53 protein-coding genes, 2 pseudogenes and 1 riboswitch (1 of these 56 running past the window's edge) are annotated in these 56588 nt (G+C 66.2%); of the genes and pseudogenes, 28 read left to right on the forward strand and 27 right to left on the reverse strand.

All coding sequences use genetic code 11. The annotated features are described in order from the left end of the window. Positions 1–309, reverse strand: a pseudogene (locus B2Y21_RS09665) (hypothetical protein); the annotation flags it as partial. Between the two features lie 4 nt (positions 310–313). Then, the gene (locus tag B2Y21_RS09670) at positions 314–2272 is read right to left on the reverse strand and encodes a TonB-dependent receptor plug domain-containing protein (RefSeq protein WP_292059290.1); all 1959 of its coding nucleotides are present in this window, start codon (positions 2270–2272) and stop codon (positions 314–316) included. 132 nt (positions 2273–2404) lie between these two features. Next, positions 2405–2613: riboswitch (cobalamin riboswitch) on the reverse strand. Between the two features lie 39 nt (positions 2614–2652). Between B2Y21_RS09670 and cobU the strand changes: the two genes are divergently transcribed. Continuing rightward, positions 2653–3174 carry a bifunctional adenosylcobinamide kinase/adenosylcobinamide-phosphate guanylyltransferase gene (gene cobU, locus B2Y21_RS09675; RefSeq protein ID WP_292059292.1) on the forward strand — a complete coding sequence of 174 codons (522 nt, stop codon included), beginning with the start codon at positions 2653–2655 and terminating at the stop codon, positions 3172–3174. Positions 3175–3179: 5 nt separating this feature from the next. On the opposite strand, the gene B2Y21_RS09680 is transcribed toward cobU, so the two are convergent. Beyond that, the gene (locus B2Y21_RS09680; protein WP_292059293.1) at positions 3180–4010 is read right to left on the reverse strand and encodes a 2-keto-4-pentenoate hydratase; all 831 of its coding nucleotides are present in this window, start codon (positions 4008–4010) and stop codon (positions 3180–3182) included. Between the two features lie 127 nt (positions 4011–4137). On the opposite strand from B2Y21_RS09680, the gene B2Y21_RS09685 reads away from it, so the two are divergent. After that, the gene (locus B2Y21_RS09685; RefSeq protein ID WP_292059295.1) at positions 4138–5580 is read left to right on the forward strand and encodes an aldehyde dehydrogenase family protein; all 1443 of its coding nucleotides are present in this window, start codon (positions 4138–4140) and stop codon (positions 5578–5580) included. A 277-nt stretch (positions 5581–5857) separates the two neighbouring features. Here the strand turns inward: B2Y21_RS09685 and B2Y21_RS09690 are convergent, their stop codons facing one another. Further along, positions 5858–6103: a hypothetical protein gene (locus B2Y21_RS09690; RefSeq protein WP_292059296.1), complete on the reverse strand. Its 246-nt coding sequence runs from the start codon at positions 6101–6103 to the stop codon at positions 5858–5860. Between the two features lie 349 nt (positions 6104–6452). Continuing rightward, the gene (locus B2Y21_RS09695) at positions 6453–7781 is read right to left on the reverse strand and encodes an amidohydrolase family protein (protein WP_292059297.1); all 1329 of its coding nucleotides are present in this window, start codon (positions 7779–7781) and stop codon (positions 6453–6455) included. A gap of 126 nt (positions 7782–7907) precedes the next feature. Here B2Y21_RS09695 and B2Y21_RS09700 point away from each other — a divergent pair, with 126 nt between their 5' ends. After that, on the forward strand, positions 7908–8357 hold the full coding sequence (locus B2Y21_RS09700; RefSeq protein WP_292059298.1) for an acetyltransferase: 450 nt from the start codon (positions 7908–7910) through the stop codon (positions 8355–8357). Between the two features lie 143 nt (positions 8358–8500). On the opposite strand, the gene B2Y21_RS09705 is transcribed toward B2Y21_RS09700, so the two are convergent. Both B2Y21_RS09705 and B2Y21_RS09710 read right to left on the reverse strand, forming a co-directional pair. Further along, positions 8501–8638 carry a hypothetical protein gene (locus tag B2Y21_RS09705; protein WP_292059299.1) on the reverse strand — a complete coding sequence of 46 codons (138 nt, stop codon included), beginning with the start codon at positions 8636–8638 and terminating at the stop codon, positions 8501–8503. Between the two features lie 271 nt (positions 8639–8909). Continuing rightward, positions 8910–12518 (reverse strand): SIR2 family protein, encoded by a 3609-nt coding sequence (locus tag B2Y21_RS09710; RefSeq protein WP_292059300.1) that lies wholly within the window; start codon positions 12516–12518, stop codon positions 8910–8912. A 222-nt stretch (positions 12519–12740) separates the two neighbouring features. Between B2Y21_RS09710 and B2Y21_RS09715 the strand changes: the two genes are divergently transcribed. From B2Y21_RS09715 to B2Y21_RS09730, 4 genes and pseudogenes are all read left to right on the forward strand, one after another. Beyond that, the gene (locus B2Y21_RS09715; protein ID WP_292059302.1) at positions 12741–15248 is read left to right on the forward strand and encodes a hypothetical protein; all 2508 of its coding nucleotides are present in this window, start codon (positions 12741–12743) and stop codon (positions 15246–15248) included. Next, positions 15208–16638 carry a hypothetical protein gene (locus B2Y21_RS09720; RefSeq protein ID WP_292059304.1) on the forward strand — a complete coding sequence of 477 codons (1431 nt, stop codon included), beginning with the start codon at positions 15208–15210 and terminating at the stop codon, positions 16636–16638. Before B2Y21_RS09715 ends, B2Y21_RS09720 begins: the two co-directional genes overlap by 41 nt. A 490-nt stretch (positions 16639–17128) precedes the next feature. After that, positions 17129–17568: pseudogene (locus B2Y21_RS15930) on the forward strand (Dps family protein). A 154-nt stretch (positions 17569–17722) separates the two neighbouring features. Beyond that, complete coding sequence (locus tag B2Y21_RS09730) at positions 17723–18196, forward strand: peroxiredoxin family protein (RefSeq protein ID WP_292059306.1); 474 nt, start codon at positions 17723–17725, stop codon at positions 18194–18196. A 176-nt stretch (positions 18197–18372) separates the two neighbouring features. Here B2Y21_RS09730 and B2Y21_RS09735 read toward each other — a convergent pair whose 3' ends face one another. From B2Y21_RS09735 to B2Y21_RS09755, 5 genes are all read right to left on the reverse strand, one after another. After that, entirely contained in the window at positions 18373–18831 is a 459-nt protein-coding gene (locus B2Y21_RS09735; protein WP_292059308.1) for a hypothetical protein, read from the reverse strand. A 57-nt stretch (positions 18832–18888) separates the two neighbouring features. After that, entirely contained in the window at positions 18889–19500 is a 612-nt protein-coding gene (locus B2Y21_RS09740; RefSeq protein WP_292059310.1) for a hypothetical protein, read from the reverse strand. Positions 19501–19717: 217 nt separating this feature from the next. After that, positions 19718–20251, reverse strand: coding sequence for a peptide-methionine (S)-S-oxide reductase MsrA (gene msrA / locus B2Y21_RS09745; RefSeq protein ID WP_292059312.1), 534 nt, complete (start codon positions 20249–20251; stop codon positions 19718–19720). 2 nt (positions 20252–20253) lie between these two features. Continuing rightward, complete coding sequence (gene msrB / locus B2Y21_RS09750) at positions 20254–20697, reverse strand: peptide-methionine (R)-S-oxide reductase MsrB (protein WP_292059314.1); 444 nt, start codon at positions 20695–20697, stop codon at positions 20254–20256. A 110-nt stretch (positions 20698–20807) separates the two neighbouring features. Further along, on the reverse strand, positions 20808–21722 hold the full coding sequence (locus B2Y21_RS09755; protein WP_292059315.1) for a LysR family transcriptional regulator: 915 nt from the start codon (positions 21720–21722) through the stop codon (positions 20808–20810). A 172-nt stretch (positions 21723–21894) separates the two neighbouring features. On the opposite strand from B2Y21_RS09755, the gene B2Y21_RS09760 reads away from it, so the two are divergent. Next, positions 21895–23124, forward strand: a complete 1230-nt coding sequence (locus tag B2Y21_RS09760; RefSeq protein WP_292059317.1) for an OsmC family protein — start codon at positions 21895–21897, stop codon at positions 23122–23124. Between the two features lie 41 nt (positions 23125–23165). Here the strand turns inward: B2Y21_RS09760 and B2Y21_RS09765 are convergent, their stop codons facing one another. Then, on the reverse strand, positions 23166–23690 hold the full coding sequence (locus tag B2Y21_RS09765) for a MarR family winged helix-turn-helix transcriptional regulator (RefSeq protein ID WP_292059319.1): 525 nt from the start codon (positions 23688–23690) through the stop codon (positions 23166–23168). A gap of 126 nt (positions 23691–23816) precedes the next feature. Beyond that, the gene (locus tag B2Y21_RS15935; RefSeq protein WP_414632853.1) at positions 23817–24308 is read right to left on the reverse strand and encodes a MarR family winged helix-turn-helix transcriptional regulator; all 492 of its coding nucleotides are present in this window, start codon (positions 24306–24308) and stop codon (positions 23817–23819) included. Positions 24309–24470: 162 nt separating this feature from the next. Here B2Y21_RS15935 and kduI point away from each other — a divergent pair, with 162 nt between their 5' ends. The 3 genes from kduI to gap all read left to right on the forward strand — a co-directional run bounded on the left by kduI (position 24471) and on the right by gap (position 27746). Further along, complete coding sequence (gene kduI, locus B2Y21_RS09775) at positions 24471–25316, forward strand: 5-dehydro-4-deoxy-D-glucuronate isomerase (RefSeq protein WP_292059324.1); 846 nt, start codon at positions 24471–24473, stop codon at positions 25314–25316. A 202-nt stretch (positions 25317–25518) separates the two neighbouring features. After that, positions 25519–26694, forward strand: a complete 1176-nt coding sequence (locus B2Y21_RS09780) for a hypothetical protein (RefSeq protein ID WP_292059326.1) — start codon at positions 25519–25521, stop codon at positions 26692–26694. A 44-nt stretch (positions 26695–26738) separates the two neighbouring features. Further along, positions 26739–27746 carry a type I glyceraldehyde-3-phosphate dehydrogenase gene (gap, locus tag B2Y21_RS09785; protein ID WP_292059328.1) on the forward strand — a complete coding sequence of 336 codons (1008 nt, stop codon included), beginning with the start codon at positions 26739–26741 and terminating at the stop codon, positions 27744–27746. A 44-nt stretch (positions 27747–27790) separates the two neighbouring features. Here gap and grxC read toward each other — a convergent pair whose 3' ends face one another. Further along, positions 27791–28048, reverse strand: a complete 258-nt coding sequence (gene grxC, locus B2Y21_RS09790; protein ID WP_292059330.1) for a glutaredoxin 3 — start codon at positions 28046–28048, stop codon at positions 27791–27793. A 125-nt stretch (positions 28049–28173) separates the two neighbouring features. Next, positions 28174–29439: an acetyl-CoA C-acyltransferase gene (locus tag B2Y21_RS09795; protein ID WP_292059331.1), complete on the reverse strand. Its 1266-nt coding sequence runs from the start codon at positions 29437–29439 to the stop codon at positions 28174–28176. Between the two features lie 147 nt (positions 29440–29586). Here B2Y21_RS09795 and B2Y21_RS09800 point away from each other — a divergent pair, with 147 nt between their 5' ends. Next, entirely contained in the window at positions 29587–29910 is a 324-nt protein-coding gene (locus tag B2Y21_RS09800) for a hypothetical protein (protein ID WP_292059334.1), read from the forward strand. 66 nt (positions 29911–29976) lie between these two features. On the opposite strand, the gene B2Y21_RS09805 is transcribed toward B2Y21_RS09800, so the two are convergent. The 6 genes from B2Y21_RS09805 to B2Y21_RS09830 are packed head-to-tail and all read right to left on the reverse strand — an operon-like array spanning position 29977 to position 34319. Continuing rightward, the gene (locus B2Y21_RS09805) at positions 29977–30945 is read right to left on the reverse strand and encodes a magnesium and cobalt transport protein CorA (protein ID WP_292059336.1); all 969 of its coding nucleotides are present in this window, start codon (positions 30943–30945) and stop codon (positions 29977–29979) included. A gap of 40 nt (positions 30946–30985) precedes the next feature. Then, positions 30986–31747 carry a glutathione S-transferase N-terminal domain-containing protein gene (locus tag B2Y21_RS09810; RefSeq protein ID WP_292059338.1) on the reverse strand — a complete coding sequence of 254 codons (762 nt, stop codon included), beginning with the start codon at positions 31745–31747 and terminating at the stop codon, positions 30986–30988. Continuing rightward, complete coding sequence (locus tag B2Y21_RS09815; RefSeq protein ID WP_292059340.1) at positions 31744–32373, reverse strand: RraA family protein; 630 nt, start codon at positions 32371–32373, stop codon at positions 31744–31746. Before B2Y21_RS09815 ends, B2Y21_RS09810 begins: the two co-directional genes overlap by 4 nt. A 7-nt stretch (positions 32374–32380) precedes the next feature. Further along, the gene (locus tag B2Y21_RS09820; RefSeq protein ID WP_292059342.1) at positions 32381–32788 is read right to left on the reverse strand and encodes a hypothetical protein; all 408 of its coding nucleotides are present in this window, start codon (positions 32786–32788) and stop codon (positions 32381–32383) included. Between the two features lie 14 nt (positions 32789–32802). After that, a complete protein-coding gene (locus B2Y21_RS09825) occupies positions 32803–33300 on the reverse strand; it encodes a peptide-methionine (R)-S-oxide reductase (protein WP_292059344.1) in 498 nt (165 codons plus the stop codon). Between the two features lie 26 nt (positions 33301–33326). Then, positions 33327–34319 carry a YeeE/YedE thiosulfate transporter family protein gene (locus tag B2Y21_RS09830; protein WP_292059345.1) on the reverse strand — a complete coding sequence of 331 codons (993 nt, stop codon included), beginning with the start codon at positions 34317–34319 and terminating at the stop codon, positions 33327–33329. Positions 34320–34446: 127 nt separating this feature from the next. Between B2Y21_RS09830 and B2Y21_RS09835 the strand changes: the two genes are divergently transcribed. Then, positions 34447–35091, forward strand: coding sequence for a peroxiredoxin-like family protein (locus B2Y21_RS09835; RefSeq protein WP_292059347.1), 645 nt, complete (start codon positions 34447–34449; stop codon positions 35089–35091). Between the two features lie 19 nt (positions 35092–35110). On the opposite strand, the gene B2Y21_RS09840 is transcribed toward B2Y21_RS09835, so the two are convergent. Beyond that, on the reverse strand, positions 35111–35986 hold the full coding sequence (locus B2Y21_RS09840) for a LysR family transcriptional regulator (RefSeq protein WP_292059349.1): 876 nt from the start codon (positions 35984–35986) through the stop codon (positions 35111–35113). Positions 35987–36235: 249 nt separating this feature from the next. On the opposite strand from B2Y21_RS09840, the gene B2Y21_RS09845 reads away from it, so the two are divergent. The 4 genes from B2Y21_RS09845 to B2Y21_RS09860 all read left to right on the forward strand — a co-directional run bounded on the left by B2Y21_RS09845 (position 36236) and on the right by B2Y21_RS09860 (position 38664). After that, positions 36236–36991, forward strand: a complete 756-nt coding sequence (locus B2Y21_RS09845) for a TetR/AcrR family transcriptional regulator (RefSeq protein ID WP_292059351.1) — start codon at positions 36236–36238, stop codon at positions 36989–36991. A 307-nt stretch (positions 36992–37298) separates the two neighbouring features. Continuing rightward, a complete protein-coding gene (locus B2Y21_RS09850; RefSeq protein WP_292059353.1) occupies positions 37299–37769 on the forward strand; it encodes a hypothetical protein in 471 nt (156 codons plus the stop codon). 13 nt (positions 37770–37782) lie between these two features. Then, positions 37783–38202 carry a DoxX family protein gene (locus tag B2Y21_RS09855; RefSeq protein ID WP_292059355.1) on the forward strand — a complete coding sequence of 140 codons (420 nt, stop codon included), beginning with the start codon at positions 37783–37785 and terminating at the stop codon, positions 38200–38202. A gap of 276 nt (positions 38203–38478) precedes the next feature. Next, entirely contained in the window at positions 38479–38664 is a 186-nt protein-coding gene (locus tag B2Y21_RS09860; RefSeq protein ID WP_292059357.1) for a hypothetical protein, read from the forward strand. A 302-nt stretch (positions 38665–38966) separates the two neighbouring features. Here B2Y21_RS09860 and B2Y21_RS09865 read toward each other — a convergent pair whose 3' ends face one another. After that, on the reverse strand, positions 38967–39350 hold the full coding sequence (locus tag B2Y21_RS09865) for a winged helix-turn-helix transcriptional regulator (protein ID WP_292059359.1): 384 nt from the start codon (positions 39348–39350) through the stop codon (positions 38967–38969). Positions 39351–39477: 127 nt separating this feature from the next. Between B2Y21_RS09865 and B2Y21_RS09870 the strand changes: the two genes are divergently transcribed. Then, a complete protein-coding gene (locus B2Y21_RS09870; RefSeq protein WP_292059360.1) occupies positions 39478–40413 on the forward strand; it encodes an alpha/beta hydrolase family protein in 936 nt (311 codons plus the stop codon). Between the two features lie 397 nt (positions 40414–40810). Here B2Y21_RS09870 and B2Y21_RS09875 read toward each other — a convergent pair whose 3' ends face one another. Next, positions 40811–42220 carry a hypothetical protein gene (locus B2Y21_RS09875; protein ID WP_292059362.1) on the reverse strand — a complete coding sequence of 470 codons (1410 nt, stop codon included), beginning with the start codon at positions 42218–42220 and terminating at the stop codon, positions 40811–40813. Between the two features lie 85 nt (positions 42221–42305). On the opposite strand from B2Y21_RS09875, the gene B2Y21_RS09880 reads away from it, so the two are divergent. Both B2Y21_RS09880 and B2Y21_RS09885 read left to right on the forward strand, forming a co-directional pair. Continuing rightward, positions 42306–43184 (forward strand): hypothetical protein, encoded by an 879-nt coding sequence (locus B2Y21_RS09880; RefSeq protein ID WP_292059364.1) that lies wholly within the window; start codon positions 42306–42308, stop codon positions 43182–43184. Between the two features lie 447 nt (positions 43185–43631). After that, on the forward strand, positions 43632–45086 hold the full coding sequence (locus tag B2Y21_RS09885; protein ID WP_292059366.1) for an AMP-binding protein: 1455 nt from the start codon (positions 43632–43634) through the stop codon (positions 45084–45086). Here B2Y21_RS09885 and B2Y21_RS09890 read toward each other — a convergent pair. Then, positions 45069–45815 carry a TetR/AcrR family transcriptional regulator gene (locus B2Y21_RS09890; RefSeq protein ID WP_292059368.1) on the reverse strand — a complete coding sequence of 249 codons (747 nt, stop codon included), beginning with the start codon at positions 45813–45815 and terminating at the stop codon, positions 45069–45071. The genes B2Y21_RS09885 and B2Y21_RS09890 overlap by 18 nt on opposite strands. A 207-nt stretch (positions 45816–46022) precedes the next feature. On the opposite strand from B2Y21_RS09890, the gene B2Y21_RS09895 reads away from it, so the two are divergent. From B2Y21_RS09895 to B2Y21_RS09930, 8 genes are read left to right on the forward strand one after another with little or no spacing between them, the layout of a single operon-like run. Continuing rightward, the gene (locus B2Y21_RS09895) at positions 46023–48665 is read left to right on the forward strand and encodes a TonB-dependent receptor plug domain-containing protein (RefSeq protein WP_292059370.1); all 2643 of its coding nucleotides are present in this window, start codon (positions 46023–46025) and stop codon (positions 48663–48665) included. Between the two features lie 18 nt (positions 48666–48683). Continuing rightward, on the forward strand, positions 48684–49955 hold the full coding sequence (locus B2Y21_RS09900) for a serine hydrolase domain-containing protein (protein ID WP_292059372.1): 1272 nt from the start codon (positions 48684–48686) through the stop codon (positions 49953–49955). After that, positions 49952–50731 carry an alpha/beta fold hydrolase gene (locus B2Y21_RS09905; RefSeq protein WP_292059373.1) on the forward strand — a complete coding sequence of 260 codons (780 nt, stop codon included), beginning with the start codon at positions 49952–49954 and terminating at the stop codon, positions 50729–50731. The genes B2Y21_RS09900 and B2Y21_RS09905 overlap by 4 nt, the downstream gene beginning before the upstream one ends. After that, positions 50728–52215: an MFS transporter gene (locus B2Y21_RS09910; protein ID WP_292059375.1), complete on the forward strand. Its 1488-nt coding sequence runs from the start codon at positions 50728–50730 to the stop codon at positions 52213–52215. The genes B2Y21_RS09905 and B2Y21_RS09910 overlap by 4 nt, the downstream gene beginning before the upstream one ends. Further along, complete coding sequence (locus tag B2Y21_RS09915) at positions 52215–53096, forward strand: SDR family NAD(P)-dependent oxidoreductase (protein ID WP_292059459.1); 882 nt, start codon at positions 52215–52217, stop codon at positions 53094–53096. Before B2Y21_RS09910 ends, B2Y21_RS09915 begins: the two co-directional genes overlap by 1 nt. Before the next feature lies 1 nt (position 53097). Further along, entirely contained in the window at positions 53098–54837 is a 1740-nt protein-coding gene (locus tag B2Y21_RS09920) for a carboxylesterase/lipase family protein (RefSeq protein WP_292059376.1), read from the forward strand. After that, entirely contained in the window at positions 54834–55601 is a 768-nt protein-coding gene (locus tag B2Y21_RS09925) for a helix-turn-helix domain-containing protein (RefSeq protein WP_292059378.1), read from the forward strand. Before B2Y21_RS09920 ends, B2Y21_RS09925 begins: the two co-directional genes overlap by 4 nt. A gap of 48 nt (positions 55602–55649) precedes the next feature. Further along, positions 55650–56264, forward strand: coding sequence for an HD domain-containing protein (locus B2Y21_RS09930; protein ID WP_292059380.1), 615 nt, complete (start codon positions 55650–55652; stop codon positions 56262–56264). A 180-nt stretch (positions 56265–56444) separates the two neighbouring features. On the opposite strand, the gene B2Y21_RS09935 is transcribed toward B2Y21_RS09930, so the two are convergent. Then, positions 56445–56588: the final stretch of a hypothetical protein gene (locus B2Y21_RS09935; protein WP_292059382.1), read on the reverse strand. Its footprint extends 609 nt past the window's final position; the window shows 144 of its 753 coding nt (coding positions 610–753); its start codon lies off the right edge, out of view; its stop codon occupies positions 56445–56447.

The raw sequence follows: 56588 nt of genomic DNA on the forward strand, positions 1-56588 counted from the left end.
CTCGACCGCCCGCACGCCCAGCAACATGGGCAGAAGACGGATCGCCGCCTCGGCTCCCGCGACCGCCGCCGTCCGCCCGGGCGAAGCGCCGAAGGCGGCCGCAGCGACCGCCTCCAACGCCGCCAGGGCGGCGGGATCGGGCAGGCGGTTCAGCGCCTCCTCCGACGCGCGCGGTCCCCGCCACGGCTCGGGATTGATCCCCGTGGACAGGTCCAGCCAGGGCTGCGGCGCGTCGGGATAGGCGGCGGCCGCCGTCATCAGGCCGCCGCCGTGCCGGGTCGCCGTCGTCAGGAACGCGGCGTCCTTCATCGCATCAGAACCGGACGCGAACGCCGCCGAACACGCCGCGTCCCGGCGCGCCGTAGTTCAGGACCGTCTGATAGTCCTCGTCGAAGGCGTTCTCGATCCGACCGTAGACTTCGAGGGTGTCGTTGATCGGATAGGAGGCGCGCAGATCGACCAGGGTGTAGGCGTCGACCTTCACCGTGTTCGTGTCGTTGTTGAACGTCTCGCCGACGTAGCGCACGGCCACGCCCGTCTTCAGGCCGAAGGCGAAGGCGTAGTCGGCGGCGAAATTCGCCATATGCTCAGGACGGCGCGTCAGGCGCTTGCCGTCCGTGGCGCCCGAGGCGCTCTTGGCGTCGGTCCAGGTGTAGTTGGCGCTGACGTTCAGGCGCTCCGTCACGTCCACGCGGCCGACCAGTTCGACGCCTTGCGCCTCGGTCTTCTGGACGTTGCAGTAATAGCCCCAGCGGCCCGCGCCGTTGACGGTGCACAGCGGGTCCGTCGAAGGCGTCGAGCAGCCGTTGTAGCGGATCTCATTGTCCGCCTGGCGATTGAAGTAGGTCGCCGAGACGACGGCGCGGTCGAACAGGCGCTGTTCGACGCCGATCTCCCAGCTGTCGAACTCTTCCGGTTGCAGGTTCAGATTGCCGTACTCGCTGTACAGCTCATACAGGCCCGGCGCGCGGAAGCCCTGGCCCCAGCTGGCGCGCACCACCGTGTCGCCCTCGTTCAGAGCCCAGGCCGCCGCGACCTGGCCCAGCAGGTTGTCGCCATATTGCGCGTGGTCGTCATAGCGCAGGCCGCCGGTCAGGGTCAGGCCGTCCAGCACCGTCCACTGCACCTGGCCATAGGCGCTGTTCAGCTCGGCCTCGCCGCGACCAAAGGCCGGGTTCGGGTTCCAGTCGCCGGGCGAGCGGGTCTTCATCTCCGACTTCTCGTGCTCCAGGCCGAAGGTCGCGTTCAGCGCCTCGGTGAAGGCGAAGGCGCCCTGGTATTCCCAGCGGCGGTTCTGGCCCTCGGCGTCGAAGGTCAGGGTCTGGACCGTGTTGTCCGGGTTGAAGTTGCGGCGGTCCGTGTCGGTGTGGGCGTAGCCGATGCGGTTGCGGAACCGGCCGTCCAGCAGGTCGAAGTTCAGTCCGGCGTAGGCGACCAGCTCCTGGGTCTTGCCGTATTCGCGGCTGTCGCCGTTGAAGGCGTCGAAATCGTTGCGGCCGCTGGACCAGACCGAGCGCAGGTCCAGGGACACCGCGTCCGTCACCTTGACGTTCAGGCGGCCGGACAGGCCGGTGTTGGTGTAGCCGTCATCCTCGGTCCCCTTGGCGAAGGCCGAGAAGCCGTCGGTGTCGTAGCGGCTGGCCGCCAGACGCCAGCTCAGGCGCTCGTTAGCGCCGCCGATCCCGCCGCGGAAATAGGTCGTGCCGCGCGCGCCGGCCTCGGCGTCGAGGCTGCCTTGCAGGGCTTCGGTCGGTTCGGCCGTGACGATATTGACCACGCCGCCGATGGCCTGGCTGCCCCACAGGGTCGACTGGGCGCCGCGCAGCACCTCGATACGCGCCGTGTCGCCGACCAGCAGGTTGCCGAAGTTGAAACCGCCCTGGGTCGAGGACGGGTCGTTCAGCTTGACCCCGTCGATCAGAACGACGGTGTGCTGGCTCTCGGCGCCGCGAATGTTGACGCCCGTCGAGGTGCCGACGCCGCCGTTGCGAGTGAAGCTGACACCCGGCGTCTGGGCCAGAAGCTCGACCACGGCCGGGGTCTGGCGCGCCTCGATGGCGGCCTGGGTCAAGACAGTGACCGAGGCGCCGACGCGCTCGATCGGCTGGGCCGAGCGGTTGGCGGTGACGACCACGTCCTCGACGGCGGTGGCTCCGGCGCGACCCGCCACGTCAGGAGCGGCGGCCTGTTGATCGACGGTTTCAGCGGCGAAGGCGGGAGCGGCGGCCAGAAGGCTGGCGGCGGCCAGGGTAGCGAATGCGGTCCGGTTCATTCCGGGTCTCCATATGACGACGCCGCGCCGGACCGCCCGTCGCCCGGATGAGCGAAGGCGGCCGCTGACGCGGCTGGTTTACGACTGTCGTCACACGAGTTGCCTCGACCGCCCGGCACATCCCGACCGCACGGAGAACGACGGCGACAGGCAGGTCTCCTGGCTCGCGGATCAAGGCCGGTGCGCGTCGCCTTCCCAGCAGTCGTTCAGGCCGTGGCCTTCCGGACCGCCAGTGGCGTATGACGCGCGGGCTAGCCGCTTACAGTTGCGGGAACAGCCGGAGTTTCACACTCCGTTCCCTTTCAATCCCCTTTCGGGGAACCTGACGCGACCGTGGCAGTAGGACCGCGTGCGGTTCAGGTCAACCGGAGAGACGACGCATGACCCTAAGCCTGGTTCTCGGCGGCGCCCGTTCCGGCAAGAGCGGCTACGCCCAGCGACAAGCCGAGAGGGCCGCCGAGGCGGCGGGCCGCTCGCCCGTCTTCATCGCCACCGCCGAGGCTTTCGACGACGAGATGCGCGACCGCATCGCACGCCATCAGGCCGAACGCGGCCAGGGCTGGCGCCAAATCGAAGCGCCGCTGGATCTGGCCGAGGCCGTGCGCGCCCTGTCGGCCGAGGACATCGCCGTCGTCGACTGCCTGACGCTGTGGCTCAGCAATCAGATGCTGGCCGAGCGCGACCTGGCCGCCGCCGTCGACGACCTGGCCCAGGCCCTCGCCGCCTGCCCCGCCACGCTGTGGGTCGTCAGCAACGAAGTCGGTTGGTCCCTGGTGCCCGACAATCCGCTGGGCCGACGCTTCCGCGACGAAGCCGGCCGCCTGAACCAGCGCATCGCCGCCGTCGCCGATACGGCCTGCCTGATCGTCGCGGGAATGCGCCTGCCGCTAGAGCGGGTCTGAAGCGCTCACCCCTTCAGGTCGAGCCGAGGCTGCGCCTTCACCGTGCGGCAGCGTATCTCGCCGACGTCATCAAAGCGGCAGATGGCTTCATCGCCGATCCCCACGCGATGAACCCCCGTGACCGCGCCGGTCGAGATCAGGGTTCCCGCCGTCAGCGGCCGCCCGCGTCGCGCGCCGTGCTCCAGCAGGAACCGCACCGATTCCAGCGCGCCGCCGGCCAGGGGGGCCGATCCGCCCCAGCCCACACGCTCTGCATTGATGACGGTCTCCACCTCGACCGTTTCGAGCCGGGCGCGCCAATCCGTCAGTTCCGGGCCGACCAACAGGCCGCCGTTGTTGCCGAAATCCGAGGCCGTCACCGTCGGCCCCAGGTCGTTAATGGTCGGCAGGGGGCTGCCCGCCAGCTCCACCCCGATGAAGACGACGTCGATCTGATCGGCGGCGGCCTCAAGGCTCCAGTCCAGGCGCGCCGGGTCGACGTCCGCGCCGATACGGGCGATGAACTCGGCCTCGATCGCCGCGAAGCCGCCTTCGATGACCGGAAGCGCTGTCGCCTGCGAACCTACAGCCCAGGTATTGGCGGTGAAGACGGCTCCCGCCACGCGATGCGCGCCCAACTCGCCTTGCAGCGCCACAGGCACCCCGCCGACCTTCCAGCCGACGACCTGGCTGGGGTAGAGGGCGATCGCCTGATCCTGGATCGCATAGGAACGGCTCAGCGTCTCGGGGATCGGTCCCGGATAGTCGCACAAGGCCCGCGCCGAAAGGCGATGCTCCACAAAGGTCCGCGCAACCGCCAGATCGTCGGCTTCCGAAGAAAGATGCTGCTGGTTCACGCACAACGCCCCGATTGAAAGGGGCGGATAATGTGTCGCTGCGGAAAGCCGCGTCAATCGTCGGCTCCACGCCTTGTCCGAGCCGCCGTCGTCGGGCAATCCAGCCTGGCAACCGAGGATGATCCCCATGACCGACACGCTTGAGCTTTCGCACTGGATCGGCGGCGAGAAGATCGCCGGGGCGCGGACGGGCGAGAGCCTGAACCCCTCGGACACGCGCGAGGTCGTGGCCCGCACGCCCCAGGGCGGGGCGGCCGAGGTCGATCAGGCGGTTCAGGCGGCGCGCGCGGCCTTCGGTCCCTGGGCCGACGCCTCGCCCGAGGCGCGCTCGGACGTGCTGGACCGGGCCGGTACGTTGCTGATGGAGCGGCGCGAGGCGGTCGGCCGCCTGCTGTCGCGCGAAGAGGGCAAGACCCTGGCCGAGGGCGTCGGCGAGACCGCCCGCGCCGCCCGCATCCTGAAATACTTCGCCGGCGAGGCCCTGCGTCTGCACGGCCAGAACCTGGCCTCGACCCGGCCCGGCGTCGAAATCCAGACCTATCGCCAGCCGGTCGGGGTGTTCGGCCTGATCACCCCGTGGAACTTCCCCATCGCCATTCCGGCCTGGAAGATCGCGCCGGCCATCGCCTTCGGCAACACCGTCGTCATCAAGCCCGCCGGCCCGACCCCGGCCACGGCCGAGGCCCTGATCGCCATCCTGCATGAGGCGGGCCTGCCCGGCGGCGTGGTCAACATGGTCATCGGCGACGGCGACGTCGGCCGCGCCATCGTCGCCCACCCCGACGTGGACGGCGTCAGCTTCACCGGCTCGCAGAAGGTCGGCGCCGGGGTGGCCGAGGGGGCGATGAAGCGCCAGGCCCGCGTGCAGCTGGAGATGGGCGGCAAGAACCCGCTGATCGTGCTGGACGACGCCGATCTGGACCGCGCCGTGGCCATCGCCCTGGACGGCAGCTTCTTCGCCACCGGGCAACGCTGCACCGCGTCCAGCCGCCTGATCGTGCAGGACGCAATCCACGACCGCTTCGTCGCCGCCCTGGCCGAGAAGGTGAAGGCTTTGCGCGTCGGCGACGCCCTCGACCCCGCGACCCAGATGGGCCCGGCCGTGACCGAGGCCCAGCGCCAGACCTCCTATGACTACATCGACATCGCCCGCGACGGCGGGGGCCGCGTGCTGGCCGGCGGCGAGCGTCTCAGCCTCGACAAGCCGGGCTGGTACGTCCAGCCGACCCTGATCGTCGACACCCAGTCCGACGCCCGCATCAACACCGAGGAAGTGTTCGGCCCCGTCGCCTCGACCATCCGCGTGGCCAACTTCGAAGAAGCCCTGGCGGTCGCCAACGGCGTCGAGTTCGGCCTGTCGGCAGGCATCGTCACCCAGTCGCTGAAGCACGCGCGCGATTTCCAGCGCCGGGCGCGCGCAGGCATGACCATGGTCAACCTGGCCACGGCGGGCGTCGACTATCACGTCCCCTTCGGCGGCACGAAGAAGTCCAGCTACGGCCCGCGCGAGCAGGGCTTCGCGGCGGCCGACTTCTACACCCAGACCAAGACCAGCTACTCAGCCAGCTAAGGCAGGCGGCGCGCTAGGGCTCCAGCTCGATGTCCCAATACAGGATATTCGATGCCGCTTATTCTATCGATATCATCCTGATAATGCTGATTTTTTCCGACAATGGGAAAGTCTCAGCGGTGATTGGTCACCATATGGTCACCAGAAAAATGAAAGAGCCAGCAATCTGGATCAACACCAATTTCCTGAAATCCAATAGCAGAAACCGGCTTGGTGTTGCAGTCAGACGTCTGCACGGTCCCAGACTTAGGTCCGCTTACGATCATCATTGCGGGCCTCAAGCGAGCGTTGTCCGAATACGGCGCAACGCCGTGTCTCTCTGAGACCGCCAAACGCCCCAGACGCCTACGGCGTAGGCCGCGCCCAGAACAAAGACGAACGCAGACGCAGCGACCGCGAAGGTCTCGATGGGAGAGGCCCAGTTTGCGCGGCTGAGAAACGGGATGACGATGAGGCCGCGCAGGAGAAAAAGCAGGGCGACGCTACCCAACACCGTCTTCAGCAGTGGCAGCCGACGGATCAAGCCTGCTCCCGAGAGTGCGTAGAGCCCCCACAAAATCAGCAGGGCCGCTATCCCAAGCGCCCCAGCAGGGGCCAACCAAGTGCCTTCCGTCGCGGATCGCACGACTGAGGACGGCGCACCGACGAACTCAATCCACCGAGGACCACCGGCCAATGCGGCAACGTGAACGCCTGCTCCCACGAAGACGCCCAGCCCACCCAGCACAAGGCACCACTTCTCTAGCGTCACGGGCTGACTCCGTAGTTGGACGATGATACCTAGCTCTGCTTAGCTTGGCCGTCCAATGTCCGTGCTGCGCCAGAAGCGGTCATTGAGCCTGGACCGAAGAGCAGACGTCAACTGGCCTCCCTCAGCTGGTAGCGCACGCCAGACTTTCCCCAACAACGACGCGTCCGCTCTTGATCACGATACGCGGCGTCCGCAGCGGTGCGAGCCCCTGCCCGAGGTCTCCCTCGACCGCAACCAGATCGGCGAAGGCACGGGGGCGGATGACGCCCAGACCGTCGTCGCCCAGCATCCGTCCGGCTTCCCAGGTCGCGGACTGCAGCGCCTGCGTCGGCGTCAGCCCGGCCTCGACATAGCCTTCCAGGGTGGCCCGCGACCCGGCCCCACGCCCCGGTCCATAGGGGAAGTAGAGGTCTGAACCCAAGGCGATCCGGACGCCGGCCCTATGGGCGCGCATCAGACGGTCGCGACCGCCCTGCAGGTGACGATCGACCTCCTCGCGCGGCGGCTGCTGCGGCCAGCTGCGGGTAAACTCCAGCGCCATCTCCAGCGAAGGATCGGTCGGCACCAGCCACACGCCCTTGCGCGCCATCAGCCCCAGGGTCTCGTCCGAGATTTCGTAGGCGTGCTCGATGGAGGTCACCCCCGCCTCGACGGCCTCGCGGATCGAGGCGTCGCTGGTGGCGTGGGCGGCGACGGGAATATTGTGCCGCTTCGCCTCGCCGACGATGGCGGCGATCTCCTCGACCGACAGGCGGGTGCGCTGGGGCGTGGCCTCCGGGTACATCTTGATGACGTCCGCGCCCCGGGCGATGGCCTCGCGCACGGCGGCGCGGGCGTCCTCGACGCCGGTGACAATGCGGTACTCGCCATTGACCAGATCGTGGGGATCACCCGGCATCGGCTCCATCTGTCCGCCCGCGGGCGCCAGGCCCGGCCCCGAGCCATAGATGCGCGGACCGGCGACGCGGCCATCGTTCACCGCCCGCTCCAGCATCAGATCCAGGAAGCGGCCTGAATTGCCGAGGTCGCGCACGGTAGTGAAGCCGGCGTCCAGATACTCACGGGCACGGCCGGCGGCGGTCAGGGCCCGGTAGACGTCGCCCTGCACGGCCTGATCGCGGGCGGCGGCGTCGGCCAGGCCCTCCCCGCCCCTCTGCTCCAGAAGCAGGTGCGTGTGGGCGTCGATCAGGCCCGGGATCACCGAACAGCGACGCAGGTCGATGACGGTTGCGCCTTCCGGAGCCGCCAGCCCCTCGCCCACCTCGGCGATGCGTTCGCCTCGGATCAAGATGTCGCGCGGACCGACCATGCGCCCCGCTTCAGAGTCGAACAGGTTTCCGGCGCGCACCAGCACCAGGGGTCTGGGGGCATGCTGCGCCTCGGCGAGGGTTGGCATGGCGGCTGCCAAGAGGGCGAGGGATGCGGCGGCGGTGGCGAGGCGGGATGTCATGAAGGCTCCGGGCTGTTCCCGTCAGAGGCTCATCTGGCCTTACCGGATGCGGACTGACGCGTGAATTCGCCGTAACCCGCGCAGAGGTCTCGGGCGGCGTCCTCAAAAACCGTCTATGCGACGGCGATGCGTTATCTGATCCGGCCCAGCACCCCCGCAGACACCGATCGCTTGGTGAACATCTGGCGAGGCGCGGTCGACGCCACCCACGATTTCCTCGATCCCGACGACCGTCAAACCATCGAGACGGAAGTTCGTGCGTTCTTTCCCACCGCCACGTTCGAAGTGGCTGTCGACGGCCAGGATTTTCCTGTCGGCTTCATGCTGCTCGACGACACCCATCTTGAAGCTCTTTTCATCAACCCGGATCGTCGAGGCGAAGGTATCGGCACATTACTGATGCAAAGCGCGATGCGGGCGCGCGAGACGCTAACGGTCGATGTGAACGAGCAGAACACCCAAGCGCTCGGCTTCTATGAGCGACTGGGCTTCACGGTCACTGGTCGTTCCGCCGTGGACGGGCAAGGCCGCCCATACCCGCTGCTGCATTTGCGGCTCGCGAAGCCTGTCGGATGAATCGTCGGCCTGCTTGTTATCGGCAGTGTTTCAGTCGCCTCCGCGCCAGAAGCGGTCGTCATTAGGCTTCCCGATACAGGACATTTAGCTAGGCAACCGCTTGTCGCGCTCTGACCCTAAGTGGACCTCAGCTTTAGGGCCGCTTAGACGCCGTCGGTGAACCCTAGGACCAGACCATCCGTGAAGCCGGCGATTTCTTCTCCAAGAAGAGCGCGCACCGCGAACATCGTGATCACGACGATGATGACCTGTTGGATTCGCGTGGGGGCGACGCGGGCCATTGCTCAACTCCGGGTTCGGAGGCCATGCTCGCTCTGCAAGTGCAGACTGTCAACGCCCCCGCTTGTCGCCACCGTTACATTCATTGGATAAGCAAGCTCCTCACGAACGGTTTTCCACCCTGCCTGGTCGTCAGGCGAGACCTCACCAAGCCGGCGCAGACGTTCGTGCTGAACCGCCGAGATGCGCCAGAAGCTGACATTCTTTTGTTGCCGGAAAGCAGACGTCGGCAGAGCCGCACAAGCGGCTGCACCCTGAAGCCGGAAACTAGCCTCACCCGAACCGCGGAGCTCGTTGCTCCAGCCATTGGAAGCGGCGATCCCTTATCAAGCTCTCGTCGACCTCCGCGATCTTGTCGAGCGCCTTGTCCAGTTGCCAAACCTCGATCTCGCAACCGGGGCCGCACATCGCCCATAGCAGCTCAAGGACCACCTTGGGGTGGGACTTGATGGTCGGGGAACGGGTCACACCATTCAGGGCTGCCGACTGACCTTCGAGCGGCGATAGGAATGGTCTGATCACGTCGAAAGCTTCGGGAGCGGCGTCACCGGCGGCGAGGCAGAGCGCGGCGAGGCGTCGGGTGTAGAGAGGGTTCTTGTAGGTCCTCTCCTTGGGCCAGATCGCCTCGAAGATGGGTTCAACCGCCTGCCGCCAAGCGTTCTCCGGCTTTCGGCCGCTTCCTTCGACCCATCTTTCCATCACGTCGAGCAGCGCCTCAAGCACCGAAGGTGCCGCTTGCTTGAGCGTGGACCGGACCTCATCCTGACTGAAGGGGGACTTTTGACGGTCGACGGCGTCGAGGAACAGCGGGCGCACCAGTCGGTCCGCGACGTGCGTCGCCACTAGGCCAGAGGCTTGGCTTTCCCGAACCCCTCGCAGGATCACGTCCGCCAGGGCTTTCTCAGCCTTTTCGCCTAGACGTGACCATTCGACGAGGACGCTGCGAAGGGTTTGTCCCTGCCGATCATCGCGAATCATCCAGGGTTTGAGAATCCGGCGCACACCGGTCGGATCGACGAAGAACAGAAAACCGGCCTGACCGGCGCAGGCACCACGACCGAGCCATCCGGCGGGCGTATCCGACGCCATGATCCGTTGCAGGCGCGCCCGATTCTCGGGCGAAATCTTCCGGGTCTTGGTCTTCCGCGCATCGATCTGGGTGATCAGTTGCTCAGCGAGACGACCCGCGCCGGTGTTGATGACGTGATCGTAGAACCGGTCGGTCGCGTCGTCCTCCACCTGGATGTCTGAATCGCCCTCGCAAGCAGCCCAAAGCCGATCCCACCACGCGTCTGCGCTGGGCAGCCGTGCGCGCCGTCCCTGCTCGAGGAGATCGACAAGCCCGCGAGCCAGCCCGTCGATCAGACCCTGATCGGCGTCTTCGAGATGATTGAAGATTTCGCGCGTGATCTTCTGGCGCGTCCGTCTGGCTGCGGCTGCCTCACCCTCGGGTGACCATGACAGCGAACCGACCAGATCGCCCCACAGGCCGGCGTTGTCCGCAACGAGCGGAGCCAGCTTTAGGGTTTCAAGGGCACCGACCGGATCCGCAGAGCAGTAGGCGCGCCAGTTCTGCTGAACCGCCGGATCGGCTTCTGTCAGATCGGTGCGAACGATTTCGAGTCGTTTAGCGGCCTCGGTTGTTCGTCTCAGCGGTTCTGGGTTCCCGCTCAGGCGTCGAACACCTCTCGAATAGTTGCGGAACAGGTCGCTCTCGTCGAAGTCGCCCGCAAGGAAGGTTCGATCCCCCGCGATCCTGCCCAGAGCCTCGGCGCCCTCGGGAGAAAGGACCGATGCGCGCTTGAGGGCGGACAGCCGTAGCCACGCATTGCGATCCCGCACTTGCGGCCGCCAGTCCTCCTGCCCCGCCGGGCCCGCGATCTCGCCCACATAGAGCGTCGGCGCCTCGTCGATGATCCGCCGGTTGATCGCGGTCGTGAGAGCGGGATCAGCGCCCTCAAGGCGCTCGGACATTGCGAGGATCAGCTCGCGCCGGATCTTCCAGAAGTCGTCTACGCTGAGATCCAGGATCGCCTGGGCGACGTCGTCTGCGGAGTAAAGGTCCGAGTTCCTGAGGGCTTGAAGATAAAGCCTGCGGCCCACCCGGCTGGGGAGGACCTTCCAGCGCTCGGCGAGAACCCGCGCGGCGGCGTGGTCCGCCCGCGCGACCCGGGTGAAGGCGTCGGTGGCAAGCTGAACGAGGAAGACGATGCCGTTCTGATATTTGTTCTGGTCGTGACGCTCGACCGTGGGGAGGTTTTCATCGAGCCGATCGGTCTCGGCGTAGAAATACTCGGCCTCGTAGGCGGCCGCGATCACGCTGCGAAGTCGTTCAGTGGCGATCTCACACAGGCGAAGCGGCTCCGCGGCCGCGAGCACCGCGTCCATCAGATCGATGATGCCTCCACGATCCTCTACAGACAGACGGACATGGAAGAAGTCGGACAGACGGGTGGCCGGTTTCGAAGACCGGCTCGCCTCGAAGCCGCGCGTCATCAAGGCGACGCGCGGGCTGATCCGATCGACGGCATCCTGAACGTCCTGATCCGTGACGCCGCCCGCCTGGAGGCGGGAGGTGAGCCGATAGCTCACGAGATCGTCGTCCCGGGTTTCCGTGGCGCTGGCGATCACCATCCGCCAGGCCCGATAAACGAGATCATCCGTGGGTCGCGCCGACCATAGCCGCTGCTCAAGACGTTCGGCAAACCTCACCCTGAACCGCCCCACCCAAGAGATCGCGTGGGTCAGCCGGTCGCGGTCGGTCCAATCCAGGGCGCACCATGACGCCAGAACCCAAGCGGCGTCATTGTCGTCCCAGAGCTTCTGGGCGGTAAAATGGTCGAGCCAGCGGTGGTCGGTGATGGCGTTGATCGCCACATCCCAGAGATCACGCTTGCCGCGCAGCAGCCAAGCTACAGTATCAAGGTCGATGACCGAGGCGGCGGACATCGGCTGCTCGAGGATCGCCTTCGCCCTCGCCCGTCTCCATCGGCGGGGCTTCTCTATCAGGTTCGCCAGGGCGTCCAAATCACGCCAGAGCGTGGCGTAGGCGTCTCCCGATACTGCTTTCTCAAAGCCGAGGGCGTGCACCGCCACGGTCGACCAAGAGTCCTGGTCTGCCTTGGCCAACTCACGGCCGTCGAAGGCGTAGACGTCCCGCAGGTCCTCAAACCGCTCGCGATCAGACTCGAGCACGTTCAGGAAGTATCGGACGGGGGCGTCATTCGCCTGATAGCCGATCAGGACCAGGGACCGGCAGCGCATCAAATCGAACAGGAAACGGGAGGCCCAAGCCGACCGCATATAGGCGTCGCCATAGTCCGAGCTGGTCATCACCAGCGGAGATGGATCCAGGCCGCGATCCGGGTCGGCCAGCCGTCCGTGCAGGTGGATGATGCCGCAGAAGTCGCCGCCGCCGGGAGGTGGCAGGGCCTGTCCGGCAAGGCTCATGGGTCGTGCGCAGCCCTTGCCTTCGACTTCCTCGAAGGCGCGTTCGAACAGTGTGTCGAAGTTGGTGGTCACCAAGGTCGGACGACTGAGCAGATCTCGCGACAGGCGCAGCAGCGTGTGATGGCGCGCGAGGTCCGGGTCGGCCTTTTGGAGCAGATCGTGCACCGCGCGAGCCACCGCTTGAGGTCGCGACAGCCGTCGGGCGAGGGACCCGAGGACCTCTTCGTACCGATTGGCGTTGAAGGCTTCCGCCTCGCCCGCGTTCTGGTCCATGCCCAGCTTTTTGTAGACCCGCACCACCAAGTCCTTGAACCCGGGCAGTTGCGGCGTGCTGACCCCGGCCCCACACAGGAAGACGACCTTGCCCTCAAGCATGTCGTTCACGAGGGCGTCGGGAAAGGCGGGTCCGGTTTCGGAAAACTTCAGCGGCAAGGTCGGTCTCAGCCGTCGCGGTGGACGAAGGTCGGGGGAGTTGACGAGCCGATCACGGTGGCCCGAACCCCTGCAGTCGCCTTATAGAGCATCGTCCGTGCTTAAGGACTAGCGGTTGTGCGCCTCGCGGCCTAGCTTCGCTTTCCGGCTCCCGAGAGAGGATAATGGTCGACTGAAAGGTGCGTGATGACGTCCGACCGAGACCTAAAGGCCACCGCCGAAATGGGTCGTAAGAACAGCCGGACGCTCGTCCTGGCAAAAAACTGGTGCGCCCACATCCGCATGACCCGCTTCGGGGGCAGCGGCCTAATCGAACAGATGACGGGCGATCCGATAGGACATTTGGGGCTGGAATGCGATCACGCTGGACGCGACGGCATGTCATGCTGGGATCTTGCCGACGCCGCCATCGACTTCTACGACCGGCATTGCGCGGTGTGCACCGTCCGTAAACCCGTCCGCTTGCCGAACCTGAGCGAGTTGATCGGCGAACGCGACCGTCAGGTAGCGGAGCGGGCGCGGGAGGATCAGCGCCTTGAGGCTGAGGCTGAGGCGGCGTTGGCCGAACGCCAGCAGCGGCGCGACCGACTGAAATCAGAATTGTCCACGCTCAGCGCCACGATCGTGGACGACATCGGCGATTTCGACGCGGACCGATCCGAAGCGAACTTCAAGCGGCTCACCGAAAGCGCCCGGCTGGCGCCGGAGCATTTTCCTCAGGCGCTCACCGACTATGTGCTCGATCTGGCGAGGGTCGAAGACTGGTTCCGTCCGGCCGCCCTGGCGATGCTGCGCCATGTCGGCGCGCCGCCAAGGTCGCTGGTGGATCTCGCCCGCAAGACTCTGGGTGCGAGTGCGGACCTCGCCTCGGCGATCCTACTCAACCATGTCTCGCTCCTCACACCGGACGATCTCCGCGCGGTCGTTCCCCGCGCAGCGGATCGCGCCAATCCGGACCGTTCCCGCTCTTACGGCGCGTCTCCTGAGAACCAGCCCGCGCTGCTGTTGGGCTTGCACCGAGCCCACCCCGAAGGCGTCATCGACGTCTTGAAAGCTGAACTTGGCGAACGCTCCCGATACCGTGTGGAGCGAGCGGCGCGCGGGTTTCGAGCGATCCAGAAGGTCTTGCCTGCCGCAGCGGACGGCGCGGCCCGCGACCTCGTTTCGACCTATGTCCGCGCCCATCTGCTGATCGACGATCTGGACGATCGTAACGAGCGTCTCGCGCGGGTCAGCGAGGTGATCTCCGGTATCTTCCGGAACGCCCCAGAGGCCGTCGACGTCCTGATCCAGAAATTCATGCAGGGCGCTGACGTTCGATCTCGCGCCCGCGCTCTGTCGCTGTACGGTGAAGTCGTGCGCCGCCGGGATCTTTCGGATTGCGAGGTGCCGCCGACGGAGGCGGAACGCCTGGCATTCCGCCGTCTGCTCTGGGCCGCCACGACGGAGACCGATGACGAAGCCCTCCGCCCCGTGCAGGAGGTGTTCCGTCACCACGCTCGCGGCCTAGACTCCCTTGCCGAAACCGAAATGGAGGGTCTGATCGGTGCCGCCCTCGTAATGGACGACCGTCTGGTGGCCCTGGAGAAGGAACCGCCGAAAGCCGACCACTGGATCGCCGCAATGGAGCGCAACAACCGACGCGCGGCCCTGACCGGTTTGATGTCGACCTTCCTGGAACTCGCGGCGCGGACAGCGTCGGACGACGAAGCCCGCATCGACGAGCTTCTGGAGACGCTGGAAGCCGTCCCGGAGGCCCGTGAACGCCTGCGCGCCGAAGCAATAGGGGCCCTCGCGAGCCTGACCCGCTCCCTGACCGGGCTGAGCCGCTATCTCTCCCAGCTCTACTATGGCTTGGTCGGCGCTTCCGTGGCAGGACGGGCCAGCGCGGCCGCCGCCCTGGCCGAGGTTCACCGCGAGAACCGCAAGAACATCCCGCCGATGGTGTACGAGGCCTTCACCTACCTCCTGTGGGATCAGTACGTCGCCGTCCACAAGGCGGCGGTCCGGGCGCTCGACCGGTTCAGCCTGCCGGAATCGCTCCGGTCAGAGGCGGCCGGCGCCGTCCTGAACATCCTCTACATCTATCGCGGCAAGGGAGATGACCAGTTCCTCCTCACTTGTGTCGAGCGTCTCGCGCGGTGGCGTGAGGTCTTCGGCGATAAAGTCGGCCCCTTGCGGCGCCTGCTGGTCGATGCGGCCATGGAGATCGACCCGCTCTACCTGCGCTCACGCCTGATCTCGCTTGCCCATGCACTGGCCGAAGAGCCGAGCTTCGCGCTTCTCGTCGTCCGCATGCTCCCTGAGTTCGCCGATGATACCCATCATCGGGACGACGACTGCCGCAACGTCCTGGCTCTGCTCCCGGATGCGTCCGTTCAGCACCATGCCGACCGGTTCGTCGAGACGGCGATCGCCCTGATCCCCTCGGATCCCTGGATCGCCTACACCGTCCTCGATCGGCTCGGGTCGGCGGGGGCTGACGCCGCGGCGCGACTTGCGGTGGCCTGTGAAGCAAAAACGCCGGACACGGTGCGGGACCGATTCCAAAGAGCGACCGGTCGGTTCATCGCCCTGGCCTATGCGCACGAGGCCGCTGTGGCCGCCGAGGACGCAGCGGTGCTGGAGGGCATAGAGGAGGCTTGGCGATCCAATCGGCAGGCCATGGACGACTTCAAGGCGGATTCGAGTGACCGACGTTCTAGAGCAGGTTTTCCCTTCGAGGATTGAGGCGATCGCCGCCTTGCGGGCTGCGGCACCTTCGTTCGACCGATTGAAGGCCGCGGCCGCCGCCGTGCGGGAGGCCGCGGCCGTCTACGGACGCGCGCCAGCGGCGCGAATCTGGACGGCGTTCGCCGACGGCCTGGACTGCATCGCCCAGTTGGAGGCGTGGCGGGTCGCCGTTCTGTCCGCAGAGGTGGACGCCGATCGCCATCTCCGCGCCGCACAAAGGCGGTTCGAAGGGATGGAGGCGTCCGGCGGTGCCACGCTCTTCGAGACCGAGCTGCGTGCGCGCCTGCGTCCGCTGACCGAGCCCGAACCGGATGCTGACGGCCTCCGATCGGCGCTGGGCACCCTGCCCATGCCCATCGCGCTGTTCGCGGACCCCGAGCCTCAGCTGCCGAGTTGGGCGCGGGAGCCCCGGGAGCAGGTGACGCCGCCGCCCGAACTCGCCGTAGCCTTTCTGGCGTTCGCCATCGACGGCCGATCGGCGGAGCGGATCCACTGGCTGGCGCCCCAGCAGACCCATGACCTGAAGCTCGAGGTCAAGGTCTCGCGCTGGCCGGAGGGCGCCGACCGAATCCGCCTCAGCCCGGTGTCGGTGGAGCCGGCCCGGACCTTCGACCTGCCGACCTTTGAGTTTGATCGGCCTTCCGGACCGGGTCCCTACACCTTCAGCGAGACCGGTCGCATGGTGCTGCATACGCCCCAGGCCTTGGAGGCGCGGCCCTATGAATTCCTCTACGCAGCGGAGTTCAGTCCCCTCGAAAGCGAACAGCCGGTCGTTGTCGCCGGGCAGCGGATCCTGCGTTTGAACGGGTCCGATCCGCGCCAGAACCCGATCACGGGCTACCCGGGAATCGACCGGAAGCTGATCGCGATCCGTGACCAGCTGCGGCGGGAGCCACGCATCTCCGAGCCCGAGGCCGCCGATGTACTTCAGGTGCTCGCCGCCTTGGGCAATCTGATGGGTCAGGCCGTGCAGGACGCGCGCTATCCGCAACCGATATCGGAGGCCGCTTTCCAGGACGATGTCCGTCAGATGTTGCGTGGCTCCCGGTTCATTGGCGTCGAGCTCGAGGAGCAGGCGCATGCGGCGGGCGGACGGACCGACCTCTCCTATCGCGGCGTGAGGATCGAGCTCAAATCCGAACGCGTCCGGTCGCTGACGCTCGAGGACTGCAAACGGTACGCGGCGCAGGCGGCGACCTATGCCATCGGAACAAACCGTCTGGTGGGCGTCCTCTGCGTGCTGGACGCCACGCCGAAAACCGCCGTGCCCTTCCCGGTCGAAGACGGGATCGAGATCGTCCCCGTCGAGACGGCGACATCGCCCGTCTACGTGGCGATCTGCCTGGTCCAAGGCGGCCTGCCCCGACCCAGCGACCTCTCCCGCTGACGTCACTCAAAGCAGACATTCCGAACAGCCGCTTTGAGTCATGAGGCGTCACTTGGTTTCGCCATAGCCAATCTCCGCAATCCGAGCGACCGCTGCGGAATAGCTCTCTCCATCTTCTGCTGCGGCGCGGCTACGCGTGGCCTCGGCTGAGCGGATAAAGGTTCTCCGGGAACATCAGGGGAGCGCTTGTAAGCGACCGATCCATGTGAAAGTTGGTGGCGGCAGCGCCGGACGCTTTCCCCATCTCGGCGCGATCGATGCGATACCGCCGCGTGGCGATCGCCGAGGCCGCCCCGCTCTATTCGGCTATCGAAATGATAGACGCGCGCCATTGGACTTGGTCGTGACCGCGAACACATCCTGTCAGGAGGACAGTCGACGTAATCAACGCCGGCTTATTCGACGATCATCTGATGAGGAGCCTGCCGCCATGACAAGACCCGCCCCGTCGCTCGTACCGACGCCCTCCGACCTCGACGAAAGTGCGGCGATGACTGTCGCCGATGCGTTGAACGTCATTCTCGCGGATAGCTACGCGATCTACATCAAGACCAAGAACTTCCATTGGCACGTGTCGGGGCCCTACTTCCGAGACTACCACCTGCTTCTGGACGAACAGGCAGCGAGATTCTGGCTGCGACGGACGCCATCGCGGAGCGAGCGCGCAAGACCGGCAACACAACCCTTCGATCGATCGGCGACATCGCTCGCCGGCAGACGATTAAGGACAATGACGAAGCCTTCGTGAAGCCCCGCGACATGCTCGCGGAGCTCCGGGCGGACAATCTCAGCCTGGTTGAATCCCTGCGGCGCGCGAAGAAGGCGGCTGACGACGCGAGCGACAACGCCACGTCGGGACTGGTCGATACATGGACCGACGAAGCCGAACGTCGGGCCTGGTTCCTGTTCGAGGTCGGGCGGGAAAGCTGATCTCACTCCAGCGGCGTCTGTCCGAACGAGGTCGCACAGCGGCCGTCCGTACGGACGTCGCTCACGCCGGACCGATGGCAGCGCGAGACGCCGGCCGGGCATCGACAACACGTTCCCGACTATGCACGGGACGCATTCATGGAAAGAACGAGGGATGACGACAACAGAGCCGCACGCACCGGACCTGAGGGTCAGCCAATGGATCGGTCCGCAGGGTGAGACCTTGGACACGCCAGTGACGCTGGCGGATCTGGGAGATGGTGCGAAGATCCTCTTCGCCTTCCAGGACTGGTGCACAGGGTGCCATTCCCATGGATTCCCGACCCTTCAGCGGCTCTACAGCGCCTTGGAGCCGAGGGGCGTCGGCTTCGCCGTCATCCAGACCGTTTTCGAGGGCGCGGACGCCAACACCTTCGACAAGCTTCGCGTCAATCAGACACGATATCGGCTACCGATCCCTTTCGGCCATGACGCGCCGCCTGAAGGTTCCAGCCTCCCGACGTTCATGCAGGACTACCACACCCACGGCACGCCGTGGTTCGCGGTCATCGATGCTGAAGGAAAGCTCGTCTACTCCGGCTTCCATCTCGATGCGGAGCGACTCGCAGCGGCGCTCTTGCAGGAATAGTGATCCCGACGGTCAGCGCACGCCCGATCGTCGGGTTGGGGACAGCCCTATCAATGCACTCCGTAAACGCCCAGCCGTAGGGGGCGTCGGCAGGCTCGCGCGACGGCCTGACGTTGGGGCGCGAGCCTGCCGGGGGGGGGGGGGGGGGGNNGGGGACGATCTCGCGCGCTATCTAATCAAGCGACCTGCTCGACAACGAGCGTCCGGCCATTGAACTCCACCGTCTCCCCGGCCTTCGCGCCTTCGATCGCTTCAAAGATAGGCGCCTGGGTCGAGATGCCCATGAACTCGTGGCCATGGCAGGTGAACCTTGAAGTGGATACGGCGACCACGAACAAGCGGCCTGACAGCTTGATCACGGCGCCTTCGGTCACGGTCGATTTCGGCCCGAAGTCGATCTCCTTCAGACGGTCGAGCTTGTCGGCCTGATCGTCCAGCGTATCGTCCAGCGCCTCCGCCAGGTCGCTCGCCACTTCCGCCTGGGCCTGCTCATCGTTCTCGATGGGCTCGCTCCGGTCGAGCCGGGCCGTCGCCACATAGTCCAGATAGTTCTCCCGGGCGCTTCTGAGAGCAGCGGCCTCCAGCGACAGCATCGTCTCCCGGATGTCGCTCTTGTTGATCGACGCTTCAGACATGGCAGTCTCGTTTGATTGGTTTGACAAAGGTTGGGGTCGGGCTTGGATCGGGCGCGATCAGCTCTCTTCGACGGTGGTGTCCCGGGACGGATCGAAACCGTCGTCATCAGTCGCTTCCGGACCTTGGTACGGGACCCGGATTAGGCGCGGATCGCGGATTATGCTCGTCACCAACCAGACATAGGTCTGTTCGGCGGTGTCGAAGCCGAGGATGGAAAAGACGCCGCCGAAGGGGCAATCCGGAAAGTCGGGGAATCCTTCGCGCAGCACGTAGCGCTCCGGATCGCTCTCGAACTCGCTTTTGAAGACTTTTCGCAGCCCATGCTTGCTGGGCACATCGCCATCCTGGATGACTGTCGTGTGTCGCGCCTCCGTCAACTTCCGGGAAAGATCGCGACTGCAGAGCTCATCGAAGACATCGAAGGCGTCGATCAGCAAACCCTTGTGCTGCGTCGCAGGGTCGGTGATCGCATAGATGTTAGAGACATCGCCGGCGTCTTCGCCACTTTCCAGCCGCAACGCTGCGTCGACCTCAATGTCGCAGGCGTTCAGCGTGGATCCGAGTTTCAGATCGATCAGTTGACCGTCCTTGACGCGATACTCCCGATCGTAGCCCTTGCCGACCAAGGCCTGAACGGTCGTCAGGACATCTCCCACTTCGGATCGCATGGCTCTCTCCCCTGCTGACCGCCCCGCCGGCAGTCACGGACTTACGCTATTGAGGGGACGCCGCAGGCGACCGCGCCCCCTTGGGGCGAGCGCCCGGGACCGGGTGCAGTCCGCGGATGAAGCGGCGTCACGCCTCGGTTATGGATGGCGCGGTCGAAGGCGCGAAACGTGACGGGAACCGGGCGCGGGTGTCGCGCCGGTTCCCGCCATCTAGCTGTCAGCCCGTCGCGGTCTGACCAGCCTGCGCTTGCGCAGCGGTCCGTCTCGGCAGGACCCAGTCGGGCCTGGGGAAGTGACAGGTGTAGCCGTTGGGCCGCTTCTCCAGGTAGTCCTGGTGTTCCGGTTCAGCTTCCCAGAAGTCCCCCACCGGCTCGACCTCGGTGACGACCTTGCCGGACCACAGTCCGGACGCGTCGACGTCGGCGATCGTGTCCACGGCGACGCGCTTCTGCTCCTCATCGACGTAGTAGATGCCGGACCGGTACGACAGACCGCGGTCGTTGCCTTGCCGATTGAGCGTCGTCGGATCGTGGATCTGGAAGAAGTATTCCAGGATGTCACGGTAGGTCGTCTTTTCCGGATCGAAGACGATCTCGATGCCTTCGGCGTGGGTTCCGTGGTTGCGGTAGGTGGCGTTGGGAACATCTCCGCCGGTGTACCCGACGCGAGTGGACACCACGCCGGGGCGTTTGCGGATCAGATCCTGCATGCCCCAGAAGCACCCGCCGGCGAGAACTGCGCGTTGATGCATGGTTAGGCCTCCTGAACCTGATCGAGATATTCGCCGTATCCCTCGGCCTCCATCTCATCGCGGGCGATGAAGCGGAGCGATGCGGAGTTGATGCAGTATCGCAGACCGCCCTTGTCGGACGGTCCGTCCGGGAAGACGTGACCCAGGTGGCTGTCGCCATGAACGGACCTCACCTCGGTCCGGACCATGCCGTGGCTGCTGTCGCGGATCTCGTTGACGTGGGCCGGCACGATCGGCTTCGTGAAGCTGGGCCAGCCCGAGCCGCTGTCGAACTTGTCGGTCGACGCGAACAGAGGTTCGCCGGAGACCACATCGACATAGATGCCCGGCTCCTTGTTGTCGTTGTATTCGCCAGTGAACGGCCGCTCGGTGCCGTCTTCCTGGGTTACCCGGCGTTGCTCGGCGGTCAGCTTATCGATGGCCGACTGCGACTTTTCGAACTTCATGATGGTCTCCCGACACTAGGGTTCACGGGGCAGATCGGTGTCGCTTGCACGACCCTCCTGTCTCCTGACCAATATCGGGGGCCGAGCGGCTTTGCGCTAATGCGCTCTGCCTATTGTTTCGATAGCTCCGATGGTTTCGCGCCCCACCCTTCTTCCCATGGATGGATCGACGCCAGCTGGGCCAGCTTGCGAATCTCGACAGGAGCGGTCGATCCGGAAACTATGCTGATGACCACCTCGCGTTCCAGGGCGAAGCCCGCGATCGAGCGCGACGTCAGTCCGGTCGATGCGGCGCACCGTTCAGGCAGAATACAGATCGACCGACCGTCGGCGACCGCGTGCCTGACCCAGTCCTCCCGATCGGTTCGCAGCCAGGGTCGCAGCGTCACCCCCTGCCCGGCGATGTGCGACCGGACCTGATCGCGAAGCTCGCAGCCCATGCGGTCGACATAGGGATAGTCCGCGAGATCCTCGACGCGCACCGTTTCAATCCGGGCCAGAGGGTGATCCAGGGCGCAACCCAGCACCAGTCGCTCCCGAAACAACGGTCGAATCTCGAGCTTCCTGTCGGCCCGAGGATCACGGGTCGCGATTGCGGCATGGCGGCGCCCGGAGAGCAACGCAGGCGCCTCCCCGCCGGCCTCAAGCGCATGCAGGCGGATCTCCACCGTTGGAAGCTGCTCGAGCGCCGAGGCGAAGAACGTCGTGAAGGCCTCCGGCCCGATGGTTGGAGCGACGGAGATGTCGAGGACACGATGTCCCCCGTCGGTCCAGTTCCGCGAATGATGGTGGACGCTTTCCAGGGCGCCCATCATGCGTCTGAACTCCACTTCGACATCCTGGCCCAGACCGGTGAGACGGCTGTTCTTGCCATCCCGATAGATCAGCGCCCCGCCCAGCTCATCTTCGAGCCTGCGTATCGCGCGCGTCAGGCTCGGCTGGGAGACTCCGCTCAACCGCGCAGCCGCGGTGAAGTTGAGCGTGTCCGCCAGGTGGAGGAAATAGCTGACCTGATTGAAGTCCATGGCCGAGGTAGCCGCCGCGCCTGTCAGGGGTGTCGGGAGGGGCCGCGGATCGCTTCTTTCCGCAGGCCAATAAGTATGCGCGGCGCATATAATGGCGCACCAGGACCTTGTCTATATGCGCGACGCATATAGGGTGGCTGCAGGGCGCTAGCGCGCGATGAAGGACAGAGCCATGGCGACCTCGGTGTTCACGTTCGACGGCGTGAACGGTCATCAAATCACCGGTCGCCTGGAAGCGCCCGAGACCACCCCACGAGGATGGGCGGTCTTCGCCCACTGCTTCACCTGCGGCAAAGACAATCGAGCCGCCGTCCACATCTCCCGCGCACTGGCCCGAAGCGGCATCGGGGTCTTGCGGTTTGATTTCGCGGGCTCGGGTCCCGAGGAGCAGCCGGCGGAGACGGCGAACTTCGCCGCGGACGTGGGAGACTTGAGCGCAGCGGTGAAAGCGATGGCGGCGGCTGGCATGCCGCCGTCGCTTCTGGTGGGGCATAGTCTGGGCGGGGCGGCGGCGCTCGTCGCCGCACCGAACCTTCCGGAGATCGCCGCCGTCGCCACGCTCGCCGCCCCCGCCGACGTTCACCATCTGCTGGGTCTGTTCGCCCCGGAAGACCTGGACGCCGTAAGACGCGACGGAGAGACCGTGGTGACGCTCGCCGAGCGCCCGCTCGTCATCCGCCGAGAGTTCATCGAAGCGATCGACGGCGTGCATGTCGAGACCGCGGTCGCGGCCTTGCGGCGCCCCCTGCTGGTGATGCATGCCCCGCGAGATGAGGTCGTGGGCATCGATCATGCGTCGCGCATCTTCGGCGCCGCGCATCATCCCAAGAGCTTCATCTCCCTGCACACGGCCGATCACCTGCTCGCGGAGGTCGCCGACGCCCAATACGCTGCGGCCATGATCGCCGCATGGGCCAACCGCTACATGCCGCTCCTGACTGACGACATGCCCCAACTGGAGATCGCCGCCGGCGTCTCGGCGACCGAAACCCTCGCGGGCAAGTTCCAGCTGACCGTGCGCAGCGGCGAACACGCGCTTCTGGCGGACGAGCCTGCCTCGGTCGGTGGTCTCGGGAGCGGGCTCTCTCCCTACGAACTGGTCTCGGCCGGACTCGCGGCGTGCACCGTCATGACCATGCGGCTTTACGCGAACCGCAAAGGCTGGCCGCTGGAACGCGCCAGCACCACCGTGGAACACGCCAAGGTCTCCGATATGATGCCGCCCGACCGGTTCACGCGGACCATCACGCTTCAAGGCCCGCTCGACGACAAGCAGAGGGCGCGTATCCTGGAGATCGCCGATCGCTGCCCCGTGGACCTTACGCTCGTGCGCGGATCGGACGTGCAGACGCGGCTCGCCGGTTCACCGACGCTTCCGGTCGGCAACCTCGATCAATCGTAGGCGCCGAAGGTGAGACGTCAGGCCGTAGGCTCACCCGCGGCCTAGCGACCGTGGACGCCACGCTCATCAAGCTCGTCGTCGATCGGACAGTCCTTGCAGTCGGCATAGCTGCAGAGCCGGCAGACCCGGTAGGAGTGCTCCAGCCCCTGCAGCCGTGAACGCAGGACACGCTCCGAGATCTCACAGAAGAGCGTCATCTCGGCCGGCGTCAAAACCGACAGCCCGGCGGAGAGCACCTCGTCGCGGGCGCCAAGCACTTGCTCGCTCATGAGCTGTCCGGCTGCGGTGAGATGCAGAGCGCGTGCGCGTCCGTCCGTGGAATGCTCCCGACGCTCGATCAGCCCTTCGGTCGCGAGGCGGTCGACCAGACGAACCGTTCCCGCGTGTGAGAGACCGACACCGCCCGCCAGCATGCGGATCGACAGTCCGGGTTGGTGCGCCAGCAGCGCCAGGGCCGACGCGGTGGGACCCGCGTCCGGCGCGTGGGATGAGGTCGCGCGAAGGATGTCGTCGCTGATCATCAGCGCGAACGCCCCGAAAACATTGCGGTCACGCAGTCCACCCATGGCCCATCTATATGTGCGCCGGGCATAGACAGCAAGCGGACGCGCGCCCGGTCCGGATGCGTGCGCCGAAGGATAATACCTCGATTAAACAATAAGCTGTGGCCACACCGACGTATTTGCTCCGTTCTAGCGCGACAATCGGTGCGATGGCTTTCGGCGGCTCCGCGATACGCTGCGGGTATGGCCATCCACAACTTCGACCGCTCTGCCCTCAAGCAGGCGCTGCGCGGTGGCGCCGAGCCGGGACAGTTCCTCTGGAGAGAGCGGGGCCAGCCAGGCCTCAACCGCGCGACTGCGCGCTTTCGCCATGTCGGCCATTACCTTCCGGCCGACGGGGGTGAGATGGATGAAGCGGGCGCGCAGGTCGGACAGCTCCGGGCGCCGCTCAACCAGGCCATCCGCCTCAAGCCTGTCGATCAACCGAACGGTCCCGGCGTGGGATAGGCCGATGCCGTCCGAAAGTCGGCGAATGGATTGGCCCGAACGGACATTCAGCAGAGACAGGACCGTCGTTGCCGGACCCGGCATCCGCGAGGCCTCACCTGCGGTCGCCGTCATCTCATCCGCAACCGCGCTCACCAGCGACCCAAAATAACCTCTGGCGACCGAAGGCTGCATCAGCCTACGGTATATGCGCCATGCATACGTATCAAGCGAACGCACGAGACGTCGACGACCATTGCCCCGAAAGCGGCGAACCGCGCATCACTCCACTAATGAGCGCGGCGCCTGGCTGGCGGCTCGTACGTGAACCCTAGAGAGGCCCGGATGCCCGACCCCATGTACGACAAGGTCTATCAGGCGACCCATCCCGACATGATGGCCGGCGCGACCACTGACCAGTTGCGCGACCGCTATCTGGTCACCGGCTTGTTCGAAGCCGGCAAGATCAGCCTGAACTATTGTCACAACGAGCGCATGATCATCGGCGGCGCCATGCCGATCGGGGACCGGCTCTCGCTTCCGGTCCACGCCGAACCCCCGTCGCTGGAGGGCAAGCCCCTCTTGCAGGCCCGGGAGCTGGGCTTGGTCAACATCGGCGGGGCCGGCTCGGCCACGGTGGACGGTGAGACTGTGGATCTCGCGTTTCGTGATGGCCTCTATGTGCCGATGGGCTCGGGCGACGTCAGCTTCGCCTCGGCCGACGCGTCGAACCCGGCGAAGTTCTACCTGATCGCCACACCGGCCCACGCCCGCCACGCGCTGGCGAAGATCAGCATCGAAGAGGCCGTGCCGTTGGAAATGGGCGCTCTGGAAACCTCCAACGAACGCACGATCTATCAGTACATCGTTCCTGCCAAAATCAGGTCCTGCCAGCTGTTGCTGGGCCTCACCGTCCTGAAACCGGGCAGTGTCTGGAACACCATGCCGCCGCACCTGCACGACCGCCGCTCCGAGGCCTATCTCTATTTCGGTCTGGGCGAGAACGACCGTGTCTTCCACTTCATGGGCGAGCCCGACTCAGCCCGTCACATCGTGATGGCAGACGGCGAGGCCGTCATCAGCCCGCCGTGGTCGATCCATATGGGCTCCGGAACCTCCAACTACTCCTTCATCTGGGGCATGGGCGGCGAAAACCTCGACTACACCGACATGGACAAGCTCGACATCTGTCAGCTGAGATAAACGCCTTGAACTGAGGGCCCGGCAACCCGGACGTCACAGGGCGGCAAACGCCGGGTCCGCCCCGGCGCGATAAATTCGTCTCCTGGAAACGCGAGACGGAGGACCGGTGCAAGGCGCGTCAGCTGCTCGTGCAAGCCTGTGGCTATCGAACTCATGTTTGCAGGCCTCTTCTCTCCGCCGTGGTGATCTCCGAGGCTGGGTCATGCCCAAGCCAACGAATGATCCCCAGCGCCATCCGACGACTTCAGAGTCCCAGGACGCATCGGTCCCGGACCACGCCCCCTCGGCATCGACCGGCGACCTCGACGGGCTGTCTCCCTTCAACGTCACCCTGCGCCGGCTGCATGGCTGGCGGGACCCGCTGGAGGTTGCGGTCGCGCTTCGGAGCAAGGACGATCTCTTCGTGCTGCTCTCGGACGGCGGCTCCGAAAGACGACACTCGTTCGTCGCGGCGGAGCCCGACCATGTGGAATCCGCACCGGTCCGCGATCTCGCCCCTATCCGCGATCCCATCCTGTCTCGCGGCGTGGTCGGGCTTCTTTCGAATGGCCGAGAAGCGTCGGGCGCCCGGCAGGCCCGCGGTCCAGTCTGGCCGGACCTGACGATCGCCCGTTATCCGGCGATGCTCGTCTTCGATCATGAGGAGCGGAGGGTCTGGAGCCTCGGGCGTGGGCGGGACGGCCCTGCGGCGTCCGCCGCCGTCAGCCGCGCGGCCGGCTGGCTGGCCGTGGAGTCCACGAGAACGACCATCCCGCCGCCCGCAGTCCGTCTTGAACCTTGTAGGTCCGACACCTTCGGCCCGTCGATCACCGCATCGGCGCACCAGGGGGATCCCGACCGGATTGGAGCCGAAGGTCTATGGTCCGGCGCGCTGGCGCCAGGAGGCTGGCCTCTCGACGTGCTGCTGCGTCTTGCCGGCTCGCATGCGCCTTTCAGCGCCTATTGGCGGATCGGGAACCGGGCGGTCGTATTACACGCCTCCGCCCCCCTCCTGAGCTTCGATCCTGTCGACGGCGACACCGCGTCCCCCGCGCTCGAGGGCGTGCGCAGGCCTTTGTCGCGAGACGGGTTCGGTCGCGACGACGGCCTCGCTGAGCCTCCTCCGGTGACGCCGCCGGCGCGCGTCGACATCGGCTACGCGGACGCCCTGACGGAAGCCCTCGCCGGCACCTTCGGAGGCGCTCTGTTCCACATCGACGAGGAGGAGCGCATGACGGCCTGGGCGTTGATGACGATGACGACGTTCGAACGGTCGGGAGACCTCTGGTCGTTTCGCGCCGCAGTCGTCGTCGCTGTCGCCGCGGACAGCGCAATCGAGGGCCGTCTTGAAGCGATCGAAGCCGCGTTCCAGCCCATGCGAACGGCGCTGGCCGGATAGTTCGGCAACACCCCTCTCCTTCATCTTATCCCGGGATCTCTGCCATGACCGTTCGCGTCGCCATCAACGGCTTCGGCCGTATCGGCCGCCTCGTCCTCCGCTCGATCGTCGAGCATGGCCGCAAGGACATTGAGGTCGTGGCGATCAACGATCTGGGTCCGGTGGAGACGAATGCCCACCTGTTCCGCTATGACAGCGTGCACGGCCGCTTCCCCGGCACGGTAGTCTCGGGCGAGGACTGGATCGACGTCGGCACAGGCAAGATCCGCGTCACCGCCGAGCGCGACCCGGCCAGGCTGCCGCACGCCGAGCTGGGCGTGGACATCGCCTTCGAATGCACCGGCGTCTTCACGGCCCGGGACAAGGCCTCGGCCCACCTGGCCGCCGGCGCCAAACGCGTGCTGGTCTCGGCCCCAGCCGACGGCGCCGACAAGACCATCGTCTTCAAGGTCAACCACGAGACCCTGACCGCCGACGACATCATCGTCTCGAACGGATCGTGCACCACCAATGTCCTTGCTCCAGTCGCCAAGGTCCTGAACGATCTGTTCGGAATCGAGCGCGGCTACATGACGACCATCCACGCCTACACCGGCGATCAGCCGACGCTGGATACGATGCACAAGGACCTGTACCGCGCCCGCGCCGCTGGTCTGTCGATGATCCCGACCTCGACCGGCGCCGCGACGGCGCTCGGCCTGGTCTTGCCCGAGCTCAGAGGCAAGCTGCACGGCTCGTCGATCCGCGTCCCGACCCCGAACGTCTCGGTCGTCGACCTGAAGGTCGTCGCCGGTCGCGAGGTCACGGTCGATGAGATCAACGCAGCGCTTCAGGCCGCCGCCGACGGCTCGATGAAGGGCGTTCTTGCCGTCACCCGGGAGCCGGTGGTGTCGGTCGACTTCAACCACACAGCGGCGTCCTCGACCGTGGCCCTGCCGCAGACGCACGTCGTGGACGGCGCGCTCGCGCGGGTTCTCGCCTGGTACGATAACGAGTGGAGCTTCGCGACCCGCATGGCGGACACGGCGCTCGTCATGGCCAGACACATCTGATCGGGACGGCGTCGTCGTCCGCCAGGCTTCGGACGACGCCTGGATCAGGCGGCCAGAAGCGGATCCAGCTCACCGCGATCGTCGAGAGCGAGCATGTCGTCGCATCCCCCGACATGCGCGCCGTCGATGAAGATCTGCGGAAACGTCGTGCGTCCACCGGATCGGCGGATCATCTCGGCCTTCTTCTCCGGGTCACGGGAGGCGACGATCTCGTGGACGTCGGCGCCTTTGCGTCCCAGCAGATCCATCGCGGTCGTGCAGTAGGGGCATCCGGGTTTGGTGTAGATGACGACCTTGGCCATCGGGTTCTCCTTCGAGACTGAGTGTGCAGCGCCAACGACGGCGCCGACGTTGTGAACCGGTCTTGTCTCCGGTGAGGATGCGAACACCCGTGGACCGTAACGCACATATCGCGGTGCAGATGTCCTCAGGCGCGTTCCAGGAGGGCGACAGTCCCCTGCCCGCCGTCGGCGCAGATGCTGACGATCGCGCGTGATCCGGTCGGCATCGCCCAGAGCTCCTTGACCGCCTGGCTGAGGTCGCGCGCCCCCGTCGCGCCGAACGGGTGGCCGATCGCGACCGATCCGCCGTTGGGGTTGACCCGGCGCCAGTCGAACCGACCGAGGTCGGACCGAACGCCGACCTTGGTGCGAACCCAGTCCGGATCCGTGATGGCCGCGACGTTGGCGAGAACCTGGGCGGCGAATGCCTCGTGGATCTCCCAAAGGTCGATGTCTTCGAACGTCAGCCGGTTGCGCGCGAGCAGGCGCGGGATGCCGTAAGAGGGCGCCATCAGCAGCCCCTCCGTCCTGTAGTCGACGGCGGACACCTCGTAATCGACGAGCCGCGCGTGGGGCGTGCCCTCGGGCAAGCGCGCCACGCCGGCGTCATTGGCGACCCAGCAGCCCGCCGCTCCGTCCGTGATCGGAGAACTGTTGCCTGCGGTGAGACTTCCGCGACCGCTGTCACGGTCGAAGGCGGGCTTGAGCGTGGCAAGTTTCTCAAGTGAGGTGTCAGCCCGTGGATTGGCGTCGCGCGCCAGCTCGGGAAGCGGGATCACCAGATCGTCGAAGAAGCCTGCCTCCCAGCCTGCGACCGCACGCTGGTGGCTGGTCAAAGCCCAGGAATCCTGGGCTACGCGAGACACGGCCCAGGATTTCGCAGTCTCCTCCATGTGGTCGCCCATAGACCGCCCGGTGATGCGATTGGACCAGCCCTTGGTGGGCAAGACATAGTCGGTGGGCTCCAGCCCCTGCAGGGCGCCCAGAGCCGCCTGCGGGTCCCGTGCGAACAAGTCCGTCAGCCGTCGGGACGCATCCGCGGTCAGGGCGATCGAGGGCCGGCTCATGACCTCCGCCCCGCCGACCAGGGCGAGGTGCGTGTCGCCTCCCAGCATGCCGGCGGCGGCGATCGTCGCGGTCATGCTCGTCGAACAGGCCAGGACGACCGAAAAGGCCGGGACGTTCGGATCCAGGCCGGCGTCGAGCCAGACTTCCCGGGCGATGTTGCTCCAGCCCAGATTGGGTATGACGCTCCCCCAGACGACCAGGTCGGGGCCGGCCTGCGCCGCCATGGCCTGAACCACGGGAACGGAAAGCGAAACTGCGTCGTAGCCCGCCAGCGCGCCGCCGCCGCGCCCGAAGGGCGTGCGTAGGCCTGACGCGACGTACACGGGATCGGAAAACCGGGTCATGCTGCCCTCCATTCGTTGATGCCTCAGCCTAACCCTGAAGGGCGCTTCCCGTCCGGCATCGAAACCATATCCTGCAGCTATTGGCGGCCGTCGATCGTGCGCCTCAGAGTGGAGGCTGAGGGCGCCGGAGCGGTCGAGGAGACGTGCATGACATCCGAAATCATCGACCTCGAGTCCGGGGCCTCGAGCCCCGATGCGAGCTTCGAGGACGGTCGTCCGATGGCGCTCACCGCTCATCGAGAGGCCGAGACCGGTCTCCATGCCCTGCGCAGGGTCTACAAGGCCGAGTTCGATGCCGAACCGGGCCGCTATGTGCTGCGGTCGGGCTTTCCGGACTTTCCCGCCTGCAGCTTCGGGGGCGCCTTCAGCCATCTCGGGTTCGACACGACCGCGCAGGTCTACGTCTGGTTCGTAAAGAGCATCCTGCGGGATCCGCGTCTCGCCCGCGTCGCCTTCACGAACGGGTCCTGACCCATCCGATCCAAGAGCCGGGGTTCCAGCGGCGGGTCGGCGGCATGGCCCGTCGGCCGGGCCGGCTCAGATCCATTTGAGGCGCCTGAAGTTCAGGTAGAGCAGCCCGGACAGCACCACGATCATCGCGACGACCGCGTGATAGCCGTACGGCGTTCTAAGTTCGGGAATGTTGTGGAAGTTCATTCCGTATATGCCGGTGATCGCGGTGGGGACCGCGAGAATGGCGGCCCAGGCGGCGAGCTTGCGTGTGATGGCGCCCGTTCGCTGCTGTTCCAGCAAGCTGCTGAACTCGAACACTGACGCAAGGACCTGAAGCAGTCCGTCGATCATGTCCTGAACCCTCAGGACGTGATCGAGCACATCGTTGAAATACGGCGTCACCGAAGGACTGATGCAGGGGAAATGCCCTCGGACGAGCTTGCGGGTCAGTTCCGCCATGGGCCCGAGGGTGCGCTGGAAGCGGGTCAGCTGGCAGCGAAGGCCGAAGATGCGCGCAATGTCCTGCGGTCCGAGAAAGCTGTTGAGCGAGCGTCGCTCCATCTCAAGCACGCTGTCCTCGATCATCTCGAAGATCGGCAGATAACCGTCGACGATGTAGTTCAGAATGGCGTGCAACACATAGTCGACGCCCTGGGACAGGAGCTCGGGCGCCGACTCGAGCTGTTCGCGCAGGGCCGTGTGGTCGCGTTGCGATCCGTGACGCACGCTGATCAGGTGACGGTGGCCGATGAACAGCGCCGTCTGGCCATAGCGGATTTCATCACCCTCGAGCTGGGCGGTGCGCGCGACGGCGAAGAGTTCATTTCCCAGCACTTCCAGACGAGGCATCTGGCCGACGTCCATGGCGGCGGCGACCGCAATGGGATGAAGGTGGTATCGCGTCTGCAGCGACTGCATTTCCTCCGCCGTCGGATCGGACACGCCGATCCACACGAACTCGTCGGGATCGGCCGTGGAGAGCACGTCCTCGTCGATGTCGAAGTCGCGGCTCCGGCAGCCCTTGCTGTACAGGCAGGCGGCGATGACACTCATTGGTCGCGGCTTTCTTCTCCGGAGGACAGGGCGATCATGGCTAGTGGCCCCGCGGCCAGCCGCCGTACCCTGCAGGTCGTTCCGCCGTCGCGGTCGCGCCGGGGATAACCAGACCACGCTGGACCGCCGGACGAGCGAGACCTCGCTCGAGCCAAGCGTTCAGATTCGTGAAATCATCCATCCCCACCAGGTCGCCGGCGTCGTAGGAGGTCACGAGCGCTCGAACCCAGCCCAGCGTGGCGATATCCGCGATCGAGTACTCGCCGGCGTCGGCGCCCACGAGCCAGTCGCGCCCCTCAAGCGCGGCGTTCAGCACGCCGAGAACACGTCTGGCTTCGGCGACGAACCGGTCCCTCGGACGCTTGTCCTCAATGGCTCGACCCGCGTGCTTGTGAAAATACCCGAGTTGGCCAAAGTTCGGGCCGACCGCAGACACCTGGAACAAGATCCACTGCAGGGTCTGGTGTCGCGTCGCCGTGTCGGGAGACATCAATCGACCTGTCTTCTCAGCGAGATAGACGAGGATGGCGCCCGACTCCCAAAGCGCCAGCGGTACGCCCCCCGGCCCATCGGGATCGAGAATGGCGGGTATTCGCGCGTTTGGGTTGAGCGCGACGAACTCCGCCTCACGGGATTCGTTGCGGGACAGCTCCAGACGGTGAGCCTCGTAAGGCAAGCCGAGCTCCTCCAGCGCGATCGAGATTTTCACGCCGTTCGGGGTAGGCGACGAATAGAGCTGAAGCCTGTCCGGGTGTTTCGGCGGCCAGCGTCGCGTGACGGGGTAATCGCTCAGACGGCTCATCGCTCGCTACTCCCTGATGTTCGTACGTCACCGGCGACCTCGTTCCGGATCGCTTCGAGAAAGCCGACGTCTTCCGCATCGATCTCGTGCGCCAGCCTGAGGGTTTCATCGAGCGCCGACGCGGGTATCACCACCGCGCCAGCCCGATCGGCGTAGATGTAGTCTCCTGGAACGATCGTCGTCCCGCCGAGCGCCACGGGCTCGTCGGCCGCGATCGGCATGACGTCGCCGACGCCCACCCGGGGTGTTTCGCCACCGCAGTAAAAGACGGGGTCATAGGCGGCGAGCGCCTCGAAATCCCGCAACCGCCCGTCCGTCACCAGGCCCGCGAGGCCATGGTTCTGCAGTCGCGACAGCTTCACGCCCCCGCCGACCGAACAGTCGGCCAGTCCGGCGGCGAGGACGAGAACTCGCCCTTTCGGGTCGCCCGCGACGGCGTCGTGAAAATGCCGGGCGAAGGCATGGACCCGGCTGTCAAACACATCCTCCCGAAACGGGACGAAACGAATGGTGGCGGCGCGTCCGAAGAGGACCCGGCCCGGTGTGGGCGACACCAGATCGAGGACGACGGCAGGGTGGCCGTAGAGGCGGCCCAGCGCGTCCGACAGGGACGCGGCGCCGGGCAAGTCCGGCCTAATCATCGCCCGAACCCGGACTTGCCACCGCCTCGAGGGCAAGGCCGAGAACGAAGTCGGTGACCTTCTTGGCGCTCATCTCGCAGGGCTTGAAATGCACTCGCCCGGCGGCCGTACGGTACAGATTGAAGCTGACGAGGTCCGCTCCGCCGAGTTCGCGCGCCAGCACGGAGGTCCGGCCCCGGTCTCCCGTGCGCGTCACGGTCACGCCATAGCGTCGGCCCTTGTAGACGCCGGTGCTGTAGCCGACGGGAAATCGGTCCAGCCGGCGGATCCAGCTGTCGATGCCGGACCCCGACGGTCCGGGTCGCAACGACGCCAGGGATTCGCCACAGCCCGACCCCGCGATCTCACCAGGAGTGCTCGGCACCGGCCGTGGCGCGACGCACAGGCCGCGGATGGACATGTCTGCGCAGGCTTTCACGAGTCCCGCCGGCTGGAACGCGGCGACGACACACCGGGGCCGCAGTGGGGGCACGACGACTGTGCCGCCGCGTTCCCGGCGCGACGCCGGTCGACCTGGTCGAGGTAGGCGCCGTAGCCTTCAGCCTGCATCTCGACCTGACCGATGAAACGCGTCGCGCCGCCCTGAATACGAAAGCGCAGGCCGTCCTTGTCGGGAGGACCATCGAATGATACCTGCTGGCGAGACCAGGCCGGGCGCTCATCCAGAGGCAGGGGTTCGATCGGCCGGGTGAAGCTCGGCCAGCCGCAGCAGGTCTCGAAGCGGGCGGACGACGCGAAAAGAGGCTCGCCTGACGCGGCGTCCACATAGATGCCGGGTTCGTCATGGATGTAACGCCCGGCGCTCCGACCCTCATCAGCGGATTGCAGGCTCGTGTCGGCTGTCGCGGGGACCACCATGTCCTCTCCCATCTTCTGCGGAGAAACATGCAATCCGTGCGAGAACTTCGCCAATAGCTGCGGCGTATTGTTTCAATGCCCTAGACGGCCGGCGCCGGGCCCGGGCCCGGGCCCGGGCCGCGCGTCTGCTTGAAGCGCCGAACCAGAAACAAGCCCGCCACCATCGTCGCGGTCATGGTCAGGTAGGCCACCGCCCCGCCAAGGGACAGGGCGGGGATCGCGGCCAGGACCAGCGCGTCGTTTCCTCCGGGGATGAGCGAGGCGCCCATGCCCATAAGGGCGCCGCCGAGGATGGTTCGTCCGACGAGGACGAAGGTGGGGCGCCGATACCGCCAGCGCCTGCGTCGGGCCGCGGAGGCGATGGCGCCGGCTACGGTGGCGGTGACGGCGAGCACAGCCAGGCCGTCCACCGGTCCGACCAGACGCCGCGTGAACAGATCCCGCGCCAGATCGGTGTAGCTCCAGATCGGAGCGATCAGGCAGAGCGTCCCGCCGCTGAGCCCCAACATGATCATTGTCCGACGCAACGGCCATTTGCGGCGCTCGAGGTCTCGACTGGGACCTCTGCCGACATAGGCGAGCGCGATCACCAGAACGGTCAGCCAGCCCGCGAGCAGGACGATGACGCCCGGCGCGGGAACATCCGGCGGCGGGGCCAGGGCCGGCGTTGGAGAACCCAGTCGTTCGGAGATCGCGAAGCCCAGCACCAGACCGACAGGCAGGGCGAGCACCCGCATCTCTCCGCTTCCGAAACGACTCAGGGAGCCGAGCAGACAGGCGTCATTGATCAGGGCGCCGACGCCGAAGACCATACCCGCTGCGAGAAGCCCCCAACTCAGTTCGATGTGGGGCATTCTCTCGGTCAGCGGCGCGCCCATGGCTTGCAGCGCGATCGCGGCGAGCGCCGCCGTCGCCGAGGCGGCGACCAGACCGACAAGCCTTCTGGGACGACGACCCTTCGCCAGCTCGCTCGCCGTCGCCACCGCGCAGGTGCCCCCCTGGTTGACGGAGTAGCCCATCCAGAATGCGAGAAGGCCGACGATGAGCGGCACGATGAGCGTCGATGGCGCCATGGTAGCCCGGACTCCTGCGGATGAGGCTGCGTCGATAAGGACGCACGAAGAGCCCTCCTCGCGCGACTATGGTTTTGATGTTCGACGCCCCCTTTTCAGATGGGCGCCAGGCGCCCATGCTTGGGCCATGACCGAACCCGTTATTTCCTGGAAAGAGCTGCCGCCCGGCGTCGACGCGCCCGAAATGCAGCCGATCTACGATGTCTTCGTCGCCAAACTCGCCAGGCTTGGCGTGGGTGACAACGCGCCGCGCGCCGGAACCGTCTTCCCCGCATTCTCCCTGCCCGACCCTCGGGGCGTCCACCGCTCGCTGGCCGAGATCCAGCAGGGTCGCCCGCTCGTCATCAGCTTCAACCGGGGCGGCTGGTGCCCCCACTGCGTCCACGAACTCGCCACCTGGGGGCAGTCGCTCGAGGCGCTGCAGGAGACGGGCGCCGGACTCCTTGTCATCACCGGAGAACTCGCCGACGGCGCCGTCGCGCTCAAGGCCCTCGCCGGCGGCGACAGCGTCGAGGTCCTCTGCGATGTCGATCACGGCCTGGCTCTCGCCTGTGGGCTGGCCTTCCACATCGACGAGGACATCGAGCGACGCTACCGCGAGGCGGGCCTGGACCTCGCGACGGTCTACGGTTCCGACGGTGGTTTCCTCCCCGTCCCCGCCACCTTCGTTCTCGATTCCTCGGGCGTCATCCGATACGCCTTCGTCGATCCCGACTTCCGGCACCGGGCCTTTCCACCCGACGTGGTGGCGTTCGTGGGAAGGCTGGACTGAGAGCGACCGACTGCTGGGTTCAGGCCGACACATCGGACCAGCTTTTCGCCCGCGAAGCCCGAACGAACGCCTCGGCGGCCGGTCCCCGACGCCGACCGGCCACCGCGCCGAGAACGACGCTTTCCGTCACCTCGGCGTCAGCCAGCGGAACGGCGACCACGTCGCCTGTCGCAAGCGAGCCCGGAACGAAGGCGCTGCCCGCGCCGGCCTCGATCAGTCGGCCGAGGTTGCGCATGTCCGTGGCCCGGTGGCGGACGATGGGTTCGAACCCCAGGGCCACGGCCGCCGAGTGCAGTCGGGGACATCCGGTCCCGTCGTGGTCTATCCACGGCTCGTCCCGCAGACCGCCCAGCGAAGGCGTGTCCGTACGGACGAGGGGATGATCCTTGCGCGTGACCATCACATAGCCGTGCCGAAATAGCGGCCAGTGATCGATCCGGTCAGGGACGTCGCTAGGCAGTTCGGCGATGAAGAGATCGAGTTCGCCGCTGAGCGCTTTCTCCATGAGCATATCGGCCGATCCGGTCGTCAGCGTCAGCTCGAAGCCCTTCAGCCCTTCGGCCAGCTCCTTGAGAATGGCGTTCAGCGTGTCGGACTCGACGACCGACTGGATCCCCAGGGTCAGGGGCGAGACCTCGGAACGACCGACGCCTCTCGCCAGCAGTTTGGCCGCTTCGGCCGCCTCGAAGGTCCGTTCGAGGTGGGGCAGCATCAGCCGCCCCAGATCGGTCAGATGTGTGCGGCTTCGCTCGCGCCGAAAGAGCGGCCCGCCGAGCTCTTCCTCGAGCTTCTGGATCGCTCGGGTGAGAGACGGTTGGGAGACGTTGCACTCGTCCGCAGCACGCGTGAAGTTGAGCTCACGGGCGACGGCGAGGAAATATCTGACCTGGTGCATCTCCATGCCCGTGAAGTGTCACGATGGACCGGGGGATGACAAGGCGGCCAAGCTCCGAAATCGATATTTATCGTGTTTGGACCCGCTCGCCTTTCTACTCTGACGTGGGGCGCGGTCGCGGGCGCGGAGCGACTGGGTCGCGCTCTCGTCGGCGGCAGGCGTCTGGACGACAAGGCTCCGGTAGCGGCCTGTGATCGGCTCGGTCTAGGATCACGGGGAGCCAGCGAGATTCATCGAGACGGGACCGGCATGAAGAACGGCGCAGGACGCCCGCCCGCAGCCGACGGGCCGGCCAGAAGAACCGCACGCACCCCGGTGCGCGAACGCGGGGTTCTGCGACAGGCCGCCTTGCTGGACGCCACCGAAACACTGCTCCTCACGCAGAGTCCGGAGAGCATAGGGATCTATCAGATCGCCGAACGCGCCGCCGTGCCCCCGGCTTCGGTCTATCACTTCTTTCCGAGCCGTGACGCCGCATTCGCCGCGCTCGCCGTACGGTTCATGAAGGGGATTCGCCGCGTGATCCGCGAACCCGCGCCCGCCGCCGACATGGGCGGTTGGCAGGATCTGTTCAGGCTCGAGCAGAAACGCGTCCAGCTCGGCTTCAACGCCCACCCTGCCGCTCTGAAGCTGTTCTACGGGTATTCGAGCGACGCCATCAGGCGCGCGGACATCCGCCTCGCGGACGAGATGTTCGAGCGCATCTGTCCGACGCTGGACCTGCTGTTCCACATGCCGCCCATCGATCGCGCCGCGTACCGGTTCCGCGTCGCCCTGGTGGCCGCGGACGCCGTATGGGCCTTGTCCTTCGCGCGACACGGCAAGATCACCGATGAGTATTTCGAGGAGGCGCTCGCGGTTCACAACGCCTATTGCCGCCTGTTCCTGCCGGAAATCCTCGAGCCGCGCGGAGCGCTCCTTGAGGCGGCGGCGCAGGGCGGAACCATCAGCCTGACGCCCGAAGAGCGGCCGGCCGTCGTCGATCCCGGCGCCTCGGACACCTGAAGCGCTCACCCACCCGGCCTGGTGGGCCGTTCGTATCGGGTGTTCCTGACCGCGGATGGAGGCCACTCGTGTCCTCGGGTCGACGACAGCCGAGCGCTTGTTTGTGCGGCGCCGGATGACGCTGCGGACGGCCCATTCGTTTGCCCGCCAAGCCGATCATGCGCGGCGGTCGCGATCACAGGGCTGCCCGATGCCCACGGCGCCGGCCGTGCAGCGAGGTGATGTTCTACGTGCATCGATAGCATACCCCCAGCCTTTAGGCGGCGGTGGACCGGCCTGTTATCCCTTGGTCGAGAGGGAGACGGCGATGGAAACCATGAAGGTCTCGGTCCAGTCAGCGACCGGCTTGAGCGTGCAGCAGGAAATGCCGGCGTCGGAGTTCCGGGAAAGCGGCAGGCTCGCGGCCGTCGTCGCCTTCTCGCTGCTCCTGACCGCCTGGCCTCTGGCTCTCGTGCCGAGCATCGGCGAACAACCCATCACCCTGGCCTATGCCGCAGTCGCCTGGCTCGCCGCCGTCCTCGCCGACCTGCACGGCTTTCGAATGCCGAAATCGTCGGAGCTCATCCACTCGGCGGCCGTCGCTCTGGCGAGCCGTTCACGCGCGCTTGTCACAGTGCATCTCCCGCTGGCGGCGGGAACCGTCGGCCAAGGCCTGGATCTCTTTTTCCCTGTGCCGAAGTGCCGCCGCGGAGCGCTCCGTCGACGCCGCGTTCGACCCGCGACGGCCGGACGTTTCGTAGGTCGTTCCGCTTCCCCAACCACGCCACCCTCGATCTGACAGGAGCTTCACCATGTCCGCGATATCGGTTTCGACCGTCTGCTCCCGGCTCTTCGCCCACCGCCGCAATATGGCGCTCTGGACGCTGCAAGGCTGGACCGCCATGTTCTTCATCGCGGTGGGCCTTTCAAAACTCCTGCAGCCAGAAACCGAACTGCCAGGGGTTTTCGCCTGGACCGGCGCTGTTCCGCTTGAGCTCACCCGCACCGTCGGCCTCGTCGAGATCGCGTCAGGATATCTTCTGCTTGCTCAGGTGTTTCCGATCCCTCGCAGCCGTCTGCTAACCGGCATCGGCGCCGCCGCCATCGCCGTCCTGGCGACCTTGATGCTGGCGGTGCATGTCTTCCGCCTCGAGGCGCTGCCAGCGGCTGTCAACGCCCTCCTTCTCGCCGCTTCTCTGACGATCCTGCGAATGCGCTCAGCAAAAGCGTGAAATCGGATCGGCGAAGCGAAGTCCTGAGATGTCCCCGCCTTCGCCCACTCTCACTGGAGGCCTCTCTGTCGAGCCGCCGCGATCAGCCGGGATAGATCGCGGCGGGCCAGCCCATTCGACGCTGTCGAAGCGCGCTCTCCGATCCGCGAGCCTCTCAGGGTTTCGAGCTTTACCCCCCGTTAGCCATCATTTCCGGAACCGGAACACCGCCGACCTGCGTTTTCTGAGGCAGAGACCCGTGGAGAACCCCTGATGGCCAGTCGCTCGTATGACCCGTTGACCCGTATCTCGCCGATCGATTTCGCGGAGATTCGTTTCGGCCTGTTGAAGGCCGCGGCGCGAATGACCGAAGGCCAGCTCGCCGAACTGGCCGACATGCTTCATGACGAGCGCAGGCAGCTGACACACTCCCGGTTTTCAGACGACATCTATGCGGCGCAGGGTCTTTGGGGCGAGGCCTGAACTGTCGTCCGGCCGACGCTCACTTCGTCGGGCGGCGGCAAAGGTCATGGGATTTCGCTTGTGCGGCTGGTCGCCAGCCCTTCGAAGGGGTCGAGAAGTTCCCCCGCCTATTCCAGCCCCCGGCCGCCGCCCGAAGAAGTCTTGGCTAGATGACCGACGCCCAACTCGACAATAGGCCCTGACTTGGATCGCGTGAGGGCGTGTGTTGGCTCCGCTGCAGACGCGTCCAGCCCTTACCACTTCAGAAGCGGGCGCCTCCCTCAACCCCTGCGATGAGGTGCATCGCGACGCCAGACGAATTCTCATTTCGCCGGCGCGGTTCGCCTCTCGTCGAACCGGTCACGGCTGGCGCCGATTTCGGCTCGACGGTCGATGGCCCATTGCGCAAGCTGCCGTACCGATGCCGACAAAGAGACGCCAAGAGGGGTGAGCCGGTATTCGACCTGCGGCGGCGTCGTATGGCGGACGGTTCGGCTGACGAGACCGTCTCGCTCCAGGCCCTTCAACGAGGACGTCAGCATCTGCTGGGAAATGCCGGGGACATGGCGCTTGATGCTGTTGAAGCGCTCGGGTCCGCGATGCAGCACGACCACGATCTGAACCGACCATTTGTCTCCCACCCTCGACAGTATGTCGCCCACCCCGGTGCAGTCGGGGAGCGCGGTGGTCGAGGCGGTCATGTCCATCTGACTTGGTCCTGAAAAGATGCGTTCTTGCGCGACCCTACCGGTCTCATAATCTACCTAGGTCTACAATCCAGACCGCGATGCTGCGGGTGACCTCCGCAGCGACATCGATCGACAGGAGGCGCAAATGGCTGGTGAATGGGTTCCGCGCGACCCGAACATGGACGCTCCCGTCCCGGTGATCTCCGTGCGATCGATCAGGCTGCCGGACCCGGCTCGCGGAGAGGATCTGCAGGTGCGAGTGTCGGCGCCGGTAACCGGCAGCGGTCTGCCGGTCGTTCTGTTTTCGCATGGTTTCGGATCGTCCATGGACGGCTACGCGCCCTTGTCGGACTACTGGGCCTCACACGGCTTCGTCGTGATCCAGCCGACCTATCTCGACGCGCGTCGGCTCGGTCTACCCGAGCACGATCCCCGCCGGCCGACGATCTGGCGGACACGGGTGAGCGACGCGAGACATGTCCTCGATCAGCTCGATGCCGTGTTCGGGCAGGTCCCCGACCTTTCGGGGCGGGTCGACGCAGGCCGGCTTGCCGCGGCGGGCCATTCGTTCGGAGGTCAGACGACCAGCCTGCTCCTGGGCGCGAGGATGGTCGGGACGGGCGGCGGCGAGGACATGTCGGATGCGAGGATCAAAGCCGGCATTCTCTTCGCCTCGGGCGGCGAAGGCGGCGATGACCTCAGTCCACTCGGTCGCCAGATGACGCCCTACCTCGACATGTCGTTCGATCAGATGCGCACACCGACCCTCATCGTCGCAGGCGACGCCGACCGCTCCCCCCTGACTGTCCGGGGACCGGACTGGTTCCATGACCCTTACGATCTGGCGCCCGGCCGCAAGGCTCTTCTGACCTTGTCCGGCGGAGAACATATGCTGGGAGGCATTTCCGGCTACGGCGTCACCGAGACCACAGACGAGAACCCGGATCGCGTCGCCCTCATCCAGCGTGTCACCCTGGCCTATCTCCAACTCTACCTTCTGGATAGGGACGCCGGATGGTCGGCGATCCAGGCAGGGTTGGTGGATCGAGAAGAGAACACCGCCACGCTTAGACGAAAGTAGAATCTAGCACACGAATGCTTCCTCAAAGTCGCTCCAACCTGTCGTGACCGCGAACGTGCCGGGCGGCGAGTCTTCTGGGCAGCGCTGGGCCGGTGACCAACACACTACCAACGCACTAGGAACAGGCCGGTCCGGGCCAGATTGGGAGGCTCGAGCGCGGCTTCGATGGATCGGAGAAGCCTCGCACAACCGGAACAATGCGCGCCGGAAATCAGGACGGCGGCGGTGCGCCGCAGGACAATCGATCGTCGGGTCGTATGCGTAGGGTCTGCCCTCTCGTTGACCATCCGTCGTCGCCGAGTGGAACTTGAGCGGCTTGCCGTCGAACACCGCCTGCGGGTCGATGGCAGTTGAACAACGCACTGCGCGGCTCGCGACGGGAGAGGAGTGTGATCACTTACCCCGATGGGGTCGCCGGAGGTAATTCAGCCATATGCCTCAGGAACACCTTATCGCTGGCGACAGGACCAGTCACTTTTCCGAAACGGGTAACTGCCGCAAGCTCCGGAGAGGTCAGCCGATCGAAAGCGAACTGCGCTGCGCCCTGACGATCGGAGAACCCCGCGAACATGATGGTCCGAATGCACGATCCCAAAGTCCTGAGCATGAAATCGCACTGCTCTTCCCCATTCAAACCCAGGCTCGCGAAGCTCTCGCCTGAGTGGACGATCTTGTTCCGAACAGAATAATGCTGATCGAAGGTGGCCAACCGCACGGAGAAGTCTGCGGCGTCTCCGGTGGAAGCATAAGCCGTGACCCAGAGGCGCTGACGGTCGCCGACCAATCTGCCCGGGTCGCATAGCGCGTCGATCGCGTAGACGAGATGCAGAAAGGACGCTTCCAGCTCTACGAGATAGAAGGAGCGGTTCCACGCCCGTAGCGCGCCCTTGAGCGCCAGAGTGATCTCGTCCGCATCGACGGTGTCCACGACGAGGTCCGAGAGCGGTTGGGCCATTCCGAGATGCCCGGACTCGACCTCAAGCCCAAGCCAGTTATTCATGACGCGCAACACATAGGGTTTGCCCCCCAGTGTTCGCGGCTTCGGCGTTTTGCCAACCGGCTTGATATGGGCAAGCGCAAACTCTCCAACCCACCCCGGCTTCGCTGGTAGACACTCGAGCCGCGCGAAATGGCACAGGTCGAAGCGGATCGGATCAAGAGCGTGATCGGCATCCTCCATCACGATTCTCAGCAGCGCCGACTGCCCATCAAACGAGCCCTCTGCCGCGTAGAACGCCGAAAGCGGCAGCTCTACCGTCCGCTCGATAAGGGCATGCGCCAGCAATCCAGTCGTACCCGACGCTCGCCCATCCGGCGCCCAGCTGGGCGTAACGTCCGCTCCGGGAACCTCACAGAGCTCGCTCCAAGCGTGATCGGCCAGGGCGATATCCTCACCGTCGACGGGCGCGTGAAAGCGGGTTTGGCCCAGCCCGAACGGCGCCTCGAGCCTCAGACCCTCAACAGGGACGAGGCAGGTGCAGGCGACCGTCCGATCTCCGGCCAAATGCGCGAGCGACATTGAGGGATTTCGAGGATCCAGGAGTTCGAGCGCCAAAAACGAGAATGCGGCCTGAAAATCGTCGAAAGCGGTTTCGGGATCGTAGTCGGCGCCATCGTCGCGCTTGAAACAGAGGCCGTCGCCTTCCGGAAACGCGCTGGCAAAGTAGCCTTTCGCGGAAATCGCCGCGATGGCCACGTTCAGACCTGTCTCTTGCGCTTCAGGCAATGTGCCTGGCCAAAGGATGTTGCCCAAGGCATCGCCCACCGGGTGCAGCAGTCCTGCTCCGACCCGCTCCACTCCAGTCATGCGTAGACCTCCGCTCGAAAGACCCGGCGCCCTATAGCGTAACCATAACTTGCATCGTTATCCGTTACGGCTCCAATATCCCGTGATGACTCTGACCCTCACAGCTTTGCCGTTCGGGACGACCCTTGCCCGTCAGATGGCGAAGCAAAACCTCACGCGGTTCAATCACGCCTTCTGGGTCGGTGAGCGAGGGTTCGATCACCTCGCAGGTGGATTCGACAAGATCACGTTCCCCCCGGAGACGCCCGCCAGCCATGGGATATACAAGTCAGAACCAGAGTGGATCGCGGGCGCAAACGAGCACCGGATCTGGACACGCCAGTATGTGCTGGTGTCCGCCGCCTCTCTGCTGGAGGTGTACCTCAGCTCGGCGACCACAAGCGCCTTGCGAGCTCAACCTGGACTGGTTGATCCGTCGCTGACGGGCCAGGACGGATATCTCTATCTGATGGGCAAGAAACCCACGCCGACCGGATGGAACAGGGCGCTCAAAGCGAAGGTCGCCACATTTACAAAGGGCGTATGGAAGGACAGGCTCAAAAATCTGGAAGCCGTCTTCGGCACGCTTCCAGCTAAGGCATGGGCACTGGAGCCGAAGCTGCAGAAGCTCCAGGATACACGCAACGACATCGCTCACGAGTTCGGTCTCGATGGCCCTCGGCGCTCTGCCCAGTGGCAGACGATCAAGCATATCGAGCCCAGCTTCTCGGACTGCGAGACAGCGATCAAAGCGGTTTCGGCGATGATCGCATCAATCGATGCCCCCGTTTTCGGCCCTCGGATCGGCGGCCATGAGATCCTTTACCAGTATCATCTCTGGGCCCAATCCAATCCCCGCTCAGGCAGTTGGCATGTCGCCGGCAGCGCAGCAAATCTCTTCCGAGACCATATCGGCGCCCTGACGAGCGCGCCTCTTGGCGCGGACTACGCAAAGACAATCGCAAACTACTATCACCGCCTTTGACAACGTCTGGCGACCCTGCCCGCGCGGACAAAGCCCAACACCGATGACCGGACGGATCTGGCCTCAACGCGCAGTTGGTGCGAACCGATCGAGTGACGTCGTCTTACCTTGAAGGCTTCGGGTCTCGGCAAAGGCGCCAACGCAGTAGCAATCCCTGCATCACCAGATCATCACGCAGAAAGCTTGGCTAGCGCCCCGTGGGCGCGGGTTGGCCGGCGCAGCGGGCTGCTCTGTTGGCCCGCCGAAACAATCATCCGGAAACATACTCCCGCCGGCTTGGACACAGTCAGACGGCGGAGCAGGGCGATTTCTGCCGACTTTCAACGTGATCCCCAAACACGTCGTCTCTAACGCCGAAGACGTGCGAACCATGGCCAGATCGGTCCGGACCCTTTTCATTCATTTAGCGCTAAGTTAATGGATTGCTGGTGACAGGCGGAGGGCTACATGACCAATCAGGTGCCACTGGGGGCGATCCTTGCGCATCACGCGGGGGTCGATGCTCAGCGCATAGCGATCCGCATCGGTGATCGTTCGATCCGCTACACTGAGCTGGACATGCTATCGAACCGGCGCGCCCGCGCCTTTTCAGCCAAGGGTGTCGCGCACGGAGATTTTGTGACCGTTGCGCTGCCGAATGGCCTCGCATTCTACGAGACGATCTTCGCGATCTGGAAACTGGGCGCCGTGCCCAACATCGTCTCGGCCAAACTCGCACGTCCCGAACTCGAAGCCATCATCGACCTGGTGCGACCGCGGCTTTTCGTCGGCGCCGAGCCGCCGCCCGGCCTGAACGCGATCGGGCCCCACGAGCCGATGGACGCCATGTCGGCCGATCCCCTGCCGGTGGCGATCTCGCCGAACTGGAAAGCGATGACCAGCGGAGGCTCCACCGGCCGGCCCAAGGTGATCCTCGATGCGATGCCGGGGCAGTGGGATTCCACCGAAGGTTTCCTGACACAGAGGCCGGGCGACGTGATCCTGAATCCCGGACCGCTCTACCACAACGCCCCGTTCCACTGCGTCACGATGGGGATGTTCACCGGCGCGACCGTTATCGAGATGGAGCGGTTCGACGCCTTGCGCGCCCTTGAACTGATCGAGGCTCACGGCGTCACCTGGGTGACGATGGTGCCGACCATGATGCAACGCATCTGGCGGCTGGGCCCGGACGTCCTTTCGCGCTTCAGCCTGCCCAGCCTGCGCATGGTGCTGCATATGGCGGCGCCCTGCGCGCCCTGGCTGAAGGAAGCCTGGATAAACTGGCTCGGGCCGGACAGGGTGTGGGAGTATTACGGCACCACCGAAGGCACCGGCTCGACGATCATCTCCGGACGGGACTGGCTCGAACACAGGGAATCGGTCGGCAAGGTCCGCGACGGCTACGCCCTGCGGATCCTTGGACCGGAGGGCGAGGATCTTCCTGCCGGCGAGGTCGGCGAGGTTTTCTTCAGGCCCGAAGGCGGGGCCGGATCGACCTATCGGTATCTGGGAAGCGAGGCCCGGCGCATCGGCGAGTGGGAGGCGCCGGGCGACCTCGGCAGCCTCGACGCGGCGGGCTATCTCTATCTGTCCGACCGGCGAAACGACCTGATCATTTCGGGCGGGGCCAACATCTACCCCCAGGAGGTGGAAGCGGCGCTCGAAGCGCACCCGGGCGTCAGGGGCAGCGCAGTCATCGGCCTGCCGGATGACGAGTGGGGCGCGCGTGTCCACGCCATCGTTCATCGCGTCGGAGAAGACGGGCCTGACGAGGACGCCCTGCTCGCCTTCCTCGCCACGCGCCTGACCCGCTACAAAATGCCCAAACGGATCGAGTTCACCGACGAGCCGCTTCGCGACGAAGCCGGCAAGGTGCGTCGGGCCGCTCTTCGCAAGGCCCGGCTACCGGTCGGAGACTGACTTCGACCGGGGGCGGGGCCTGCCGGCGCGGCGTTTCGGAGCAGGTCGCGTGCGACGCTGCGTGTGCAGGGCGTTGAAGCCCGCCGACATGAAGGTGACGAAACGCTCCCGCACGGCCTCGAAATCGTCCGAAGCGCACAGACCGTCCGACAGACGATCGATCCGGCCGGTTCGCGACAGGATCAGCGAATAGGCGCCGGAGGTGAACTGGAAGCTCCAGAACAGGTCCTCCGGATCGGCGTCCGGCAGAGCCTTTCGCAACAGGCCGATCAGTCTCAGGACCAGGGGGTCGAAGTACAGATCCATCTTCTCGGCGCCATAGCCTGGCGCATTGTTGACCTGTGCGAAGATGCGCCCGAAGTTGCGCCATCCCTCGTCGCCGTTGATGTAGACGTCGAAGGCGCGATCGTAATAGGCAATCAGCGCGCCCTCCACCGTGGGATGGTCTCCAACCTCCTCCGCGTAGGCGTCGAGGCCGGCGGTGCGGGCTTCGACGGCGTAATCGACCCGACGCTGGAAGACCGCGTCGAACAGAGCCTGTTTGCCGTCGTAATAGTAGTGGATCAGGGCCGGATGGATGCCCATCTGGTCGGCCACATCCTTGATCGTGACGCCGAAATATCCCCGTTGCGAGAACAGGTCCTCCGCCGTGTCGAGAATCAGTCTGACGGTCGCGGCGCGCTGCTCGGCGCGGGTGCGGCGCCCTGAGGCTTTCGCCGTCGATGGCATTCGGTCGGGTTCCCGGTTCGATCTTGTTCGCGAACGATGAGGCAGGGCCGGCGCCCGGTCAAGGATGAAGGGCGAGTTGGTTTAGCCGCGATTGAATGAGCTTGACGATCAGTTTTTATTTAGTGCTAAATAAACGAACTAGGGAAATCGCCCGTCTCGGGCGTCGACATCAGAGCGGTAAAACCGCCGGTCGGGGAGGACAAACGGATGATGATCGCTTCAGGATCGAGGGGGCGGCTCGCCCTCGGCGGATCGCTCGCCGCCATGGCTCTGGCTCTGGCGCTGCCGCAGTCGGCGATGGCCCAGTCGGCGCAGGAGCCGCCGCCCGCGCAGGACGACGCGGCCAGCGTGCTGGACGAGGTGATCGTCACCGGCACAAGCATTCGCGGCGTTCCGCCCACCGGATCCAATCTGATCAGCGTGTCGCGGGAGGACATCGAGACCCTCGGCGCAGCCAATACGCCCGATCTTCTCGCGACGGTGCCGCAGCTGAACAGCTTCAACACCGCCCCCTCGCCCAGCCTCGGCGGCGTGGGGTCGTTCGCCCCGGGGCTGCGCGGTCTTCCCGCCAACGCCACCCTGCCGCTGATGAACGGCCACCGTCTGGTCGCGGCCGCGGCCAACGAGACCAATCCGGACTTTCCGCTAATCCCCGCCCTCGCCCTGGAACGGGTCGAGGTCGTCGCGGACGGGGCCTCGTCCATCTACGGCTCGGATGCGGTAGCCGGCGTGGTCAACTTCATCACGCGACGCGGCGTGTCCGGGCTGGAGACGATGGCCAGCTACGGCGTCGGAGACGACTATCACAGCGGCCATGTCGGGGCCCTGGCGGGCCGCACCTGGAGTACGGGATCGCTTCTGGCCGCCTATCAGTACACCCGCACCGACAACATCACCGGCGGTGACCGCGACTATCGACAGCAGGACTTCCGCGACTTCGGCGGCATCGACACCCGGGGCGTCAACTGCCCGTCGCCGAACGTTCTGGTGAACACCACATTCTACGCGGTCAACTACGCCGCCCCGGACCTGGCCCCGAACACGCGGAACTTCTGTGACAACGGCGCTCCGGCGGACCTGCTCCCGGCCGCCCGGATCCACGCCGGCTTTCTTTCGGGTCGGCAGGACCTCGGTGAACTGGCCACAGTGTGGGGCGAGCTCCTGTACACCGACCGCCGCGAGGAAATCCGGGTCTCCCCTCCGGTTCAGTCCGTCGCCATCTCCAGCACCAACCCGTTCTTCCGCGCGCCCCCGGGCACGGGTGCTACGACCGAGTTGGTTCTCTTCCGCCCAGACAACCTGATCGGGGACGATCACTTCACCAATCTGGATGACCGCAAGGTCGGCAACGCCTCCGCCGGGCTCGACATTCGTCTGCCCCGGGAGTTCGACCTGAGCGTCTACGGCACCTTCGGATGGGCCGAGAACATCGCCTATCTGCCGGCGATCAACGCCGCCGCCCTGGCCGCCGCGGCGGCGGGGACGACGACCTCGACCGCGCTTGATCCATTTGGTTCCGGCACCGCGCCCGGGATCGTGGCTGGCATTCTGAACTCCTCGACCTTCTTGACCATCGATCAGCGCACCCAGCTCGGCGCGATCAGGCTGACCGGGCCGCTGTTCGACCTGCCGGCCGGTCCCATCAAGATGGCCCTCGGCGTCGAAGCCCGGCGCGAGACCTTCGAGCAGGCGGGGTTCGTCGGCGCCACCCCCGTTCCCGAGGATCTCGAACGGGACATCGCCTCGGTCTATGGCGAACTGTTCATCCCGCTGATCGGGTCGGACGCCCCCTCGCCGTTCGCTCGAAGTCTGTCGATCTCCCTGTCGGGCCGTTACGACGACTACAGCGACTTCGGCTCCACGAGCAATCCGAAGGTCGGGGTCCAATGGGAGGTTCTCGACGGCCTTTCGCTGCGCGGATCCTACGGCCAATCGTTCCGCGCGCCCGGCATGCGCCAGGTGGGCGCCACGGTGGGCGCCTATTATCTGGACGCCGCCACCGCGGCCGTCGCGGCCAACGATCCCACACGCGGCGCCAATCAGGTGGCCACCGTCTATCTGCTGGGCGGAAACCGCAACCTTCAGCCGGAAGAAGCCACCACCTATTCGTTCGGTTTCGACTGGCGCCCCGCCTTTCTGACGGGGTTCGGCGCGAGCCTGACCTGGTACGACATCGAATACACCAATGTGATCGGGACGCCCTCGGCGGCTGTGGTCTTCACCGACCCGACCTTCACCTCCATCGTCTATCGCAACCCGAGCGCGACCGAGCTGACGGGCCTGTTGACCGGCGCGGTGCCGGTCAACCTGCCGAGCCCCCTGCCCGCCATCGGCAATTTCCTCGATCTGCGCCTCAACAACTTCGGGGTCCGCAAGACGGACGGTGTGGATTTCGACGTCAACTATCGCTGGTCGACGGCCTTCGGGTCCATGTATGCCGACCTCGCCGGCAACTACATCCTCAACTTCGACACCCAGCTGTCTCCGGCGGCGCCCGTCGCCGACAGTCTCCGCCTCGGCGTCTCCCGGGCCACCGCGCGCGCCACCCTGGGGGCCGTCATGGGAGACATCAGTCTGGCCGGCTTCGTCAACTACCGCGACGGCATCCGCAACAACTTCACGACCCCGACCGGGATCGGCTCCTACCGGGCCGACGCCTATGTCACCGTCGATCTGCGCGCGTCCTGGACCTTGCCGGACACGGGCTGGTCGAGCGGGACGACCCTGGGACTTCAGATCAACGATCTGTTCGACGAGACCCCGCCCTTCTTCCCGGCCACGGACGGGATCGGCGGCGCCTATAATCCGATCGGCAGGTTCGTCGGCCTGAACCTGCGCAAGAGCTTCTGAGTCGGCGCATCCTCCCCGATGGCCCTCCAGCTTCCCCCGCGCGAGATCGGTTTCAATCCCGATCGGCTCGCCGCCATTCGGCCGGCGCTCGAGGCGTTCGTCGACAGAGGCGAGCTCAGCGGCGTCGTCACCCTCGTCACCCTCGGCGGCGAGACGGTTCAGTCCGAGGCGATCGGGTGGAGCGATCTGGAGAGCCGGCGCCCCATGCGCGCCGATACGCTCTTCCGCATCGCCTCGATGACGAAGCCGGTAACGTCCCTGGCCGCGCTGATGCTCGTCGAGGACGGGCGGATCGCGCTGGACGACCCCATCACACGCTGGATCCCCGAACTGGCCGATCTCGACGTGATGCGCGACCCGGCGGGACCGCTTGAAGCGGTGACGCCCGCGCACCGGCCGATCACGGTGGAGGATTTGCTGACGCATCGCTCGGGCCTGGCCTATGCGCCCTTTTCGGAGGGGCCCCTGAAGCAGGCGTATGAAGCGGCTCTCGGCGATCCCGGGATGAACCGCATGACGGTGGACGACTGGCTGGCCGCGCTGGGCCGGCTTCCCCTCGCCTACCCGCCGGGGGACCGGTTCCACTACGGCCACTCGTCCGACGTGCTCGGCTTCCTCATCGGCCGGGTGCTCGACAGACCGTTCCGCGAGGTTCTTCTTGAGCGCGTTCTGCGCCCTCTCGGCATGTCGGACACCGACTTCTGGCTGCCGCCCGCCGAGCGGCCCCGCCTGGCGACGCTCTATGCTCACGACGAGCGGGACGGAGGGCTGAAACGCGTCGACACGGAGATGTACGACGCGCCTCCGGCCTACACGCCCGGCGGCGGGGGCCTCATCTCCACCGCCGCCGACTATCACCGGTTCGCCCGGCTCGTTCTGGGACGGGGTGAGACGGACGGGGTCAGGCTGGTGCGACCCGAGACCCTGGCGATGATGACCCGCAACCGGCTTACGCCGGCCCAGCGGCGTGTCCCGTTCGCCGGTATGGACCTGTGGACCAAGTCGGGGTTCGGTCTGGGGCTGTCGATCGCCGAGGACCTGACGGACAATCCTTATTCCGTCGGGTCGGCGGGCGCCGTCACCTGGCCCGGCGTTTTCGGCACCTGGTGGCAGGCGGATCCGGTGCATGATCTGGTCATGATCTATCTGATCCAGCATCAGGTGCCCGTCTCGGCCCGATCGGGATCGACGGTGGCCACCGGGAGGGGAGCGGCGGGACGAAAGGCCCTGCCCATCTTCCAGCACGGTGTTTACGACGCCCTGACCGGTCGCGCCGAGGCCGGGTCATGAGGCCGGCCGGCGGCGCTACGCGGAAAGCCGACGCGGTCGTTCAGGGCGATCGCATCCGCTTTCTCGATCAGGGCGAGGGCGATCCCGTGCTGCTCGTCCACGGCGCCTACGGCCGGGGCGATGTTTTCGCCCGCTCGCCCTTCGGACTCGCCCTGTCGAGCGGCCGTCGGATCATCGCACCGGACGCCCTGGGTCATGGCGACAGCGACGCGCCGGCGGATCCGGGCGCCTACGGCCCCGATCGCCGGGCCGACCATCTGGCCGCGGCGCTCGACGCGGCCGGCGTGGAGCGGGCGCACGTGGTCGGATACTCCATGGGCGGCTGGGCGGCCTCGGCCCTGGCGACCCGTCACCCGGATCGCATCGCCTCCCTGGCGATCGGCGGCTGGGACGTGGTGGACGGCATGTACACGCCGGCGAAGGCCTGGGGATTCGCGGAGATCACCTACGACGTCCTGACCGCCCTGGTCCGGCAGGGCCGACCCGAGCTGCTTGAGGACGTCACACCGGAGCGCGAGCCGGGGCTGGCCATGGCGATCAACGCCATGAACACCTTGGCGGGCCTGGCCGAGGGCGTCGCCGCCTGTCCAGCCCCCACCGCGCTGTGGATCGGCCGGGACGATCTTTATCACGACGCCGGCCGCCGGTTCGCCGAGGCGACGGGCTGTCGGTTCATCAGCCTGACCGGCGATCATGAGACGGTCATCCATACTCACGGCGCGGCCGCGGCGGCGCGGGTGTCGCATTTCATCGAGACCAGCGGAGAACAAGCATGACCCCCACCCTGGCCGCCGAACAGTCGGCGGCGGTGGCCCGCGCGGCGCCCCTCGGGGTCCGCTTCAAGTCCGCCTACGGCGCCGGCGCCATGGCCGACGGCGTCGTCGCCGCCGGCTTCGGCTTCTTTCTCCTGTTCTACCTGACCGCCGTGTGCGGCATGTCCGGAACGCTCGCGGGGACCGCCAAGCTGATCGCCCTGCTTATCGACGCGGTCGCCGATCCGGCCATCGGCCTGGCCAGCGACCGGCTGCGCTCACGCTACGGCCGGCGCCTTCCCTTCATGGTGGGCGGACTGCTGCCGTTCGCCGCCGCCTTCGGCCTGCTGTTCTCGATGCCCGCGTCGCTGAGCGGCGCGACGCAGTTCGTCTATGTCACCGTCTGCCTCGTGGTGCTCCGGCTGTCCCTGTCCGCCTTCGTGCTGCCGTTTACCGCGGTCGGGGCCGAGGTCACCGACGATTACAGGGAGCGGGCAAGTATCGTCTCCTTCCGGCTGTCGTTCCAGAACGCCGGCATTCTGGCCGGGGTCGTCCTGGGACTGGGGGTGTTCATGGCCGGACCTGACGGCCTTCTGGACCGGACAGCCTACGTCCCCTTCGCCTGGGCCTGCGCGGCGGTGATGCTCGTGACCGGCGCGATCTCGATCGGCGCCGTGCGCCAGGCCCTGCCGCGCCTTCACGGACCGGAGGCGGGATCGGGCGGCTTCCTGGGCGGATTCGCCCGCGAGATGATCGAGCTCTCGCGCAACCGCTCCTTCCTGGTGCTGTTCGGCACGGTGCTGACCTATTTCCTCGCCTATTCGGCCCACGTCTCCCTGGCCCTGCACGCCAGCCGTTACTTCTGGAACCTCGACACGGGCGCGATCCAGCTCATCCTGCTCAGCGCCACGCTCGGCCCCCTTCTGGGGGCGCCCCTCAGCGCCTACGCCTTGCGCCGCATCGAGAAGCGCACGCTCTCGATCGCCGCCTTCCTCGCGATCGCGCTCTTCCTCGTCTGGCCGCCGCTGCTGCAGCTATACGGGCCGGTCCGGCTGGACCCCGCCGCCGCCACGATCGTCCTGTTCATCAACGGGCTGCTGGTCGGAACCGCGATCATGGTCGGCGGCATCGGCTTCCAGTCCATGCTGGCCGACACCGCCGACGAGCATGAGCATCTGTTCGGGGTGCGCCGGGAGGGCCTGTTCTTCTCCGGCCTGACCCTGGCGTACAAGGCCGCCTCGGGTCTCGGCGGTCTGATCGCCGGGCTCGCGCTCGACGCCATCCGTTTCCCGACCGACCTCGCGTCCCGGGCGCCCGGCGCGGCCATCCCGGGAGAGGTCCTGGAGAAGTTGGCGCTGATCTCCGGCCCGCTTCCGGCGGCCTTCGCGGCGCTCTCGCCGCTCTTCCTCATCGGCTATCACCTGACGCGCAAGCGCCATGCCGAAATCATCGCAGACCTGGAACGGCGCAAGGGCGTCCCCGCGCATCCGACGGAGCCGACGGCGTGATCCGGCTCGACGGAAGGGTCGCGGTTGTGACCGGTGCGGGCGGCGGTCTCGGCCGCGCGCACGCCCGGCTGCTTGCGCGACGGGGCGCCAAGGTGGTCATCAACGACATGGGCGACGCCGCACAGGTTGTGGCCGATGAGATCCGGGCCGAAGGCGGCGAGACGTTCGCGGCCACAGGGTCGGTGACGGACCGGGCCTTCGTGACCGGCATGATCGATCAGGCCATGGCCAAATGGGGCCGGGTCGACATTCTGGTGAACAACGCCGGCGTCCTGCGCGACAAGACCTTCGCCAAGATGGAGCTGGACGACTTCCGCTTCGTCGTCGACGTGCACCTGATGGGGGCGGTCAACTGCACAAAGGCGGTGTGGGAGATCATGCGCGGGCAGACCTACGGCCGGATCGTGATGACGACTTCTTCGTCGGGCCTCTACGGCAACTTCGGCCAGTCCAACTACGGCGCCGCCAAGATGGCGCTCGTCGGCCTGATGCAGACGCTCGGTCTTGAGGGCGAGCGTTACGGGATCCGGGTCAACTGCCTGGCGCCGACCGCCGCGACCGGGATGATGGAGGGCATCCTGCCCCCTGAACAGCTCAGCCTGCTCGATCCCGACCGGGTGAGCCCCGCCATGTTGGCGCTGGTCGCGCAGGACGCGCCGGATCGCGTCATCCTGTGCGCCGGCGCGGGCGGCTTTGAAACCGCCCGCATCCTCCTGACGCGGGGCGTTCATCTGCCCGATGGTCCGGACACGGCCGAGGCCATCCTGGCGCGTCTCGCCGACATCGGGGATCTTTCGGACGCGTGGACGCCCCGGGACGCGCTCGAACAGAGCCGGCTCGAACTGCACAAGGCCGGCTACACCACGCCGGGGAGCGCCTGACGTGATCACTGGATGTACGCGCAAGATCGCAGCGCTTCTCGCCGCAGGCGTCGCCCTGACCGCGACGCCCGTCGCCGCCCAGACGCAAACGATCCTCGAGGCGCCGGCGGGGCGTGTTCGTGGAGAGCAGGACGGCGCGGTTCGCGTCTTCCGCGGACTGCCCTACGCCGAGGCTCCCGTCGGCTCTCGGCGATGGCGCCCGCCTGCCCCGTCCCCCTCCTGGGGGGGCGTTCGCGACGCGACCCGGTTCGGGGCCGCGTGTCCGCAGCCCGCCTCGCCGTTCCACGATCACGCGGCGGTCAGCGAGGACTGCCTGTTTCTGAACGTCTGGACGTCCGCCGGAGCGCAGGACGCGCCGGTCCTCGTCTGGATTCATGGCGGATCGCTGGTCAGCGGCGCCGGCAGTGATCCCCTCTACGACGGATCGGCCTTCGCTGATCGCGGCGTCGTGGTGGTGACGATCAACTATCGTCTCGGAGCCCTGGGCTGGCTGGCGCATCCGGCGCTGAGCGCGGAGTCGCCCGAGGGAGTCTCCGGCAACTATGGTCTTCTCGACCAGATCGAGGCCCTGCGCTGGATTCAGCGAAACATCCGGGCCTTCGGCGGCGACCCCGGTCGGGTGACCATCGCCGGCGAATCCGCCGGGGCGCTCAGCGCCCTGTATCTGATGACCGCCCCGGAGGCGCGGGGACTTTTTCATGGGGTGATCGCCCAGAGCGCCTACCTCATCACAATGCCGGAACTGCGCGACGGCCGGTGGACGGACTGGCCGGACGCGGAAACCGCCGGGGCCGCCCTGGCCGACCGGCTCGGCGCCCCGAGCCTGGAGGCTCTTCGCGACCTGGACACCGCCGCCCTCGTCGGCAGCGATGCGCGGAGCCCGTGGATCCCGCTCGGCGTCATCGACGGGCGGCATCTCCCGCGCCAGCCGATCGAGGTCTTCGATCGGGGCGATCAGGCGGACGTGCCGCTCCTCGCGGGTTACAACGAAGGCGAGATCCGGTCGCTCCGCTTTCTTCTTCCGCCCGCGCCCGCGGATACGGAAAGCTATGAGCGCGAGATACGCGCGCGCTACGGCGATCTGGCGGAGGCCTTTTTACGCAACTATCCGTCGGCCGACCTCGACGCCAGCCGGCTCTCGGCCACCCGCGACGCCCTTTACGGCTGGACGTCGGAGCGGATCGTCCGCGACCAGACGGCGCTGGGTCAGGCCGCCTTTCTCTATATGTTCAACCATGGCTATCCGGCTGCCGAGGCGGCGGGCCTGCGCGCCTTTCATGGCTCCGAAATCCCCTTCGTTTTCGGCGGCATCGACGCCACGCCCGGTTACTGGCCCGCCATCCCCGCAACCGCGACAGAGCAACGGCTCTCTGACGCCATGACCGACTTCTGGGCGGGTTTCGCGCGGGACGGCCGCCCCGGCGAGGTCGACGGCGTCCGCTGGTCCCCCTATGGGGAGGACCGCGACTACATGGCCTTCGAGAACGCGCCCATCATGCGCGCGGCGCCGCCCAACGGCTTCGACCTCGTGGAAGAGGTGGTGTGCCGCCGACGCGGCGCAGGCCTGGCCTGGCACTGGAATGTCGGCACCATCGCGCCCCCATTGCCTGTCCTCGGCCTTGGCCCTGGCGAGAACCGGGAACCTGAATCCTGCGGCCTCGGCTTTGGGCGCCCGGTCGCGAACACGCCTGAGCGCCCTGGCTCAGGATTGTCGGCCACCGCTGAGCGGCGCAGGAGGTGAAGCACGGCGCCCTCGCCACGCCAATCAGAAGCGCGGGTCGCAAGGGGGGCCGCCGCGAAATGGAAGGAGAGCGGGTCGCGACGGGGCTCGACCGAAACCTCGCTTGGGAGGGTGATCAACTGGTGCGGTTGACGACGGGCCGCCGACGCGGCGGAATAAGACATCCGCATTCTCCCGTTCAGGCGATCAGGATGATGACGTTGAGGCGCTCGACACTGATTCCATCCCCCGCCGCCTTGGGCCGCAGCCTGCGACGCTGGCGCTTGCTCAACCGGGTGAAGCAGGAGTCCCTCGCCGGGCTGGTCGGCGTCGCGCAAACCACGGTTTCCCGCTGGGAATCGATCACCGCAGAACCGGGCCCGCGAGAAGCAAGCGCCCTTCTCGACCTTCTTTCGGCACGTCCGACGACCGCCTCTGACAGGGCGCTACTGGACCTCGTTCGATCGGCCCCGCGGCCCATGCATCTGATCTGCGACCTCTCGCACCGGCTGCTCGCCGTCTCCCCTGCTCGCGAACGCCAATGGCGCGTTTCGCACACCGAACTGCTCGGGGTGTCGCTGTGGCGGTTCGCAACCCCGGGGATCGAGGCTGGAGAGACCCGCCTGGCGTCGGAGGGCTGGTACGAGCCGTTCGCGGAGGATCTGACGGTCTCGACCGACCAGGCGGACTTCCCTGAACTCACCATTCCGACCGGAGACATTCGCTACACGCGGCTGGCGCTGGCGGACGGCGCCTTCGCCCGGCTCGTTCAGTCCTCCGCATAAGTTATTCCTGCGGTGGGCATCGCGCTGCGAGTCTGGTCTGAAACAGAAATGGACACGCCCGACATCAGACGTATCGCCTCCGTGCTGCAATTTCTGAAGGACGTCGAGCCTTTGAAGGACACACTGAGAACCGGTCGGACCTCACAGGGACGTCAGGAGAGCACGGCCGAGCATTGCTGGCGGCTGGCGCTATCGGCGATGTTGTTCGCCGCCGACCGTCCAGACCTCGATTGCCGACGTCTGCTTGAGCTTTGTCTCGTTCATGATCTCGGGGAAGTCGTCGGGGGAGATGTGCCGGCGCCGCTGCAGGTGAACGATCCGGACCGAGCCGCCCGCGAACGCGCTGACCTGACCACTCTTGTCAGAACGCTGCCGCGCGATCTCGCCGATATGATCCTTGCGCGTTGGGACGAGTACGCCGACGCCATGACGCCGGAGGCCCTTGCAGCCAAGGCTCTCGACAAGCTGGAGACCATGACCCAGCACCTCGCTGGGCGGAACGCCGAAGACTTCGATTACAGTTTCAATCTGAGCTACGGGCGCGTCTACACCGACAGCCATCCCCAAACGATGGCTGCGCGTTCCATCGTCGATGGCCAGATGCTCGCGCGTCTCGGCGGCGGTCACGTGACGGCATCGCACCGATCAAACTCTCCGACCTAGCCGATCTCACGGAGGCCTACGCGCAGGTTCGCAATCCGGGCCTCATCGTCAACCGAGCTCCCGTCTGATCCTCTGAGCGCGGCCTTATGGTGGGTGCCCGGCGAGACAGTCGCCCGATGGGAGACGGCGTGGCCGGTCGACCGCGCACGCCATGAGCTGTGAACGCCGCGGCGTACGACTTCAGAGGGCGACTGGAGCCAGACCCGCCTTGCTTCTTCCTCGTTGATAGATCGCGTGGAAACTCCCCCAAAGCGCGTTGACGATGAGACCGACGAGCAGGCTGTCGACCGCGAAGAGGCCCCAGAGAAGCGCGCCCGGTCCGGC

Origin of the sequence: Brevundimonas sp. UBA5936, from assembly GCA_002430835.1 — a bacterium.
Lineage (GTDB): Bacteria > Pseudomonadota > Alphaproteobacteria > Caulobacterales > Caulobacteraceae > Brevundimonas.

Coding starts and splice junctions, on each gene's coding strand:
- B2Y21_RS09735 (WP_292059308.1), bottom strand. CDS start 18,831: ATGTCTGAAGCGTCGATCAACAAGAGCGACATCCGGGAGACGATGCTG.
- B2Y21_RS09870 (WP_292059360.1), top strand. CDS start 39,478: ATGGCTGGTGAATGGGTTCCGCGCGACCCGAACATGGACGCTCCCGTC.
- B2Y21_RS09700 (WP_292059298.1), top strand. CDS start 7,908: ATGCGTTATCTGATCCGGCCCAGCACCCCCGCAGACACCGATCGCTTG.
- B2Y21_RS09835 (WP_292059347.1), top strand. CDS start 34,447: ATGACCGAACCCGTTATTTCCTGGAAAGAGCTGCCGCCCGGCGTCGAC.
- B2Y21_RS09830 (WP_292059345.1), bottom strand. CDS start 34,319: ATGGCGCCATCGACGCTCATCGTGCCGCTCATCGTCGGCCTTCTCGCA.
- B2Y21_RS09795 (WP_292059331.1), bottom strand. CDS start 29,439: ATGACCCGGTTTTCCGATCCCGTGTACGTCGCGTCAGGCCTACGCACG.
- B2Y21_RS09905 (WP_292059373.1), top strand. CDS start 49,952: ATGAGGCCGGCCGGCGGCGCTACGCGGAAAGCCGACGCGGTCGTTCAG.
- B2Y21_RS09685 (WP_292059295.1), top strand. CDS start 4,138: ATGACCGACACGCTTGAGCTTTCGCACTGGATCGGCGGCGAGAAGATC.
- kduI (WP_292059324.1), top strand. CDS start 24,471: ATGTACGACAAGGTCTATCAGGCGACCCATCCCGACATGATGGCCGGC.
- B2Y21_RS09880 (WP_292059364.1), top strand. CDS start 42,306: ATGACTCTGACCCTCACAGCTTTGCCGTTCGGGACGACCCTTGCCCGT.
- B2Y21_RS09760 (WP_292059317.1), top strand. CDS start 21,895: ATGGCGACCTCGGTGTTCACGTTCGACGGCGTGAACGGTCATCAAATC.
- grxC (WP_292059330.1), bottom strand. CDS start 28,048: ATGGCCAAGGTCGTCATCTACACCAAACCCGGATGCCCCTACTGCACG.
- B2Y21_RS09855 (WP_292059355.1), top strand. CDS start 37,783: ATGTCCGCGATATCGGTTTCGACCGTCTGCTCCCGGCTCTTCGCCCAC.
- B2Y21_RS09910 (WP_292059375.1), top strand. CDS start 50,728: ATGACCCCCACCCTGGCCGCCGAACAGTCGGCGGCGGTGGCCCGCGCG.
- gap (WP_292059328.1), top strand. CDS start 26,739: ATGACCGTTCGCGTCGCCATCAACGGCTTCGGCCGTATCGGCCGCCTC.
- B2Y21_RS09850 (WP_292059353.1), top strand. CDS start 37,299: ATGGAAACCATGAAGGTCTCGGTCCAGTCAGCGACCGGCTTGAGCGTG.
- B2Y21_RS09930 (WP_292059380.1), top strand. CDS start 55,650: ATGGACACGCCCGACATCAGACGTATCGCCTCCGTGCTGCAATTTCTG.
- B2Y21_RS09845 (WP_292059351.1), top strand. CDS start 36,236: ATGAAGAACGGCGCAGGACGCCCGCCCGCAGCCGACGGGCCGGCCAGA.
- B2Y21_RS09670 (WP_292059290.1), bottom strand. CDS start 2,272: ATGAACCGGACCGCATTCGCTACCCTGGCCGCCGCCAGCCTTCTGGCC.
- msrA (WP_292059312.1), bottom strand. CDS start 20,251: ATGCATCAACGCGCAGTTCTCGCCGGCGGGTGCTTCTGGGGCATGCAG.
- B2Y21_RS09780 (WP_292059326.1), top strand. CDS start 25,519: ATGCCCAAGCCAACGAATGATCCCCAGCGCCATCCGACGACTTCAGAG.
- B2Y21_RS09810 (WP_292059338.1), bottom strand. CDS start 31,747: ATGAGCCGTCTGAGCGATTACCCCGTCACGCGACGCTGGCCGCCGAAA.
- B2Y21_RS09740 (WP_292059310.1), bottom strand. CDS start 19,500: ATGCGATCCGAAGTGGGAGATGTCCTGACGACCGTTCAGGCCTTGGTC.
- B2Y21_RS09695 (WP_292059297.1), bottom strand. CDS start 7,781: ATGACATCCCGCCTCGCCACCGCCGCCGCATCCCTCGCCCTCTTGGCA.
- B2Y21_RS09890 (WP_292059368.1), bottom strand. CDS start 45,815: ATGCCATCGACGGCGAAAGCCTCAGGGCGCCGCACCCGCGCCGAGCAG.
- B2Y21_RS09800 (WP_292059334.1), top strand. CDS start 29,587: ATGACATCCGAAATCATCGACCTCGAGTCCGGGGCCTCGAGCCCCGAT.
- B2Y21_RS09895 (WP_292059370.1), top strand. CDS start 46,023: ATGATGATCGCTTCAGGATCGAGGGGGCGGCTCGCCCTCGGCGGATCG.
- B2Y21_RS09875 (WP_292059362.1), bottom strand. CDS start 42,220: ATGACTGGAGTGGAGCGGGTCGGAGCAGGACTGCTGCACCCGGTGGGC.
- B2Y21_RS09765 (WP_292059319.1), bottom strand. CDS start 23,690: ATGGGTGGACTGCGTGACCGCAATGTTTTCGGGGCGTTCGCGCTGATG.
- B2Y21_RS09715 (WP_292059302.1), top strand. CDS start 12,741: ATGGGTCGTAAGAACAGCCGGACGCTCGTCCTGGCAAAAAACTGGTGC.
- cobU (WP_292059292.1), top strand. CDS start 2,653: ATGACCCTAAGCCTGGTTCTCGGCGGCGCCCGTTCCGGCAAGAGCGGC.
- B2Y21_RS09840 (WP_292059349.1), bottom strand. CDS start 35,986: ATGCACCAGGTCAGATATTTCCTCGCCGTCGCCCGTGAGCTCAACTTC.
- B2Y21_RS09885 (WP_292059366.1), top strand. CDS start 43,632: ATGACCAATCAGGTGCCACTGGGGGCGATCCTTGCGCATCACGCGGGG.
- B2Y21_RS09900 (WP_292059372.1), top strand. CDS start 48,684: ATGGCCCTCCAGCTTCCCCCGCGCGAGATCGGTTTCAATCCCGATCGG.
- B2Y21_RS09705 (WP_292059299.1), bottom strand. CDS start 8,638: ATGGCCCGCGTCGCCCCCACGCGAATCCAACAGGTCATCATCGTCGTG.
- B2Y21_RS09805 (WP_292059336.1), bottom strand. CDS start 30,945: ATGAGTGTCATCGCCGCCTGCCTGTACAGCAAGGGCTGCCGGAGCCGC.
- B2Y21_RS09820 (WP_292059342.1), bottom strand. CDS start 32,788: ATGTCCATCCGCGGCCTGTGCGTCGCGCCACGGCCGGTGCCGAGCACT.
- B2Y21_RS09865 (WP_292059359.1), bottom strand. CDS start 39,350: ATGGACATGACCGCCTCGACCACCGCGCTCCCCGACTGCACCGGGGTG.
- B2Y21_RS15935 (WP_414632853.1), bottom strand. CDS start 24,308: ATGCAGCCTTCGGTCGCCAGAGGTTATTTTGGGTCGCTGGTGAGCGCG.
- msrB (WP_292059314.1), bottom strand. CDS start 20,697: ATGAAGTTCGAAAAGTCGCAGTCGGCCATCGATAAGCTGACCGCCGAG.
- B2Y21_RS09755 (WP_292059315.1), bottom strand. CDS start 21,722: ATGGACTTCAATCAGGTCAGCTATTTCCTCCACCTGGCGGACACGCTC.
- B2Y21_RS09730 (WP_292059306.1), top strand. CDS start 17,723: ATGACGACAACAGAGCCGCACGCACCGGACCTGAGGGTCAGCCAATGG.